Below are 57,671 nucleotides of genomic sequence, written 5' to 3'. Positions count from 1 at the left end.
GAGGTTCAAATGTGGGAGCGGGCTTGCTCGCGAAAGCGGTGTATCAGTCAGGTGATGTATCAACTGAAAGACCGTATTCGCGAGCAAGCCCGCTCCCACACTTGAACCGGTTTCGGCAGGGGAAACGATGCAGCTTTAAGAGGACTGAACCATGCAAACCAAACTGCTGATCAACGGCCATCTGGTCGAAGGCGAAGGCCCGGCGCAGCCGGTGTTCAACCCGGCGTTGGGTCGGGTACTGGTGGAAATCAAGGAAGCCAGCGAAGCCCAGGTCGACGCCGCGGTGCGTGCTGCCGACAGCGCTTTTGAAGGCTGGTCGCAAACGCCACCGAAGGATCGCTCGCTGCTGCTGCTCAAACTCGCCGACGCCATCGAAGCCCACGGCGCAGAGCTGGCAAAGCTTGAGTCGGACAACTGCGGCAAACCCTACAGCGCCGCGCTGAACGACGAGATCCCGGCGGTGGCCGATGTGTTCCGCTTCTTCGCCGGCGCCAGCCGCTGCATGAGCGGTTCGGCCGGCGGCGAGTACCTGCCGGGCCACACCTCGATGATCCGCCGTGACCCGGTGGGCGTAATTGCCTCCATCGCGCCGTGGAACTACCCGCTGATGATGGTCGCCTGGAAAATCGCCCCGGCCCTGGCCGCCGGTAATACCGTGGTGCTCAAGCCTTCGGAACAAACCCCGCTGACCGCGCTGCGCCTGGTGGAACTGGCCGCTGAAATTTTCCCGGCCGGTGTACTCAACCTGGTGTTTGGCCGTGGGCCAACCGTGGGCAGCCCGCTGGTGAATCACCCGAAAGTGCGCATGGTGTCGCTGACGGGTTCGATTGCCACCGGGGCCAATATCATTTCCAGCACTGCCGACAGCGTCAAACGCATGCACATGGAACTGGGCGGCAAGGCGCCGGTGATCATCTTCAACGACGCCGATATCGACGCGGCGGTGGAAGGCATTCGCACCTTCGGCTTCTACAACGCCGGGCAGGATTGCACCGCTGCGTGCCGGATTTATGCACAGGCCGATATCTACGACGCGTTCGTCGAAAAGCTCGGCGCGGCGGTTGCCAGCATCAAATACGGTTTGCAGGATGACCCGGCCACCGAGCTGGGCCCGCTGATCACCGCACAGCACCGTGACCGTGTGGCCGGGTTTGTGGAGCGTGCCGTGGCGCAATCCCATATCCGCCTGATCACGGGTGGCAAGGCGGTGGAAGGCAACGGGTTCTTCTTTGAGCCGACCGTATTGGCCGACGCGCAGCAGGACGATGAAATCGTGCGCCGCGAAGTGTTCGGGCCGGTAGTGTCGGTAACCAAATTCAACGACGAGGCCCAGGTATTGGCCTGGGCCAACGATTCGGACTACGGCCTGGCCTCTTCCGTGTGGACCGCCGATGTCGGCCGCGCCCATCGCCTGGCTGCACGGTTGCAGTACGGCTGCACCTGGGTGAACACCCACTTCATGCTGGTCAGCGAAATGCCCCATGGCGGTCAGAAACTGTCCGGCTACGGCAAGGACATGTCCATGTACGGCCTGGAGGACTACACCACGGTTCGCCATGTGATGTTCAAGCACTGACCCTCCACCCCTGTCGAAACGAGTTCACTGTGGCGAGGGAGCTTGCTCCCGCTGGAGTGCGAAGCGCTCCCAGGATTTTTGGGGCCGCTACGCAGCCCAGCGGGAGCAAGCTCCCTCGCCACAACAGCCGGCTCCTGCAGGGATCTCATAACAATAAATAATTCGCAGGTTCCCATGGACATCACCCGCCGCGACTTCCTCAACGGCGTCGCTATCACGATTGCCGCCGGTATGACCCCGCTGCAAATCCTCCAGGCCGCTCCCGATGGGCGCTACTACCCGCCCGCCCTCACCGGCTTGCGCGGCAGCCATGTCGGCTCATTCGAAGTTGCCCACCAGATGGGCTGGGAAAAGAAGGCCTTCGACACCGATAAACTGCCGATCACCGAAGACTACGACCTGGTGGTGGTCGGCGGTGGCTTGAGCGGTTTGTCGGCGGCGTGGTTCTACCGTGAGAAGCACCCGAAGGCGAAGATCCTGATCCTGGAGAACCACGACGACTTCGGCGGCCATGCCAAGCGCAATGAGTTCCAGGCCGGTGGCCGGCTGATCATCGGCTACGGCGGCAGCGAAGCGTTCCAGTCACCGAATCATCTTTACAGCAAGGAAGTAAACGGGCTGTTGAAAAAACTCGGGGTGAACATCAAGCGCTTCGAGACCGCCTTCGACCGCCAGTTCTACCCGGGCCTGGGTTTGTCCCGCGGGGTGTTCTTCGACAAGGAAAACTTTGGCGAAGACAAACTGGTGACCGGCGACCCGACGCCGATGGTCGCCGACGACATCGCCCCGGACCAGTTGCATGCGCGCTCCATCAGCGACTTCATCAATGATTTCCCGCTGCCGGAAACCGACCGTCAGGCGCTGATTGCCTTGCACGTCGCGCCCAAGGATTACCTGCCGGGCAAGACTGCCGAGGAAAAGGCCGAGTACCTCGCGACCACCAGCTACCGCGATTTCCTGCTCAAGAACGTAGGACTCTCGGAAGGCGCGGTGAAGTACTTCCAAAGCCGCACCAACGACTTCATGGCCTTGAGTATCGACGCGGTGGCGTCGGCTGATGCCTATAGCGTGGGTTTCCCTGGCTTCGGCGGAATGAACCTGGCACCGATCAGCGAAGAAGCCGCCGCAGAAATGGAAGAACCCTACATCTACCACTTCCCCGACGGCAACGCCTCGCTGGCACGCTTGCTGGTGCGCAGCCTGATTCCGGCAGTGGCACCGGGGCACACCATGGATGACATCGTGCTGGCGCCGTTTGACTACGCCAGGCTTGATCAGCCCAGGACACCGGTGCGGGTGCGTTTGAACAGCACTGCGGTCAGTGTGCGTAACGTCGGTGACGGTGTGCACATCGGCTACAGCCGTGGCGGCCAACTCGCACAGGTACGCGGCAAACGCTGCATCCTGGCCTGCTACAACATGATGATCCCGTACCTGCTGCGCGATCTGCCGGCAGAACAAGCCCAGGCCCTGAGCCAGAACGTGAAGTACCCGCTGGTCTACACCAAAGTGGTGGTGCGCAACTGGACGTCGTTCCAGAAGCTGGGGGTGCACGAGATTTATGCAGCGACCCAGCCTTACAGCCGGATCAAGCTGGATTACCCGGTGAGCATGGGCGGCTACGAGCACCCGCGCGACCCGACGCAGCCGATTGGTTTGCACATGGTGTACGTGCCCACCAGCCCCAACAGCGGCATGAACGGCCGCGACCAGGCCCGCGCCGGGCGGGGCAAGTTGTATGGGCAGACATTTGAACAACTGGAAGCGCAACTGCGCGACCAACTGCAGCGCATGCTCGGCCCGGGTGGCTTCAACCACCAGACCGACATTCTGGCGATCACTGTCAACCGTTGGTCACACGGCTATGCGACCTTCTCCAACAGCTTGTTTGACGATGCCGATGAAAGCGAAAAACTGAAGGACCTGGCGCGCCAGCCGGTGGGACATGTGAGCATCGCCAACTCGGATGCCGCGTGGAGCGCGTATGCCCATGCGGCGATTGATGAGGCATATCGAGCGGTAGGCGAAGTGGGCTGATCCCGGCGTTCCTGAAGAGGTTATTGTGGCGAGGGAGCTTGCTCCCGCTGGGCTGCGCAGCAGCCCCAAACCAGGCGATCGAGATATCCCTGAAGGATCTCGATCGTCTGAACTGGGGTCGCTTCGCGACCCAACGGGAGCAAGCTCCCTCACCACACGGTTTCCACAGAAACGTCTTGTTTCATATGCAGCGCCATCAACCCGCCATCAATCATTTTTCCTTGCGCACCGAACCGCTTAAGCTATTTGGTATCTGTTTAATGTCCGTTGCGTTTGGCCGAAGGCATGTCCGAACCGTTTTCCTTGATCCAGCACGTGCCAGGAACGGCGCGGGATTGTTCACGACAGGTTGTATTTATGCACCGCAGGAATTTGCTCAAAGCGTCCATGGCCATCGCGGCTTACACCGGTCTGTCGGCCAGTGGCCTGCTGGCCGCCCAGGCCTGGGCGGGCAACCGCGCCGCTGATGGCGAGGCCCAGGCCTTCGATTTCGAGGCCCTGAAGATCCAGGCCAAGCAGTTGGCAAGCAATCGCTACCAGGACACCAAGCAGGTATTGCCGCCGACCCTGGCGACCATGACCCCGCAGAATTTCAACGCCATCGGCTACGACGGCAAGCATTCGCTGTGGAAAGAATTGAACGGCCAACTGGACGTGCAGTTCTTCCACGTCGGCATGGGCTTCAAGACGCCGGTGCGCATGTACAGCGTCGACCCGAAAACCCGCCAGGCCCGCGAGGTGCACTTCCGCCCTTCGCTGTTCAACTATGAAAAAACCACGGTAGACACCAAGCAGTTGACCGGCGACCTGGGTTTCTCCGGCTTCAAGCTGTTCAAGGCCCCGGAACTGGACCGCCACGACGTGCTGTCCTTCCTCGGCGCCAGCTACTTCCGTGCGGTGGATTCCACCGGCCAGTACGGCCTTTCCGCACGCGGCCTGGCCATCGACACCTACGCGAAAAAGCGCGAGGAATTCCCGGACTTCACCAAGTTCTGGTTCGAAACCCCGAACAAGGACAGCACCCGCTTCGTGGTCTACGCCCTGCTGGATTCGCCGAGCGCCACTGGTGCCTATCGCTTCGATATCGACTGCCAGGCCAACCAGGTGGTAATGGCCATCGACGCCCATATCAATGCGCGTACCGCCATCGAGCAACTGGGCATCGCACCGATGACCAGCATGTTCAGCTGCGGCACCGTTGAGCGGCGGATGTGCGACACCATTCACCCGCAAATCCACGACTCGGATCGCCTGGCCATGTGGCGCGGCAATGGCGAGTGGATCTGCCGCCCGCTGAACAACCCGGCTACCCTGCAATTCAACGCGTTTGCCGACACCGACCCGAAAGGCTTCGGCCTGGTGCAGACCGATCATGAGTTCGCCAGCTATCAGGACACGGTGGACTGGTACAGCAAACGCCCAAGCCTGTGGGTAGAACCTACAACCGCGTGGGGCGAAGGCTCTATCGATCTGCTGGAAATTCCTACAACCGGCGAGACCCTGGACAACATCGTGGCCTTCTGGACCCCGAAGAAGCCCGTCGCTGCCGGCGAATCCCTGAATTACGGCTACAAGCTCTACTGGAGCGCCCTGCCGCCGGTCAGCACGCCACTGGCGCAGGTCAATGCCACCCGTTCGGGCATGGGCGGTTTCACCGAAGGTTGGGCGCCGGGCGAGCACTACCCCGAAGTCTGGGCGCGGCGCTTTGCCGTGGACTTCAACGGCGGCGGGCTGGATCGTTTGCCTGAAGGCACCGGGATCGAGCCGGTGGTGACCTGCTCCCATGGTGAGGTCAAAGACTTCAGCGTGTTGGTACTGGATGCCATCAAGGGCTATCGAATTCTGTTTGACTGGTACCCGACCAGCGACAGCGTCGAGCCGGTTGAACTGCGGCTGTTCATCCGCACCCAGGACCGCACCTTGAGCGAAACCTGGCTGTACCAATACTTCCCACCTGCACCAGACAAGCGCAAGTACACCTGATACCGAACGTTCCCACGCTCGCGTGGGAACGCCCCTTCGGGATCTTCAGAACCGCGAAATACTCTTCATCGCCCCAATCAAGTACCGCATCGCCACCTGATCACTCTCGGTCAGGGCGCGGTACTGTTCCAGCAATTGCTCTTCGTCCGAACTCAGGCGCCGACTGCGCAGCGACATCCTGCGGGCCAGAAAAGACGACAACACCCCCGCTACACCATAAGACTTGGCCATGGACTGTCTCCTCGTATCAATCAACTGCTCCTGGTTGCCCATAACCCCATCCCGCGATGCGACCTGCGAGGATCAACAAGCTGATTTCCTGGGCCAGAAATCATGCTTACCTTAAGCGTAGAAACTATCTTGCAGGGCGTGGGACTTTTTTAGAGTAATCACTTAAAAAAACGCTTGCAGGGCAATGACCTACAGCGTTATCCCACAAGCGGCCGGTACAGGTGGATGTCGTGCGGCTCCTGTTGAAACAGCTCGGGATCCGGCTGCTTGAGCAACCGGCAGCCGAGCCGCAGATAGAACTCCACCGTATTGCGCGATTCCGTGGCCGATACGTACAACGCCTCGGCCCCGGCTGCGCGGGCGTGTTCACAGGCCAAGGCAAACAGCTGGCCACCCAGGCCCAGGCCACGGGCCCCATGGCTCACATGCAGGAATTTGAGCTGGCGCATACGCAGGCCCTGGTTGAGGATAACCCGGTTGTCCACTACCACGGCCGCCAGCAGCTTTGCATCGTCAAACACACCGTGCAGCCACCCGCCGCGCTTCAGGCACGCCTGCAAGGCCACGGCATCCTGCTCGGCTTCGCCTTCGGGCCAGCCGCGCATGTCGTGGTGCTCGGGGTACAGCAGCAACCCCCCGTGCTCCACGCGATAGCACGCCTCGATCCGTTCGGTACGGTCAATCAGCGCCAGCAACGGCAGGTCCTTTTCGGTCAGGTCACGCTTGATCAACATGCTGTGCTTCCAAGGGTTGATGGTGAACAAGGTTGAAGCCTTCCGCAGGTGTCGGTGCTTCGAAATAGCCGGTGATCAAGTCGAACTGGGCGTCACTGGTTTCGAACGCGTGGGTACCCGCCGCGTTGCGCGCACGCAGGCGTGCCTTGCAGACCTCGTCCGATACGTCCAGGTAATGCAATTGGTGGTCAGCGCCTGCGCCTTCGAACAGTGAGCGCATCCAGCGGCGACTGGACAGGGTGTTGGCGGGAAAATCCAGCACCACCGAGACGCCGGCCTTGAGCAACGCGATGATATGCGCCGTCAACGCATCACGCAGGTGGCCGGTGCAGCGCACGTAGTCGCCCAGGGCGTGAATTTGTCCGGGATAGAGGCGTGACAGCCACTCATCCTCACTGATCAGGATCGCCTGGGAGCCCTGCGACAACTGTTGGGTCAGGGTCGATTTACCGGCTGCGATTTTGCCGCAGATCAGGTGCAACATGAGCTTCTCCTTGTGTCGCAGGGCTTGGCCGGTGATCGGCGGGCAATAAAAAACCCGCCGGATCAAGGGCGGGTTTTTCATGCTTTTCCAGCACGCGTCAGCCCACCCTCTCCTGGAGGGTGGGAATAATCGAGGCGTTCAGTAATAGAGTCATAGTTTCGACATTAGCTTCAGGCGTTTTCCTACGCAAGGTTAATCCCGCAAATCCGACTCATGAATCGGCTGGTCGCGATGCGTAGCCCGCTGATACTGGGCCGGCCAAGTGGCTTTGCGCCCACCCAGGTCATCATCGGCATGCAGTGGCCAGTACGGGTCACGCAACAGTTCACGGGCGAGGAAAATGATATCGGCCTGACAGGTACGCAGGATGTGCTCGGCCTGGGCGGGCTCGGTAATCATGCCCACGGTGCCGGTGGCGATTCCCGACTCTTTGCGCACACGCTCGGCAAAGCGGGTCTGGTAGCCGGGCCCGGTAGGAATTTCCGCATTGGCCGCGGTGCCACCCGAGGAGACGTCGATCAGGTCGACGCCCAGGTCTTTCAGGCGGCGCGCCAGTTCGACGGTTTCATCCGGGTTCCAGCCGTCCTCAACCCAATCGGTGGCCGAGACCCGTACAAACAGCGGCAGCTCTTGCGGCCAGGCCTCACGCACCGCCGTGGTCACTTGCAGCACCAGGCGGATGCGGTTTTCGAACGAGCCGCCGTACTGGTCCTGGCGCTGGTTGCTCAGGGGCGAAAGAAATTGATGCAACAGGTAGCCATGGGCGGCATGGATTTCCGCCACTTTGAAACCGGCGGTCAACGCGCGCTTGGCGGCAGCGACGAAGTCAGCGATCACTTGCTGGATCTGCCCTTCATCGAGTTGCTTGGGGGAAGTGTGCTGCGGATCGAAGGCAATCGACGAGGGGCCCACCGGCACCCAGCCGCCATCTTCCGGCTTGACGCTGCCGTGCTTGCCGATCCATGGCCGGTGCGTGCTGGCTTTGCGCCCGGCGTGGGCCAGTTGAATGCCCGCCACCGCGCCCTGGGCATTGATAAAGCGCGTGATGCGTTGCAGCGGTTCGATCTGTTCGTCGTTCCACAGGCCCAGGTCCTGGGCGGTGATGCGGCCATCGGCAGTCACGGCGGTGGCTTCGGTAAAGATCAGCCCGGCGCCACCGACGGCACGGCTGCCGAGGTGCACCAGGTGCCAGTCATTGGCCAGACCATCGACGCTGGAATACTGGCACATCGGCGAAACGGCGATGCGGTTGAGCAGGGTCAGTTGGCGCAGGGTATAGGGTTCAAGCAGCAGACTCATGGGGCACCTCTTTTATGCAGTGGGCAGGCTCCAGGGTTCTGTTTGAAAGGTCGACGAAAAACCCGTCCCCGGCGGGCTGAAATAAGACAAGGTCACAAGACCGATCACACAGTGCTTAGAGACTAGTCGACAACAGAGGATTGCACAGGGTTCAGCGCGGCTCGATATGCGCGATCATCAGTTGCACGGTTTCCTGACCACGGAACTCGTTCACGTCGAGCTTGTAGGCCAGTTCTACCCAGCGAATGGTGGGGTTGGGCCAGATCTCGCGGTCGATGCCGAAAGCAATGCCATCGAGCTTCACCGATCCACACTCGCTCTTGAGCACCACCTTCAGATGGCGCTCGCCGACGACGCGCTGCTCCACCAGTTGGAACACCCCGTGAAACAACGGCTCTGGGAAATGCTGGCCCCACGGCCCGGCGTTGCGCAGGGCGCGGGCCAGTTCCAGGTGAAACTCTTCAACCGCGAGGGTGCCGTCGGACAGCAGCCGGCCCGTCAGGTCTTCTTCGCGCAGTTGCCGACGCACTTCGGCGTCAAAGGCCTCGGCGAACAGTGGGAAGTTGGCCTCGGGCAAGGTAAGACCTGCCGCCATGGCGTGGCCGCCGTACTTGGCGATCAGCGTTGGGTGCTGGCTGGCCACCACGGCCAGAGCGTCACGAATATGAAAACCCGGCACGGAGCGCCCGGAGCCCTTGAGCAGGCCGTCACCGGCGTCGGCAAAGGCGATGGTCGGGCGGAAGTAACGCTCTTTCATGCGCGAGGCAAGGATGCCGATCACGCCCTGGTGCCATTCCGGGTCGAACAGGCACAAGCCATACGGCATCGACTCCACCGGCAAGTCCTTGAGCTGGGCCAGGGCCTCGCGCTGCATGCCTTGTTCGATGGACTTGCGGTCCTGGTTCATGCCGTCCAGTTGCGCGGCCATTTCCCGGGCGGCGGCGAAATCCGAGGTGAGCAGGCACTCGATGCCCAGGCTCATGTCATCCAGGCGACCGGCGGCGTTCAGGCGCGGGCCGAGGATAAAACCAAGGTCGGTGGAGGTGATGCGGGCGTGATCGCGCTTGGCCACTTCGAGGATCGCCTTGATCCCCGGCCGGGCACGACCGGCGCGAATGCGTTCCAGGCCCTGGTAGACCAGGATGCGATTGTTGGCGTCCAGCGGGACCACGTCGGCCACACTGCCCAGGGCCACCAGGTCCAGCAGTTCGCCGATATTCGGCTGCGGCTTGTTCTCGTACCAACCCAAGCTGCGCAAGCGCGCACGCAGGGCCATCAGCACGTAGAAGATCACGCCCACACCCGCCAGGGCCTTGCTGGGGAATTCACAGCCCGGCTGGTTCGGGTTGACGATGGCGTCGGCTGCGGGCAGTTCGTCGCCCGGCAAGTGGTGGTCGGTAACCAGCACCTTGAGCCCCGCCGCTTTTGCGGCCGCCACACCTTCGACGCTGGAGATACCGTTGTCCACGGTGATCAGCAGCTGTGGCTGGCGCTGCAGGGCCACGGCGACGATTTCCGGGGTCAGGCCGTAGCCGTATTCGAAACGGTTGGGCACCAGGTAGTCGACATGGGCGGCGCCCAACAAGCGCAGGCCCAGGGTGCCCACGGTGCTGGCGGTGGCGCCGTCGGCGTCGAAGTCACCCACGATCAGGATCCGCTGGCGCTGCTCCAGGGCCGTCACCAGCAAGTCCACCGCGGCATCGATGCCCTTGAGCTGCTGATACGGGATCAGCCGCGCCAGGCTTTTATCCAGCTCGGCTTCCGATTGCACCCCGCGTGCGGCGTAGAGACGGGTCAACAACGGCGGCAATTCACCGAGGAATGGCAGGACGGCGGGCAACGGGCGAGGATCAATACGCATGGGGTGACGGAAGCTTCTCTTTAATGTTGAAAATTAGCGGTGATCCCTTGTAGGAGCTGTCGAGCCCCAGCGAGGCTGCGATGGGATCACCTCGGTGTACCTGTCAGACCGCAGCGCCTGCATCGCAGCCTCGCTGAAGCTCGACAGCTCCCACACTCGACCAGCGTCCAATCAGTTATCGACGTTTCAGCCGCGCTCGCCAGCCAGCCATTCCAGCTGGACTTCGTGCTGGCCACGGTCGTCAGTCACGAAGATCGTGCCTTCGCTGATCATCACGTCCCACTTGATCACCCGGGGCATGTCCTTGGCCAGCACTTCCAGGATTTCCTGGGGTACGGCGGCGATGCTCACGTTTTTCAGGTTTTTCGCCACTGGCACTACTTTGCCTTCCCAGACGCGCAAGCTGCCATAGGCCAGCAAGGTCGTGCGTTCGGTACGGCGGGAACACCAGGTCAGGCGGTCCGCGTCCGGCTGGCCGACTTCGATCCAGTGCAGAACGCGATCATCCAGGCTTTTTTCCCACAGCGCTGGTTCGTCTACATCTGACAGGCCACGACCGAAAGACAGCTGCTCGTTGTAGAAAAGCGCGTAGGCCAGCAAACGCACGGTCATGCGCTCTTCGGTTTCCGAAGGGTGGCGGGCGATGGTCTGCTTGACGCTCTCGTACACCGAACGGTCAAGGTCGGTGAGGTTGAGTTCAAACTTGTAGGTCGTGGACGGCTGGGCCATGAACGGACTTCTAGAGACAGGGAAAGGCGGCAAGTCTAACCGATGGTGAGCTGATTCAACGAATCCTGCGCTGCATCATCCTTATCACTGCGCCACTCGCCTATGTTAAAAGGCTCACATCCCTGCCCTGCCCGAAAGGTTCCTCATGTCGTTTACCGCCAAACCACTTGCCGGCCTGAAAGTCATCGAACTCGGCACCTTGATCGCCGGCCCGTTTGCATCGCGCATCTGCGCCGAGTTCGGCGCCGAGGTGATCAAGGTCGAATCCCCGGATGGCGGCGACCCGCTGCGCAAGTGGCGCAAGCTGTATGAAGGCACCTCGCTGTGGTGGTTTGTGCAGGCGCGCAACAAGAAATCCCTGACCCTGAACCTGAAACACCCGGACGGCCTGGCGATCCTCAAGCAACTGTTGGTGGATGCCGACATTTTGATTGAGAACTTTCGCCCTGGCGTGCTGGAAAAGCTCGGCCTGAGCTGGGAAACCTTGCACGCCCTGAACCCGAAACTGGTGATGGTGCGCCTCTCGGGCTTTGGCCAGACCGGGCCGATGAAGGACCAGCCTGGGTTTGGCGCGGTGGGCGAATCCATGGGGGGCCTGCGTTACATCACCGGTTTCGAGGACCGCCCGCCGGTGCGCACCGGGATTTCCATCGGGGACTCGATCGCGGCGTTGTGGGCCGTGATCGGGGCGCTGATGGCCCTGCGTCATCGTGAAGTGAATGGCGGGCTCGGCCAGGTGGTGGATGTGGCGCTGTATGAGGCGATCTTCGCGATGATGGAGAGCATGATCCCGGAGTTCGACGTGTTCGGCTTTATCCGCGAGCGCACCGGCAACATCATGCCCGGCATCACGCCCTCCTCGATCCACACCAGCAAAGATGGCAAGCATGTGCAGATCGGCGCCAATGGCGACGCGATCTTCAAGCGCTTCATGTCGGCCATTGGTCGCGACGACCTGGCCAACGACCCGGCACTGGCCAGCAACGATGGCCGCGACAGCCGGCGCGATGAGTTGTACGGGGTGATTGATCGCTGGGTCAACTCGCTGCCGCTTGAGCAAGTGGTGGAACAGCTGAACAAGGCCGAAGTGCCCGCCAGCCGTATCTATAGCGCGGAAGACATGCTGGGAGACCCGCAATTTCTCGCCCGCGAGATGTTCCTCAAGGCGCAGCTCCCGGGCGGCAAGGACTTCAAGATGCCCGGCATCGTGCCCAAACTGTCGGACACACCGGGCAGCTGTGAGTGGGTAGGACCGCAGTTGGGCGAGCACAACAGCGTGGTGCTCGCTGAATTGGGCTACGACGCGGCCGCCGTTGCCCGCCTGCGTGAGAACGGCGCGATCTGATGGGCCGGCGCTTCATCATTCGACTCTGCCTCCTGGGTTCACTGCTCGGGACTTGGCCACTGTCGAGCCAGGCCCAGGAAACCTTGATCTGGCTGTTGCGTGACCTGCCGCCAGTGACAATTTTCGAAGGCCCGCAAAAAGGCCAGGGCGCCCTCGACCAACTGCTGCCGATACTCGCCGAACACATGCCGGAGTATCGACATCAGATCCTCCACGTGAACCGCGCGCGCGGCATGCAGATGCTCCGCGACCCCGGCACGCTTACCTGCGACCCGTCCCTGCTGTGGACGGCGGAGCGCGCTAAAACCATCGTGTTTTCCGCCCAGGCCTTCGCGGCCGTGAGCAACGGGGTGACGATCCGCCAGGGTCAGCGGGCGCTGCTGGCGCCGTTTGTTGTGGATGGCCTGTTTGACCTGGAGGCGTTCCTGAATGCCCGGGATGCGCGCCTTGGCATCATCGCCGAACGCAGCTACGGCCCCATCATTGATGAAGCGCTGAAGCACACCAGTGCTCACAAACTGGCGCCGCATTACGGCAATGACGCCCTCGGCAGCCTGCTGCAGATGCAACGAAAGGGGCGGCTGGAAGCGGTGCTGGGTTACTGGACAGAAGTGCGCTACCAGGCGCTGCAACAAGGCATTGATCCACAGGAGCTGATCTTCTACCCCATCAAAGGCACCCCGCCCTATCAACTGACCCGGATTGCCTGCACGGATAACGCCTCAGGCCGCACGGCTATCGAGCGGATCAATCAGGTGCTGCGCGAGATCCCGCAGGAGCAACTGCGACAGTCCTACGCCTCATGGCTCGACCCGGTCATGCGTGAGCAATACCTGCAAGACCACCCGACGTTTTTCCAGGATGCCCCGAGCCCATGACAAATCGCAGGCAAAAAGAAACCCCGAGCAGTGGGGAGACAACTCGGGGTTAATAAGGGCCTTAAAAGACCAGTAACAACGAGCCACAAGCACCGGAGCACAATGCTTGATCTCGCTGTTACAAAATCTGACTCACCTTGCCGTAGGAAGGTTCCCAACAAAAATAAATCTTCATGCGCAGGCAATCGGCCGAGTCAGGGCCGCATTGCGCAGGGCCGCCATGACCGAGGGTTCCAGGCGTCCTTCGGCAATCATCAAGTCGCGGTGCAAACAGTCCACCACATCCACCAATGCACGCTTGTCGGTCAATTGTGCCTGGTCGACTTCTCGTTCGACCACGATGGCACCGGCCGGATTCTTTACGGTCACCAGGCATTCGCCCTGCACACCCGAGGTGGTCAGCGTGACCTGATAAGGGCTCAGTGCTTCACCGAGCAATAGGCTGATACTTTCCATCTCGATCACCACTCAATAGTTCGGAAACAATCGTGTAAACGGGAGCTGCATCTATCCTAAGTGACTATTTGCGTCGTAGGAAAGTTCGCTTTTTCGTCTTTCAAGGGCTGCCGGGGATGACGTGTCCAGCATGCGCTTGCAACATGACAAGCAAAAAACGGCAGCACATAACTGCTTACTCAATGAGTTGCCGTTTTGGCGCTGATGCCGAGGGTGAATCCTATACTCGGTGAGTGCTGATCATGCTGCCATGCAGACCAAAGCGCATATCAAAAGGCCCCTGATTCGGAGGATAAAGACGATGCTGGAACACAACCAAGAGCAGGCTGCACTGGAAAAGATTCACGCCGATATATCACGCATCTATGCAGAGCAGCGCAAACTCAACGCTGAAGCTCACAAGATAACCCGTGAGAATTTCTGGTACCCCATGGGCATCGTCCTGGGCATGTTTACGGCTATCGGCACCATAATGGCCCTGGCGCACAAATTGCTCGCATAAACGATCGCCCAGACCGGGCCTGCCAGAAACGAAAAACGCCGCTGCCCCACGGACGGGGACGCGGCGTTTTTTACGCCTTTGTAGAACCCACCTTCAGAGCCTCTCCTGCGTTAACAGGCTAGAATCCCCAAATTACCCTGGGAGCCTGTATTGAACGAAACGTCTGACAAGCCATTGCGCATCGTCCTCGCCGACGACCACCCGATTTTCCTCATCGGTCTGCGGGCAGTCCTGGAACGTGACGAGAGGCTAACCATCGTCGGTGAAGCCAACTCACCCCAGGCCCTTGGCGAACTGCTGCAACGTTGTGCCTGCGACATTCTGGTGACCGACTTCATGATGCCCGCCGAGCCCCAGGCCGACGGCTTGCGCCTGATCGAACAACTGCGCCGGCATCACCCGGGCCTGCCCATCGTGGTGGTGACCATGCTGAACAACGCCGGCCTGTTCCACGCCATCCTGGAGTTGGGTGTCATGGGCCTGCTGAGCAAGGCCAGTCTCGCAGACGAATTGCCTGAAGCAATCCGTCAGGTGCGCCAGCAGCGACGTTATGTGGCCCAGACCATCAGTCAGTCACTGAACCTGGCAGGCGTCGAGCGTGTGCACTCCCAGGATCAACTATCACCCCGTGAACTGGAAGTCATCCGCCTGCTGGCCGGCGGCCTGACGGTAGGCGAGATCGCCGCGAATCTTCATCGCAGCAAGCAAACCGTCAGTGCACAAAAGGTCAGCGCCATGCGCAAGCTGGGCCTGAGCAACGACGCCGCGCTGTTTATCTATGTGCAGGAACACGGGCTGGCCTAGCCTGAAACGCGATCCACTGCTTCAGCGCCTCGGCGTCCATGGGGCCGGCGATAAAGCAGCCTTGCAACCACGCAGCCCCCAGTTCACTCACCGCGTGATAGTCGGCGGCGCTTTCAACCCCGGTCACCACCACACCCACACCCAGTCGCCTCGCCATGCTCATGGCGCCGGCAACCACTGCCGCCTTGCGATCGTCCCTGGCCATGCCGCTGGCAAACGCCGGCGGGATCTTCAATTCGCTGAAGGGCAATTCCAGCAAGCGTTGCAGGCTGGTGCCGCCCACGCCGAAATCACCGATGGACAGCTTGCACCCCATCATCCGCAAACGCAGCAAGCCGGTGACGTGGGCGCTGTCGGTGTTCAGGCGCGAGGTTTCCACCAGTTCCAGGGTCAGGCCACGGGCGGGCACGCCGTGAAGTTGCAGCAAGCCTTGCAGCACTTGGGGAAAGTGCGGACGCTCCAGCATCCGCCCCGGGATATTCACCGCCACCGGCAGCACCTGCCCGGTTTCGCGCATGACGTGTGCCGCCTGGCCCAGCGCTTGTTCCAGCACGTGCCAGGTAAACGCCTCTTCCATTCCGGCAAACTCCAGCACCGGCAGAAACGCGTCAGGCAACAGCAACTCGCCGTCAGGAAGCTGCCAGCGGGCCAGCGCTTCGACACCTTGCAACACGCCCGCCTGGCTGACAATGGGCTGATACCAGACCGTGCCGCAGCGGGCGATAGCGACCTGGCTCAGATCCGCCGAAGGCGGCAACTGCTCGGACTCACTCAAGTCCAGCAACTGGCGCACCCGCTCCCAGGACACCACCGGCGGCCCGGGCCGCAAGCGTTCCCGGCACGCCTCGAGGACTTTCCCGATCAGCGTTGCCGACGCCGGTTTGGGCAGGCAGCCGAGCACGTTGAGCCCCAACTGTCGGGCCATGTGCGCCACGCCTTCCAGCACATCCGGCTCGGCGTTGCTCAGCAGGATCAACACCTGAGCCTGGCGGCGCTCGGCCATTTCCCGAATCAGCTCAAGGCCATCACCCTGCTCCAGGTACAGATCGCAAATCGCGATGTCCACCGCGCCCTTGCTCTCCAGTGACTGGCGAGCGGCGTCGACCGTTTCGGCCGTGCGTACATTGAATACGCCGTTGGCGTTGAGCATCTGATGCAGGGCCATCAGTTGGAACGGGTTATCTTCGAGGATCAGGACGTTGAGGGAGCGCATGAAAAACGTTACCGGGGAGAAGCGAGGGTGCACAGACTAATAAAAACCCCGCGCCTTCCCCATAGGACATGTCTTATTCGGACGGGTCCAGATAAGCCTCAAGCTCGACCTGGAATTCGATCAATGCTTCGCGCAGCGCTAACCAATGCATTTCAATCTCAGCGTTGCGCTGCTCCCGAATACACCCTTCCAGCGCCACACAGGCCTTGGCCAGCGGCAACGCATCCACCAGGCAGCATATGCCCTTCAGGCGGTGCAGCGAGGCGGCCAGCCGGACCTGGTCGTGGTCCGCCATGGCGGAGGCCATCAGGTTATGCTCCTGCTCAAGGCTCCTCGCCAACTCCTGCAGCATCCGCTGCAAAACCGGTCCGTCGGCCTGGGTCATGGTGCGCAGGGTCTGGATGCTGAAAGAGCGTGCAGGCACGACGCGGGCGAGCACACGCGTCCAGTGCTCAAGGGTCACGGGCTTGACCAGCAGTTCATCCATTCCCGCCTCCCGGCAGCGCTGCTGTTCATCATCCAGGGCATTCGCCGTGCAACCCACCAGCGCCAGGCGTGGCCGTCGCTCCTGGGCTTCCAGCCGGCGGATGGCCTCACTCAAGGCATAGCCGGACATGCCCGGCATATTGCAATCGGTGACCAGGACGTCAAACACCTCATGATGCCAACGCTGCAAGGCCGCTTCGGCCGAGTCGACGGCCACTACTTGATGACCCAGGAACTGCAACTGCTGAACCAGCACCAGCCGATTGGCCGGCAGGTCATCCACCACCAACACCGACAGGTTGCGGCCGGCCACCAGCAGCGGTACACCCGCAGATGCTGGCACGTCGTCACTGCTGACCCGATCCAGGTACAGGTCGATGCACACCACCGTGCCCTCTCCCACCACGCTGCTCAGGGTGATGCTGCCTCCCATCAATTCCACCAGTTGCTGGCAGATGCTCAAGCCCAGTCCCGTGCCGCCGTGCTCGGCAGCCGTCCGCGCGCTGACCTGGATAAACGGCTTGAACACTCGCGCCTGCTGCTCGACGCCAATGCCCGGCCCGCTGTCCTCCACACACAGCTGCAAATATTCGGCCCCCGCCGGGTCAAGCTTGCGCGCAACACTGACCCGAACCTCGCCGCGCGAGGTGAACTTGAGCGCGTTGCCCAACAGGTTATGGATAACCTGACGCAGGCGCAGCGGGTCGAACCAGTAATACCCTTGCGCGCTCGGGTCGAATGCCAGGGTCAGGTGAAGGCCCTTTTTCTGCGCCATGGGTTCGAACAAGCGCTGTATGCCCTCGAAGAAACCTTTCAAGTCAGTGGCCTGCGGCGCCAGTTGCAGATGACCGGCTTCAATCTTGGCCAGGTCGAGGCTGTCACCCATCAGGGCAATCAACTCACGCGCCGAGCGATGGGCCACTCGCAGGGCTTCAGACACTGTCTTGCCTTCAGCCTGGGCACGCTCCTGCTCCAGCTCGAGCAGACCGATAATGGCGGTCATCGGCGTGCGAATCTCGTGGCTCAGGGTCGAGAGAAACGCGCTTTTTGCGTAGTTCGCTTCGTCAGCGGCCTGCCGCGCATCCATCAGCTGGAGCTCCAGGACCTTGCGCTCGTTGATATCGACCCAGCCACCGAGCAAACCCTGGAGCTGGCCCTTGGCGTCGAAGAACGGCACCGTCCACTGATACACATGAAACGCCCCGCCATTGAACTCCAGCTGCCGGTCGACGAACAGCGACTGCTGGCTCGCCAATTGCTCCATGTGGCCGGCATGCAGGCGCGCGGCCGTAGCGTCAGGCATCAGCCCGCTTTCCATCAGCGTCAGGCCCTGTATCTGCTCGCGCCGGGTGTTCAACTGTTGTTCATAGCTGGTGTTGCAGGTCACCAGGCGTCCTTCCAGATCACGCACAAATACCGGGTTGGGCATGCCGTCCAGCAGCGCGCGCTTGAACGCCAACTGGTCGTTGAGCCGCTGCTCGGCCTGGAGGCGCTGGCGAATCTGGCGCTTGAGCCGGCTGTTCCAGGCCAGGGACACCAGCACAAACAGCAGCGCCATGGCGACCGTCCAGTAGGCCCATGGCGGCACACGCTGCCAGGCCGGCACCGGGACAGGTACGCTCCCCAGCCAACGCAAACGCAGGGCGCTCAATTCCGCGACCGGCAGCGCTTCCAGCGCCTTGTTCAAAATGCTCAGCAGTTCCGGTTGATCCTTGCGCACCGACAGGCTGTTGGCCGACCACTTGCCCTCGACACTGCGGCCGATGCGCAACTCATCGGCCGGGTAACTCTGCACTTCCACTTCACTCTGGATAGTCGCCGCCGCGCGACCCTGCGCTACCAGCTCACGGGCCTGGACGTAGTTATCCACCGATTGCAGCTTGATCCCGGGGTGCTCGCGACGAATATATCCCTCCAGGACATGGCGTGCCGGCAGCGCCAGCACCTTGCCTGAAAGCTCGCTCAAACTGGCCACTGGCGGTGCGTCAGCGCGCTGGATAAACACCCAGCCTGAGCCCCCGAACCCATGGCTGAAATCGAGAAAGGCCTTGCGCTCCTGATTCTCGGCCAGGGTGGTGTTCATGTCCGCCCTGCCCGTTTCCAGCAACCCCAGGGTCTGTGCCGTGGAGGACACTTCCTCCATCACGAACTGCAGGCCGGTCATGCGTGAAATGCGGTTGAGCAAGTCCACATTCAGCCCCACCCACTGGCCGTCCTTGTCCTTGAACACATAGGGAGACAGTTGCTGGGACGCCACCACCACATGCGGATGCTGAAGTACCCAGGCCCGCTCCGGGGCCGACAAGGCGATGCGCTCGGCGGCAATGCCCACCCCCAGTCCGGTGGTCCAGCGCGCAAGGATCTCCCGCCGCACAGACTCATCAATACTCGCCAGCGCCCGTTCCATCAGCGTCCCCAACAGCGGGTCGGCCTCCCGCGTGGCAAAGGCAAAGCCGATGGGCGCCAGCCGGCTTTCCACCTTGATCTGCAAGCCCAGGTAGGGCCGTAGCGATTTATAGGCGCGCACGATCACTTCGTTGCCGATAAACGCATCGGCATCACCTTGCTTCAGCGCTTCGAGGCCACTGTAGAGATTCGGTGCCAGCATGATGTGGCTCCCGGGATACGCCTGATGGACGTTCTTGACGTTGGCGTAACCGTCCAGCAACACCAGCTTCTTGTCCTTGAGGTCCTCGTTCTGGGTGCTGTCATCCCGGCGCACGACCACCACCGAGCGGTCCGGCATGTAGTCTTCGGTAAAGCGCAACCCCGACACATCACGCTCGTAACCGTTGGCACTGGTGAGAATATCGATGGCGCCGCTCCGCAGGGCCTCCACCGCTTGCGCCCGCTCGGCAAAACCCAGGACCTGCATCGGTGCATGCAGACGCGCGCCGATCAGGCTCAGGTAATCGGCGCTGATGCCCTGGTAGCGATTGCGGTCGCGGGTGATATCGATCGGCTGATAGTCATCAATCGAGATGCCCACCCTCAGTGGCCGATGCGCCGCCAGCCATTGCTGCTCGCTGGCCGTCAGGGGCATGGGCTCCAGGGCAATGAACGCCGGCACCAGCTTGAACGGCAGGCTGACAGCCGCGAGGCTTGCCGAACCATGGCCAAGCAGCAGCACACATGCCAGCCACGCGTGTGCTCGGGTCGATAAATACACCGGTTGGGTTTCCTTGATTATTCTTGTTGGTCGCCGCGCAAGTATGGCTCGCCAGAATGAAAAAGCCCGTCACGAAGACGGGCTTGATCCACCACGCAAAGCCGTTGGCTCAGAGTGGCTTGCCGCGATTGCCATGCTGGCTGACAAACGCCTGTACCGCTTTCAGGTCATTGGCCAATACCGTGCAACGCTCTTCACGCTCAAACAGGTCGGTGAGGTGCGGCGGCAATTCCAGCGCCTTGCCAACCCCGGCCTTCTCTACCGCTTCCGGGAATTTGACCGGGTGCGCGGTGCCGAGAATCACCATCGGGATGTCCAGGCTGCGGCGGCATTCGCGCGCGGCCTTGACGCCAATGGCGGTGTGCGGGTCCAGCAGCTCGCCGGTCTGGGCGTAGACTTCGGCGATGGTCTCGCAGGTTTCTGCGTCGTCCACCGCCAGGGAGTCGAACAGCTTGCGGGTTTCGGTCCAGCGCTCCTGCTCGACGCTGAAACCGCCACCTTGCTTGAAGCTGTCCATCAGGCCGGCCAGGGCAGCACCGTTGCGACCGTGCATGTCGAACAGCAGGCGTTCGAAGTTCGACGAGACCATGATGTCCATCGACGGCGACAGTGTGGCGTGCAGGGTTTCCTTGACGTACTGGTTGCCGCTCATGAAGCGGTGCAGGATGTCGTTGCGGTTGGTGGCGACGATCAACTGGTTGATTGGCAGGCCCATGTTGCGTGCCAGGTAACCGGCGAAGATGTCGCCGAAGTTGCCGGTTGGCACCGAGAACGACACCGAACGCGCCGGGCCGCCCAACTGCAGGGACGCATGGAAGTAGTAGACGATCTGGGCCATGATCCGCGCCCAGTTGATCGAGTTCACCGCTACCAGGCGGGTGCCCTTGAGGAAGCTCTGGTCGGCGAAGCTGGCCTTGACCATTTCCTGGCAGTCATCGAAGTTGCCTTCGATGGCGATGTTGTGGATGTTCTCGCCGAAGATCGTGGTCATCTGCCGACGCTGCACTTCCGACACGCGGTTGTGCGGGTGCAGGATGAAGATGTCGACGTTTTCGCAGTGCTTGCAGCCTTCGATCGCCGCCGAGCCGGTATCACCGGAAGTAGCGCCGATGATCACCACGCGCTCACCGCGTTTTTCCAGCACATAGTCCAGCAGGCGACCCAGCAGTTGCAGGGCGAAATCCTTGAACGCCAGGGTCGGGCCGTGGAACAGCTCCAGGACCCATTCGTTACCGTTCAGTTGGCGCAACGGGGCAATGGCGCTGTGGGAAAACACGCCGTAGGTTTCTTCCAGGATTTTCTTGAAATCCGCATCCGGGATGCTGCCGGTGACGAACGGGCGCATGACCCGGAACGCCAGCTCGTGGTACGGCAGGCCGGCCCACGAAGCGATTTCTTCCTGGGTAAAGCGTGGCAGGTTTTCCGGCACGTACAGGCCGCCGTCAGTGGCCAGACCGGCCAGCAGAACGTCTTCGAAATTCAAGGCCGGTGCCTGGCCGCGGGTGCTGATATAACGCATGACTGGCTCCTCTAGAGCATGCTTGAACAAGGGCCGCCGAACGCGTGGGGCCCTTGCCGCAAAACGATTAGTTCAGGTGTTCGACGCGAATCCGCACCACCGGCCCAACCACGCCCTGCAACGCTTCAAGCGCGGCGATGGCGTCGTTGATGTGCTGCTCCAGCACACGGTGGGTCAGCAGGATCATGGGCACCAGGCCGTCCTGTTCTTCGACTTCCTTCTGCATGATCGATTCAATGTTGATGCCGCGCTCCGACAGGATGCTGGCCACCTGGGCGAGCACGCCCGGATGATCCTTGGCCTGGATGCGCAGGTAGTAGGCACTTTCGCAGGCTTCGATCGGCAGGATCGGGTGGGCCGACAGCGAGTCCGGCTGGAAGGCCAGGTGCGGTACGCGGTTTTCCGGGTCGCTGGTCATGGCACGAACCACGTCCACCAGGTCGGCGATCACCGAGGAAGCGGTCGGCTCCATGCCGGCGCCGGCGCCGTAGAACAGGGTGGAACCGGCAGCGTCACCGTTGACCATCACGGCGTTCATCACGCCATTGACGTTGGCGATCAGGCGGTCGGCCGGGATCAGTGTCGGGTGCACACGCAGCTCGATACCGGCCGGGGTGCTGCGCGCCACACCGAGGTGCTTGATGCGGTAGCCCAGGGCTTCGGCGTAGTTCACGTCGGCGGTGGTCAGCTTGGTGATGCCTTCGGTATAGGCCTTGTCGAACTGCAGCGGGATACCAAAGGCGATGGACGCCAGGATGGTCAGCTTGTGGGCAGCGTCGATGCCTTCCACGTCGAAGGTCGGATCGGCTTCGGCGTAACCCAGGGCCTGGGCTTCGGCCAGCACGTCTTCGAAGGTACGGCCCTTCTCGCGCATTTCGGTGAGGATGAAGTTACCGGTGCCGTTGATGATGCCGGCCACCCAGTTGATACGGTTGGCGGACAGGCCTTCACGGATCGCCTTGATCACCGGGATACCACCGGCCACGGCGGCTTCGAACGCCACGATCACGCCCTTCTCGCGGGCCTTGGCGAAGATTTCGTTACCGTGCACGGCAATCAGCGCCTTGTTGGCAGTGACCACGTGCTTGCCGTTTTCGATGGCCTTGAGCACCAGCTCGCGGGCCACGGTGTAGCCGCCTACCAGCTCGATGACGATATCGATTTCAGGGTTGGTGGCGACTTCGAAGACATCGTTGGTAATCGCAATACCGGTCGTTTGGAACTGAGGCTTTGGCGTACGCGTGGCAATTTGTGCCACTTCAATCCCACGCCCTGCACGGCGGGAAATTTCTTCAGCGTTACGCTGAAGTACGTTGAAGGTGCCGCCACCGACGGTCCCTAACCCACAGATGCCTACTTTGACCGGTTTCACTGAAGAACTCCCCATGAAACGGCCGACTCAAGGTCGGCCGTGAAAACAGCCGCACAACTGCGGCTCTCTATTAATGACCCGCCGAACTGTCGGCGGATCATGATCGTCAAGGCTCGACGATAGTGCTTACTTTGCGTTCAGTGCCAGTTTGGCAACTTGCGGCGCAGGCTGGTAGCCTGGAATCACCTGGCCGTCAGCCAAAACGATGGCCGGCGTACCGTTCACACCAATCGACTGGCCGAGGGCGAACTGCTTGGAAACCGGGTTGGCGCACTTGGCGGCCTTGATTTCCTTGCCATCGACCATCTTGTCCATGGCCGCTTTCTTGTCGGCCGAACACCAGACGGCTTGCAACTGCTCGTCACCCGGCGAACCCAGGCCCTGGCGCGGGAAGGCCACGTAGCGCACTTCAACGCCGAGCTTGTTCAGCTCAGGCACTTCGGCATGCAGCTTGTGGCAGTACGGGCAGGTGGTGTCGGTGAACACGGTGATGTGGGTCTTGGTTTCGCCGATGGCCGGGTAAACCACGGTTTCAGCCACAGGAATACCGTTGATCAGCTTCGACACGCCCAGGCGCTCGGCTTTCTCGGTGAGGTTCACGGGCTTGCCGTCTTTGAGCTGGAACAGGTAGCCCTGGACGATGTACTGGCCATCGGCACTGGCGTACAGCACGCGGCTGCCCTTGAGCTTGACTTCGTACAGGCCGGCCATCGGGCTGGCGTTGATGCTTTCAATCGGGGTGTCGAGCTGGAGGGCTTCCAGGCTCTTGCGGATTGTCTTCTCTGCGGCGTCGTCGGCGACGGCAAAGGTTGAGACCAACGCAATGGCTGCGATGGCAAAAATCTGGGTCAAGCGCATGGGAACTCCTGAAGGCAGATGCAGGGACGGGAGCAGGAACACCGATCTTCAAACACGGGTTTGGGCCGTCCGCTTTGCGAACCGGCAAAGCCTACCACAGTTGGGCCGCAGGGCAGCCAGTCGCGGGGAAATTGGGCTTTTTCCGAAGTGTTTTTCATCCACGGGGATGGTGCTTGGCGTGCATCTCCTGCAAACGTGCCCGCGCCACGTGGGTGTAGATCTGGGTGGTGGATAAGTCGCTGTGGCCCAGGAGCATTTGAACCACGCGCAAATCCGCGCCGTGGTTGAGCAAATGCGTGGCGAACGCGTGGCGCAGGGTGTGGGGCGACAGCGATTTGCCGATGCCGGCAACCTTGGCCTGGTGCTTGATGCGATGCCAGAAGGTCTGGCGGGTCATCTGTTCGCCGCGCTGGCTGGGAAACAGCACATCGCTGGGCCGACCGTTGAGCAACTCGGCTCGGGCGTCGCGCATGTAGCGTTCGATCCACACGATCGCCTCTTCACCCATGGGCACCAGGCGCTCCTTGCTGCCCTTGCCCATTACGCGCAATACACCCTGGCGCAGGTTGACCTGTTCCAGGGTCAGGCTGATCAGCTCGGTGACGCGCAGGCCGCAGGCGTACAGCACTTCCAGCATGGCACGGTCGCGCTGGCCGATGGCTTCGCTCAGGTCGGGGGCTGCGAGCAAGGCGTCGACGTCGGCTTCCGACAGGGATTTGGGCAGTGGCCGGCCCAGCTGCGGCATGTCGATTTGCAGGGTTGGGTCGATGGCGATCAGCTTTTCCCGCAGCAGGTAGCGATAGAAGCCACGCACGCCTGAGAGAAAACGCGCAGTAGAGCGAGGCTTGTAGTTTTGCTCCAGGCGCCAGGCCAGGTGGTCGAGAATCAGCTCGCGACCGGCGTCGAGCAGCTCGAGGTTTTTCTCCTGCAGCCAGCCATTGAACAACGCGAGGTCGCTGCGGTAAGCCTGGCGGGTGTTGTCCGACAGGCCTTTTTCCAGCCAGAGGGCGTCAAGGAAGCGATCTATCTGCGGGTGGTCGATGGCGGGCATGAGGGCTCAAGCAGGGAAAATGGCGTATCGGGTAGATCCTATCGCAGCACGGGCCGCTACACATCAATGAAAGCGGGCAAATAATCTGTGGCAAGGGAGCTTGCTCCCGCTGGGGCGCGAAGCGGCCCTGATTGACCATTGAGGTCCAACAGAGAGACTTCTATTGCCGGTTTCAGGGCCGCTGCGCAGCCCAACGGGAGCAAGCTCCCTCGCCACAAAAGCGGAAAACGGCTTTAAGGTCAGTGCGACGCTGAATTTCTTCGAGGCGGGGAGTGATGAATAGATACCGGGGAAATAGACAAATTTCAGGCAACAAAAAAGCAGCCCGTAGGCTGCTTTTTTCTGCATCGGGAAGCTGGACTTAAGCCAGTTTTTCCTTGATGCGAGCTGCTTTACCGGACAGGTCACGCAGGTAGTACAGCTTGGCTTTACGTACGTCACCGCGACGTTTAACGGCCATGCTGTCGATTTGCGGGCTGTAGGTCTGGAAAGTACGCTCTACGCCAACACCGTTGGAGATTTTACGAACAGTGAAAGCACTGTTCACACCACGGTTACGCTTGGCAATTACCACGCCTTCGAACGCTTGCAGACGCGAACGGTCGCCTTCCTTCACTTTCACCTGAACGACAATGGTGTCGCCCGGGGCAAAGGTAGGGATCTCTTTGGTCATCTGCTCTGCTTCGAGTGCAAGGATGATTTTGTTAGTCATGCTGTGCTCCTAAGGTAAGTCGTCGGACCTACCATCGATACGTTGTTAACTATCGTCCCGCCCGAGGATGTATTCCTCGAGCAGCTTCTTCTCTTCTCCAGAAAGCGAGCGGCTTTCCAGAAGATCGGCGCGTCGTTCATAGGTCCGCCCGAGGGACTGCTGTAAACGCCAACGCCGGATGTGTGCGTGATTGCCACTTAGCAATACGTCGGGAACACGCTGATCCGCATACACCTCCGGTCGGGTGTAGTGCGGGCAATCCAGCAAACCATCCGTGAAGGAATCTTCCTCCGCGGAGTCCGCATGCCCTAAAGCTCCAGGCAGCAGTCGTGTAACCGCATCTATCAGGACCATCGCCGGCAGCTCGCCGCCAGACAGGACATAGTCCCCAATCGACCACTCTTCATCGACATGAGCTTCAATAAACCGCTCGTCAATGCCTTCATAGCGACCGGCAATCAGGATTAATGCTTCCAGATTCGCCAACTCGCGTACCGCCGACTGATTCAGCTGACGGCCTTGAGGGGACAGGTAAATTACCTTCGCCTTCTCCCCGGCGGCTGCCTTGGCCTGAACCAACGCATCTTCCAGGGGCTTGATCTTCATCACCATGCCCGGACCACCGCCAAATGGGCGATCGTCCACAGTGTGATGTCGATCCGTCGTGTAGTCTCGCGGGTTCCAACAGGTGAGCTGCAAGAGCCCCTGTTTCACCGCCCGACTGGTGATGCCGTACTCGCTGATGGCGGAAAACATCTCGGGAAACAAACTGATCACTTCAACGCGCAGGTTAGCCACGTTAGAAGTCCGCGTCCCATTCCACCTTCATCTCGCCCGCTGCCAGGTCGACGGCCAACACGCATTGCTCGGTATAGGGCAACAGGCGTTCGCGATCATCCAGGCTGCCAGCGCAAGGCTTGACCACCATTACATCATTGGCGCCGGTTTCCAGAAGATGATCGATTTTCCCGAGCAATTGCCCAAGTTGATCAATAACCTTCAGACCTTCCAGCTGGTACCAGTAGTACTCGCCGTCGGTCAATTCAGGGAACAGGTTGCGCGGCACGCAGATCTCATAACCGGCCAGAAGACGAGCTTCTTCACGATCATCAAGACCCTTGAGCTTTGCGACCAGGAACTTGTCGCTCCCGCGTCCACTGACCAGCTCTACCTGTTTCACACTACCTTCGCGCTTGAGCGTCCAGGTCTTGTACTGCAACAGGTTTTCAGTCGGATCAGTAAAGGAATACACCTTCACTTCGCCGCGAACGCCATGAACAGAATAAATCTTGCCGATAACGATCAAATCATCAGCTACCGCTGGCGTCGCGTTCATATTGCTCAGGCCGCAGCCTTAGATGCATCCTTCAACAACTGAGCAACGCGCTCAGAAGGTTGTGCACCAACGCTCAGCCAGTAGGCTACGCGCTCTTGGTTCACGGACAGACGGACTTCTTGACCACGAGCGATCGGGTTGAAGAAGCCAACTTGTTCCTTGTGAGAGCCGTCACGTGGGTTGCGGCTGTCAGTTACGGTCAAGTGGTAAAACGGGCGCTTTTTGGAGCCGCCAAGGGCAAGACGGATTGTTAGCATGTGAACATCGTTCCTGTAGTCGGTGCTGCAAATCTAAATGCACAGCGGGCATAGGTGCCCGAAAGGCCGCATATTCTAAGGAATATCCGGACTTTTGCAAATGTCTTTTTCTGGCGCCTATCAGCGTGCCATTCAGATCTGCTATAGAGCCGTCGGTTAAAACGGCAAGTCAGCTCCCGCCAATGGCGGGTTTGCTGGAGATCCCGCATCCCTGCGGGTCGGAGCAGAAGCGAACTTCTGCTCGAATTCTTTACATTTTCGGCATGCCGCCGCCGGGCAACATACCGCCCATGCCGCGCATCATCTTGGCCATCCCGCCTTTTGCGGAGAATTTCTTCATCATCTTCTGCATCTGCTTGTGCTGCTTGATCAAGCGACCGATGTCCTGCACCTGGGTGCCGGAACCCATGGCGATCCGACGTTTGCGCGAACCGCTGATCAGCTCAGGGTCGCGGCGCTCGGCCGGGGTCATGGAATTGATGATGGCTTCCATCTGCTTGAATTGCTTCTCTGCCGCGCCCTGGGCATTGCCCATTTGCGCCAGGTTCACGCCGCCGATGTTCGGCAGCTTGTCCATCAGGCCGCCGAGGCCGCCCATGTTCTTCATCTGTTGCAGCTGGTCGCGGAAGTCTTCGAGGTCGAAGCCCTTGCCCTTCTTCAGCTTTTTAGCCAGCTTGTCGGCCTTGTCCTTGTCGAGGGTCGCTTCCGCTTGCTCGATCAGGCTGAGCACGTCGCCCATGCCGAGGATACGCGAGGCGATCCGCTCAGGGTGGAACGGCTCGAGCGCTTCGCTCTTCTCGCCCATACCGATGAACTTGATCGGCTTGCCGGTAATGGCGCGTACCGATAAGGCGGCACCGCCACGGGCATCGCCGTCGACCTTGGTCAGGATCACACCGGTCAGCGGCAGCGCATCACCAAAGGCCTTGGCGGTATTGGCCGCATCCTGGCCGGTCATGGCATCGACCACGAACAGGGTTTCTACCGGGTTGATCGCGGCATGCAGCGCCTTGATCTCGCCCATCATCTCTTCGTCGATGTGCAGGCGACCGGCGGTATCGACGATGACCACGTCGATGAATTTCAGCTTGGCTTCTTTAATAGCCGCCTGGGCAATATCGACCGGCTTCTGGCTCAGGTCGGACGGGAAGAAGGTCACGCCCACTTCGCCCGCAAGCATTTCCAGCTGTTTAATAGCCGCCGGACGGTAAACGTCGGCAGACACCACCATCACCGACTTCTTCTTGCGCTCTTTAAGGAAGCGCGCCAGTTTGCCGGCGGTGGTGGTCTTGCCCGCACCTTGCAGACCGGCCATCAGCACAACGGCTGGCGGCACGGCACTGAGGTTCAAATCTTCGTTGGCCGCGCCCATCAGGCTTTCGAGTTCGGCCTGGACGATCTTCACAAAGGCCTGGCCCGGCGTCAGGCTGCGGGACACTTCGGTGCCGACCGCGCGCTCTTTGACCGAGTTGACGAAGTCCTTCACCACCGGCAAGGCGACGTCGGCTTCCAGCAACGCCATGCGCACTTCACGCAGGGTGTCTTTAATATTGTCCTCGGTCAGCTTGGCCTTGCCGGTGACATGGCGCAGCGTCTGCGAGAGACGGTCAGTCAGATTTTCAAACATGCGCGATCCTTTCAGGCCCTATTCATCGAAATGCATTGTTAGACCGAGGTAATGGCGGCCCAGGCTGTGGTAAATCGCTATTAAAAACAGCGCTCGGCGAGCCTGCGGCGTGGGCAGGTCGCGGATTATAGCGAAGACTGTCGCCATGCACACCCGCTGTCTGGCCTGAGAGTCTTTCGTGTTACGCAGGTGTATGCCAAACTCAGCGCCTTTCGGGCCTGCTTAACAGGATTTATGCTCCCTTTGTCACCCAGTTTGCTACCCAGCCTCGCCGCCGCCATCTTGTATGCCGCTGCGACCCTCTATCAGGGCACTCGTCTGGCCCAAGGCGCCAAGGCCGACAAACGCCTGCTGGCAGGCCTTGGCGTCCTCGCCCTGCTGGCTCACGCCGCCAGCCTGTTCACGCACTTGATGACGCCGGTCGGCCTGGGCCTGGATTTCTTCAGCGCTGCCAGCCTGATTGCCGCCGCGGTGATCGCGCTGACCCTGATGGCCTGCTACCGGATCCCGGTGGAGAACCTGCTGGTGCTGTTGTTCCCGCTCGGGATGCTGACGGTGCTGCTGGCGCAATTCACACCGACCGGCACCGTGCAGGTCATTGATGAAGAGCCGGGCATCCTCGCCCACATCCTGCTGTCGATCCTCGCCTACGGCATGTTCACCATCGCGGTGTTCCAGGCCTTGCTGCTGCTGTTGCAAGACCACCAGCTCAAGCACAAGCACCCGTCGGGGCTGATCAAGAACTTCCCGCCACTGCAAACCATGGAAAGCCTGCTGTTCGGCTTCCTCTGGGCCGGCTGGACGCTGCTGTCGCTGTCGCTGATCTCCGGCTGGCTGTTCGTCGAGAACCTGTTTGCCCAGCACCTTGTGCATAAAACCCTGCTGGCCTGCCTGGCCTGGGTGGTGTTCAGCGTGCTGCTGTGGGGCCGCAACCGTCTCGGCTGGCGCGGGCACAAGGCGATCCGCTGGACCCTGGCCGGTTTCTGCCTGCTGATGCTGGCCTATTTCGGCAGCAAGCTGGTTCGCGAATACATCCTGCATATCTGACGGGCAGCCGACATGGACAACTTGCCCTTGGGGCCGATGCTTGCGGTAGTAGCCTTGCTGGTTTTATGGTCGGCGCTGTTTACCGCCATCGAAGCCGCCCAGCAACATTTGCTGGCCCTGCGCCCCGGCACCCGCCAGGGTGACAAAGCCGCCGCCCGCCTGAACTTCCCGCGCAACAGCCTGATCCTCTGCAACACCCTGTGCCGCGCCGTGGTGGTGATTCTCTGCACCCTGCTGGCGATCTACGCCTGGGCGCAAAACGGCCCGTGGCTCGGCTGGGTGATCTCCAGCGCGGTGCTGCTGGTGCTGGCCGACTATCTGCCGCGCGCCCTGGCCACTCGCCACCCGCAAACCATCCTTGGCTTCGGCAATACCTTGCTGAGCGTGCCGCTGAAAATCCTTTATCCGCTGGCCTGGCTGCTCAACGGTGTCAGCCTGTTGCTGCTGCGCCCGTTCACCCGCAAGCCCGGGCTGGTCAAGAAGAGCGACGAGCCGCAGCCGGACCAGGACGACGAGCCGGAAGCCGAAATCCCCAACACCCGCGCGCCGGGCATGCCGGGCATCCACGCCCTGGACAACATTACCGTCAACGACATCCTTGTGCCCCGCAGCGAAGTGGACGGCATCAACCTGGATGACCCGGTAGAGGAAATCATCGAGCAACTGCGGGTTTCCACCCGAACCCGGCTGCCGGTGTTCCACAGCGATATCAACCAGGTCGAAGCGGTGCTCAACACCCGGCAGATCCGCCACCTGCTGCCGGACGCCAGCCTGACCAAGGAAGCCCTGCTGGCCGCCTGCCACGAGCCCTACTTCGTCCCGGAAAGTACACCGCTGCAACTGCAATTGCTGAACTTCCACAAGCAACAGCGCCGCCTGGGCATGGTGGTGGATGAATACGGCGAAGTGCTGGGCATCGTGACCCTGGAAGATATTCTTGAAGAAATCGTCGGTGAGTTCGAAAGCGAGCACCACCTCGACAACCCGCACATCCAGCCGCAACTGGATGGCCGCTACGTGATCGACGGCGCCGCCTCGATCCGCGACTTGAACAAAACCCTCGGCTGGCACCTGCCCAGCGACGGCCCCAAGACCCTCAACGGCCTGGTGACCGAAGCACTGGAGACCATTCCGGATTGCGCCGTGTGCCTGAAAATCGGCCGCTATCGCCTGGAAATCCTCGAGACCGAGGACAACCGCGTCGCCAAGGTGCTGATCTGGCACACCAGCACGGTACCGGTCGCCGCTTAAGCCCCTTGTTGGATCCGCAAACCCCTTCCTATAATCGGGCGGCTTACCCAAGCCCCGCCCGACCGCGTGCTACCCGCACTGAGCGCGTCCAGGCACCGCTTTACCGTGTCTGACCGGTGTTTGCTCCCATCCCGAGCCGCCCCGCGCACAACCCTGATCCATGGGTGTTCGACCAATAATAATCCGCGTCCAAACGCGCAATGACCGTCAGGGATACCTCAATGAGCACCACCTATAACGAGACGGCGACCGCCGCCCCGACCAACTCGACGGCCCGGGTCGCCACCGCGAGCATCATCGGCACCGCCATCGAGTTCTACGACTTCTATATCTACGCAACTGCCGCCGCGCTGGTGATCGGCCCGGTGTTCTTCCCGCAAACCTCCGGCACGGCGCAGATGCTCGCCTCGTTCCTGACCTTCGGTATCGCGTTTATCGCGCGGCCACTGGGCTCGGCGCTGTTCGGCCACTTTGGTGACCGGATCGGTCGCAAGTCGACACTGGTCGCCTCTTTGCTGCTGATGGGCGTGTGCACCACGCTGATCGGCTTGCTGCCCGGATATGACAGCATCGGGGCCTGGGCACCGATCCTGCTCTGCGTACTGCGCTTCGGCCAGGGCCTCGGGCTTGGCGGCGAATGGGGCGGCGCGGCGTTGCTGGCCACCGAGAACGCCCCGAAGGGCAAACGCGCCTGGTTCGGCATGTTCCCGCAGTTGGGCCCGTCGATTGGCTTTCTGGCGGCCAACGGGCTGTTCCTGATCCTGGCCATGAGCCTGAGCGACGAGCAGTTCCGCAGCTGGGGCTGGCGCATTCCGTTCATTCTCAGCGCGGCGCTGGTGATGGTGGGGCTGTATGCGCGGCTCAAACTGCATGAAACGCCGGTGTTCGCGAACGCCGTGGCCAAGGAAGCGCCGGTGAAGGTGCCGCTGGTGGAACTGTTCAGCCAGCATTGGCTGCCGGTCCTGCTGGGTGCGGCCTCGATGGTGGTGTGTTATGCGCTGTTCTATATCACTACGGCGTTTTCCCTGAGCTACGGCGTGTCTACGCTGGGCTACAGCCGTGAAACCTTCCTCGGGCTGTTGTGCTTCGCGGTGCTGTTCATGGGCGCGGCGACGCCGCTGGCGGCGTGGGCCAGCGACCGTTACGGGCGTAAGCCGGTGCTGATTGTCGGTGCGATCCTGACCATCCTTTCCGGCTTCACCATGGAGCCGTTGCTGACCCACGGTTCAACCTGGGCCGTGGCACTGTTCCTGGCGCTGGAGCTGTTCCTGATGGGCGTGACGTTTGCCCCGATGGGCGCGATGTTGCCGGAACTGTTCCCGACCCGCGTGCGTTATACCGGTGCTTCGGCGGCGTATAACCTGGGTGGGATCGTGGGTGCGTCGGCGGCACCGTTCTTCGCGACCAAGCTGGTGGCGATGGGCGGTTTGAGTTATGTCGGCGGGTATGTGTCGGCGGCAGCGGTGATCAGCTTGATTGCTGTGTTGTGCCTGAAAGAGACGCGCAATAACGATTTGAACAAGGTCGCCTAATGATGATCATTCCCACGCTCTGCGTGGGAATGCATCCGGTGACGCTCTGCGTCACGCCCTTAAGAGCGGACGCGGAGCGTCCAGCGCGGCATTCCCACGCGGAGCGTGGGAACGATCGGCGGGGGGTTACAGCTCGACAACAACCGCTTTCGAAGCACGGGTCGCTTTAGCCCGCGCTGCCTCAATCGACTCATCCCGCGCCAACGCCACGCCCATACGGCGCTGGCCATTCACTTCCGGCTTGCCGAACAGACGCAACGCCGTATCCGGCTCGCTCAAGGCTGCACCCAGGTTGGAAAACGCCGTCTGGGTCGACTTGCCTTCCACCAGGATCACCGCCGAAGCCGAAGGCCCGAACTGACGGATCAACGGGATCGGCAGGCCGAGAATTGCCCGCGCATGCAGGGCGAACTGCGACAAGTCCTGGGAAATCAGGGTCACCAAACCAGTGTCATGGGGGCGCGGCGATACTTCGCTGAACCACACCTGATCGCCCTTGATGAACAGCTCGACACCAAACAGGCCACGACCACCCAGGGCCTCGGTCACTGCCTTGGCAACGCGCTCGGACTCTGCCAGTGCAATCGGGCTCATGGCCTGTGGCTGCCAGGATTCCTGGTAATCGCCCTTCTCCTGACGGTGACCGACAGGCGCGCAGAAGGTAGTGCCGCCAATGTGCCGCACGGTCAGCAGGGTGATTTCGTAGTCGAAGTCGATAAAGCCTTCGATGATCACGCGACCCTTGCCGGCACGCCCGCCTTCCTGGGCGTAGTCCCAGGCTTTCTGCACGTCATCGGCGCTGCGCAGCAAGCTCTGGCCCTTGCCCGACGAACTCATCACCGGCTTGACCACGCACGGGAAGCCCAGGTCGGTGACGGCCTTGCTGTAGTCCTCGAAGGTGTCGGCGAAGTGGTACGGCGAGGTCGGCAGGTCCAGCTCCTCGGCGGCCAGGCGACGGATGCCTTCGCGGTTCATGGTCAGCAACGTCGCGCGGGCGGTCGGGATCACGGTGAAGCCTTCGGCTTCCAGCTCCACGAGGGTGGCGGTGGCGATCGCTTCGATTTCCGGCACGATGAAGTGCGGCTTTTCGGCTTCGATCACGGCACGCAGCGCGGCGCCATCGAGCATGTTGATCACATGACTGCGGTGGGCAACCTGCATGGCCGGCGCGTTGGCGTAGCGATCCACGGCAATCACTTCAACGCCCAGGCGTTGCAGTTCGATTACCACTTCCTTGCCCAGCTCACCGCAGCCACACAGCATTACGCGGGTCGCGGTTGGCGACAATGGAGTTCCGATTCGGGTCATCTCAGGTCCTCAGGGGAGCGGATCGTGGGGAGAAAGGCCGGCATTTTACATGAACTGTAAGGATTGGCTTCAGTTGGCGACGCGCTGCCGGCGCAAACGCCAGGCCATGGCCAGCCACACCACGGTAACGCCGGCGAATTTCGACACCAGGGCAGTGCCGGCGACCGCGGGCGTCAAGGCGCCGATCAGGCCGAAAAAGATGAAGGTATCGAGGGGGATACTCAGCGCCGAACTTATCCACAGGCGGTCGTGGAGTGGGCGCTTGGTGATGCTGAACACCAGCCAGTCAATGCATTCGGACACCGCGAACGCCGTGGCGCTGGCCAGGGCGATGGACGGATCGGAGGTGATATAGGACAGCACCAGCGCCGCCAGCATGGCGATGATCGCGCCATGGCCGAAACGGGTTTGCACCATGTCCCGCAGGACAAATACCAGGCCGCCCCAGGCAGACCAGATGACATCCAGGTGCGGAGCGGTAGAAAAGGCGAAGTTGATCAGCACGACGCTGCTGATGTAGGCAATCAGGAAGAACATGGGGCGAGGGACCTGTGAACAAGGGGCACAGGGTACTTCACATTTGGAAATATGTCGTCTGGGCGGGCCCTTTCGCGAGCAAGCCCGCTCCCACATTTTGAACGCATTCCTCCAAGACAAACGCAATCAAATGTGGGAGCGGGCTTGCTCGCGAAAGCGGTCTATCAGGCGCCGGACTTCCCCGGAATCATCCACACCAGCCCACTCGCCTTCGCCCGCTCATGGCACAACCCCAACACCACCCGGCGCTCGGCGTTGTCCATGCGACTCCAGCGGGTAATCTCTTCCACCGTGCGCTGGCATCCCGTGCAGATATCATCGTGATCCAGCGCGCAAATGCTCACGCAAGGCGACGCTAACGGCCGTTCAGATACGGTCATTCTTCCTGCTCAACCAGATCACGGGCATACCGCTGGGCGTTATGCACATAGTGCGCAGCGCTGGCCTCAAGCATCTTCTTCTGCACGTCGGTCAGCTCCCGCACCACCTTGCCCGGCGAGCCCATCACCAACGAACCATCGGGAATTTCCTTGCCCTCGCCGATCAGCGAATTGGCGCCGATGATGCAGTGCTTGCCGATCTTCGCCCCGTTAAGAATCACCGCATTGATGCCAATCAGGCTGTAATCGTCGACGGTGCAGCCATGCAACATGGCGTTATGGCCGATGGTCACGCCGGTGCCGAGGGTCAGCGGGTAACCCATGTCGGTGTGCATCACGCTGCCGTCCTGCACGTTGCTGTTCTTGCCGATCAGGATCAGCTCGTTGTCGCCGCGCAACACCGCGTTGAACCAGACGTTGGCGCCCTCCTCCAGCTTGACCTTGCCCACCAGCGTGGCATTGGGGGCCACCCAGCTGTTGGGATGGGTTTCGACTCGGGCGTCGCCCAGGCGGTATTTCATAGGTGGATCCTCACGGCAGGAACGATGGCCATCTGGCTCTTAGGTATTGATGAAGCTTTTCGGCGGTCGATGCAGGCTGATGTCGGCATCGTCATAGAGCAAATTGATCAGTTCGACAATCATGATCGCCGTCAGGCCCCAGATCTTGTATTCGCCAAACCGGTAACTGGGCACGTACCAACTGCGGCCCTGGTAATCGATACGGTGGGTATGTTCGCGCGGGTCCTGGCGAAAAAACTCCAGGGGCACGCTGAAAACAGCGGCGATCTCGGCGTCATTGGCCAGGTATTCGACGTAATCGGGGATAACGCCTACATAAGGCGTGACACGGATACCGTGCAGGGAAATCAGCGGGCTCAACGGGCCGATGACTTCCACCAGGCCCGGCGGCAGGCCGATCTCTTCTTCGGCTTCGCGCAGCGCGGTGAAGATCAGGTCCGGGTCTTCCGGGTCGCGGCGCCCGCCAGGGAATGCCACTTCGCCGCCATGGGTGGATAACCCGCTGGCGCGCAAGGTCAGGATCAGCTCGGGTTCGTCACTGCGGGTGATCGGCACCAGTACCGCCGCTTCCGGGAAACGACCGTCGGTCTCCAGCGTGTGGGGCGTATGATTGCTTACCCGGCGAAGTAGCTCGTCCAGCATGAGTCATCTCGGTCTGTTGGCTACCTTGCATCATGCACCAAACCTTGCGCACGCCCAACCCCAAAACCCTGGCCATGTCGCTAAACGACAACTTGCAGCCCATACCCGGTCACGCCAAGATAGGCGCACTCTCCAGGAACCCCAGCATGAACTTCTGCAGCCAGTGCGGTAAACCGGTCACCCAGCGCATTCCCGAAGGCGACGCACGCTTGCGTTATGTCTGCGATCACTGTCAGACCATTCACTACCAGAACCCCAATATCGTCGCGGGCACCGTACCGGTGTGGGGCGACCAGGTGCTGCTGTGCCGGCGCGCCATCGAGCCGCGCCTGGGTTTCTGGACCTTGCCCGCCGGCTTCATGGAGAACGGCGAGACCGTCGAGCAGGCCGCCATGCGCGAAACCCTCGAAGAAGCCTGCGCCCGGGTGCGCAACCTGAGCATCTACACCCTGATCGACGTGCCTCACATCAGCCAGGTGCACATCTTCTACCGGGCCGAACTGATCGACCTGGATTTTGCCGCCGGCCCCGAAAGCCTTGAAGTGCGCTTATTCGATGAAGCCGACATCCCTTGGTCCGAGCTGGCTTTCCGCACGGTCGGGCGTACCTTAGAATGCTTTTTTGCTGACCGTCGGCAACAGTCGTATCCGGTGCGCAGCGAATCGGTGCCGCCGCTGACCCAGTTGGCCAAATAACAATCCAGGCGGCACGTAGTCTTTTCAGGGGATACCGTTTCAATGCGTTGGTTGCTTGCTCTGATCTGCCTGTCGTTTGCCACGCTGTCGCCAGCCTCCACCCAAGTGATCCTGGGGGGCAAACCCGTCGAGAAAATCCTGGTGCTCAAGTCCGCCCATCAGTTGCAACTGATCAATGACGGCAAGCCCCTCAGGACCTACCGCATTTCCCTGGGCAAGAACCCCAAGGGCACCAAGCTGATGGAAGGCGACCGCCGCACCCCGGAAGGTTTCTACTGGATCGACTGGCGCAAGACCAGCGACCGCTTCAACCTGGCCATGCACATCTCCTACCCCAATATCAGCGATTCCGCGCGCGCCCGCCGCGAAGGGGTCAAGCCCGGCAGCATGATCATGATCCACGGCACCCCCGACGCCGAGGACTACCCCGAAGAGCTGTTCCATACCCTGGACTGGACCGACGGCTGCATCGGCATGCGCAATGTCGACATGCGCGAAGTCTGGAACCTGGTGAAAGACGGCACGATGATCGAGATTCGTCCGTAATTTCCTGCCCCTCGTAAAATAATTCAAAAAAAATTCCCGCCCCATGGGTGGCCTGCCGGTGAATACCAGTTCACCTCGGCAAGCTGCGCGCTTCTGCCTGAAATAAAGACCTCTCTAATACCACTTGAATTGGCGCACTATTAAGGCGCCCACAAACGCTCGCCTGCACTGTTTTCGCTGCATTGACATGGTATTTAAGTGGTATTAGCTTGCGATCACTACCGGGCGACAACACTCCAATAACCGCATCGGAAACCGACACGATGAACCCCATCCTGGCCCTGCGCCCCGACGATAAACAATCGACGCCGCTGTACCTGCAACTGGCCCGCAACCTCGAAGCCGCAATTCATGCCGGCCAGTGGAAATCCGAGCAGGCATTGCCGTCAGAACGTGCCCTCAGCGAGCAACTGAGCATTTCCCGGGTGACCGCCCGCAAGGCGCTGGAAGTGCTGTTCGAACAAGGCCTGATCCGTCGCAGCCAAGGCTCCGGAACCTTCATCACGCCACGCCTGGAACAACCGCTGTCGCGCCTGTCGGGCTTCAGCGAAATGCTCCGGCTCAAGGGCTTTGTGCCGACGTCCCAGTGGCTCGAGCGCGACATCACCCCGCCGACCCATGAAGAATTGATTCGCCTGGGCCTGTCACCCAGCGACAAAGTCGCGCGGCTCAAGCGTTTGCGTAAGGCCGACGACACGGTGATGGCGATTGAAATGACCGCCATGCCCGCCTCCGTCCTCCCCCACCCGCAGGCCATCGGCAACTCGCTCTACGAATACCTGGAAAGCATCGGCAAACCCATCGTGCGCGCCCTGCAACACATCCAGGCGATCAACGCCTCGGACGAGTTCGCAGCCCTGGTGGGCATCGCCCCCGGCACCGCCATGCTGCTGATGACCCGGGTGGGCTACACCGCCGACAACACCCCGATTGAAATCACCGACACCTACTGCCGCAACGACTACTACGACTTCGTCGCAGAACTGCGCCGCCACGACTATTCCGCTGAACTGCGAATTTAGAGAACTGCCCATGTCCGAAGACAATATCCTCACGCCACACGGCTGGATTCGCGGCCGCCTGGTGCACCAGCACGGCAAGGTCACTGCCGTAGAAGGCAGCCCGTGCAACCCGGCTGACAACGACCTGCCGTACCTGCTGCCAGGCTTTATCGACCTGCACGTGCACGGCGGTGGCGGCAAAGACATCATGGAAGGCACCGACGCCTTCCACACCATCACCCGCACCCACGTGCGGTTTGGCACCACCTCGCTGCTGGCCACCACCATGACCGCGCCGGTGGATGAGATTTCCCGCGTGCTCGGCGAGATCGGCACCTATTGCGAAAACCGCCCGACCGGCACCGCTCGCGTCCTGGGCGTGCACCTGGAAGGCCCCTACATCAATCCGGGAAAACTCGGCGCACAACCGAACTTCGCCCACACCGCCTTGATGGCCGAAGTCGAAGAATACCTGCGCCTGGCGCCGATCCGGGTGATCACCATTGCTCCGGAAATCGCCGGCCATGACGGCCTGATCCGCGCCCTCAGCGAACGTGGCGTGCGCATGCAGATCGGCCACACCCTGGGCAGCTACGAAGAAGGCGTCGCCGCCCTCGCCGCCGGGGCCACCAGCTTTACCCACTTGTACAACGCCATGAGCCCGCTGCATCACCGCGAGCCCGGCATCGTCGGCGCGGCCCTGGCCCACGCCAAATACGCCGAGTTGATTCCCGACCTGCTGCACGTGCACCCCGGTGCCATGCGCGTGGCGCTGCGCTCGATCCCGTGCCTGTACTGCGTCACCGATTCCACCGCCGCCGCCGGCATGCCCGACGGCGAATACAAGCTGGGCAGCCACACCGTGACCAAGTGCCTGGGCGGCGTCCGCCTGGCCGATGGAACGCTGGCCGGCAGCACCCTGACCATGGACCAGGCGCTGCGCAACCTGGTGAAGATCGGCCTGCCGATCAGCGAAGCCTCACAACGCCTGTCGCAATTTCCTGCGGACTACCTGGGCCTCGAAGAACGCGGTCGCCTGCAACCCAGCAGCTTTGCCGACTGCGTGCGCCTGGACCGCTCCCTGCACCTCACCGACGTAATGGTCGAAGGAGAAACCATTGACTTCAAAAATGCTTGAAGAGGCCCTGGCCTCCTGCGAGGCCGTCGAGGCTCAACTGCAACGCCTGGACCCATTGCTGGAGGAAGTCGCCGGCCGCCTGCGTCGCCAGCCGCCGCAAGTGGCAATGACCATTGCTCGCGGCAGCTCGGACCATGCCGCCAGTTACTTCGCCTACCTGACCATGCAACACCTGGGGATTCCGGTGGCGTCGCTGCCGATGTCGGTGGTGACCATGCTGCAATCGCCGCTCAAGGTCAGCGGGCAAGTGGCGTTCGGTTTCTCCCAGTCGGGACAGAGCCCGGACCTGGTCAACAGCCTGCGCCTGTTGCGCAAGCGCGGCGCCTTGAGCATCTCGATGGTCAACGCCGAAGACTCGCCACTGGAAGCCGCCTGCGAATTCCATGTGCCGCTGTGCGCCGGGCCGGAACGCAGCGTCGCCGCCACCAAAAGCTTTATCGCGACCCTGAGCGCCAGCGCCCAGCTGATCGGCCACTGGAATCAGGAAGACGAGTTGCTGCAAGCCTGTAAGGCACTGCCCGAAGGTTTGCGTGAAGCCGCCAGGCAAGACTGGAGCCTGGCCATCGACGCCCTGCGCGACTGCCAGCAACTGATGGTGATCGGCCGTGGCGCCGGTTTTGCCATTGCCCAGGAAGCCGCGCTCAAGCTCAAGGAAACCTCGGCGATCCAGGCCGAAGCCTTCAGCAGCGCCGAAGTGCGCCATGGCCCGATGGCTCTGATCGATGACAACTACCCGCTGCTGGTCTTCGCCCCACGCGGCGCCGAACAAGCCGGCCTGCTGAGCCTGGCCGCAGATATGCGCCAGCGCGGTGCCCGCGTGCTGCTGGCCGCTCCCGATGACATCGCCGAGCGCGACCTGACTCTGAGCCGCGCCGAACACCCGGCCCTGGACCCGATCCTGGCGATCCAGAGTTTCTACGTGATGGCCGCCGGTTTGGCAGAGGCCCGGGGCATGGACCCGGACCAACCGCGTCACTTGAGCAAAGTGACCCGCACCCACTGAGTTGATTGCAGCGTTTTCCTGATGAGTACCGTGCCCATGTCCCACAATAATAAAGACCTCACCCTCAGCGCTCCCCTCAGTGGGCCGGTGCTGACCCTGGGCGACGTTCCCGACGAAGTGTTCGCCAGTGGCGCCATGGGCGACGGCATTGCCATCGACCCGCTCAACGATTGCCTGCACGCGCCGTGTGATGGCGTGATCATCCACGTCGCCCGCACCGGGCATGCGCTGACCATTCGCGCCGATAACGGCGCTGAATTGCTGATGCACGTGGGCATCGACACGGTGGAATTGAATGGCGAAGGCTTTGCGCTGCTGGTCAAGCAAGGTGCGCGGGTCAGCAAGGGCCAGGCACTGGTCCAGTTTGATCTGGACCTGATTGCGCGGCAGTGCAAAAGCCTGGTCAGCTTGATCATCCTGACCAACAGCGAGCTGTTTGAGCTACGGCCGATCACCTTGAAAACAGTGAAGGTCGGCGAGCCGCTGCTGCATGTGGTTGCACGGTTGGCCGGTGCAGCGAAAGTGATTGATGAGTCGGTCACCGAAGCCAGCGCGACTATTCGCATCACCCATCGTGGCGGCCTGCATGCGCGCCCCGCTGCCTTGATCCGCAAGACTGCACAGGCATTCAGCAGCCAGTCGCAGCTGCATTTCGCTGGCAAGTCGGCTTCGTGCGACAGCCTGATCGGCTTGATGGGCCTGGGGATTGGTGAGCAGGACGAGGTGCAGGTCACCTGTCGTGGCAAGGATTGTGAAGCGGCGCTGCAAGCACTGATCGCTGCGCTGTCGGTGGAAGTTGGCGAAGCGCATCACGCTCCAGTGGCCGTCGCCCCACGCCGCGCGAATACCGAAGCCGGAGTACTGCAAGGCGTGTGTGCCGCGCCGGGGTTGGTCTGCGGCCCGTTGTTCCGCCTGAACGGAATCGAGCTGCCGGTGGACCCGGGCAACAACGCCCCGGATGAACAGCTGCAGCACCTGGACAGTGCCCTGGAACAGGTGCGTAGCGAAATCCGCCACACCCTGGACCAGGCCCGTCAGCGCAAGGATGTGGAGGAAGAAGAGATCTTCGCCGCCCACCTGGCCCTGCTGGAAGACCCTACGTTGCTGGAGGCCGCCACCGCCGCCATCGAACAGGGCAGCGCCGCCACTCACGCCTGGCGCGATGCGATCCAGGCCCAATGCGCGGTGCTGCTGGCACTGGGTAAACCGTTGTTCGCCGAACGCGCCAACGACCTGCGCGACTTGCAGCAACGCGTGCTGCGGGCGTTGCTGGGCGAGGCCTGGAATTTTGATTTGCCGGCCGGCGCTATCGTCTCGGCCCATGAGCTGACCCCATCGGATCTGCTGCAACTGAGCAATCAACACGCCGCCGGTATCTGCATGGCCGAAGGCGGCGCGACGTCTCATGTGGCGATTCTGGCGCGGGGTAAAGGCTTGCCGTGCGTGGTTGCACTGGGCACTGAATTGCTTGATGTGCCCCAAGGCCAGCGCGTGGTGCTGGATGCCGCCAACGGCCGCCTGGAGCTGACGCCGGATGATGCGCGCCACGCCCAGGTTCACCAGTTGCGCGATGCACAGAAACTGCGGCGCCAACAGCAGCACGCGCAGGCTCAAGGCACCGCCAGCACTCAGGATGGCGTGCGTATTGAAGTGGCCGCGAATGTCGCCTCCAGCGTCGAAGCCCTACTGGCCTTCGAGAATGGCGCCGATGGCGTCGGCCTGCTGCGCACAGAATTTCTCTTCGTCGACCGCCGCACTGCGCCCGATGAACAGGAGCAGCGCCAGGCCTACCAAGCCGTGCTGGATGCCATGGGCGACAAATCCGTGATCATCCGCACCATCGACGTCGGCGGCGACAAGCAACTCGACTACCTGCCGCTGCCGTTCGAGACCAACCCGGTGCTGGGCCTGCGGGGCATTCGCATGGCCCAGGTACGCCCGGAACTGCTGGACCAGCAACTGCGTGCCCTTCTCCAGGTCAGCCCGCTGGAACGTTGCCGCATCCTGCTGCCAATGGTCAGCGAAGTCGACGAACTGCTGCACATTCGCCAGCGCCTCGATGAACTGTGCGCCGAACTGGAGCTGACCCAACGCCCGGAACTGGGGGTGATGATCGAAGTGCCCGCGGCGGCGCTGATGGCCGAACAACTGGCCGAGCACGCGGACTTTCTGTCCATCGGCACCAATGACCTATCGCAGTACACCCTCGCCATGGACCGCGACCACGCCGGCCTCGCCGCCCGGGTCGATGCCATGCACCCGGCGCTGCTGCGGCTGATCGCCCAGACGTGCATCGGCGCGGCCAAGCATGGGCGCTGGGTCGGTGTGTGCGGGGCGCTGGCGTCCGACCCGCTGGCCACGCCGGTGCTGATCGGTCTGGGCATCAGCGAGCTGTCCGTCAGCCCGCCGCAGATCGGAGAAATCAAGGACCGTGTCCGTCACCTGGACGCAGCCCAATGCCGGCAACTGAGCCAAAGCCTGCTTAACCTGAGCAGCGCCAAAGCCGTTCGCCAAGCCTGTCAACACCACTGGCCGCTGAGCTGAAAACAACAAGAATAGGGAGACACGCCGTGTACCAATATTTTATCGAAGGGCTGCAACGCCTCGGCCGTGCGCTGATGCTGCCGATCGCGATTCTGCCGATCGCCGGCCTCCTGCTGCGGCTGGGCGACACTGACCTGCTGAACATCGCGGTGATGCACGACGCCGGGCAGGCGATCTTCGCCAACCTGGCGCTGATCTTCGCCATCGGCATTGCCGTGGGTTTTGCCCGCGACAACAACGGCACGGCGGGCCTGGCAGGCGCCATCGGTTACCTGGTGATGGTCTCAACCCTCAAGGTGATGGACGCCAGCATCAACATGGGCATGCTCGCGGGCATCGCCAGCGGCTTGATGGCCGGTGCCCTTTATAACCGCTTCAAGGACATCAAGCTGCCGGAGTACCTCGCATTCTTTGGTGGGCGACGGTTTGTGCCGATTGTCACTGGGTTCTCCGCAGTGGCGCTGGGGGTGATCTTTGGTTTGATCTGGCCACCCGTGCAGCAAGGCATCAACAGCTTCGGCGTGCTGCTGATGGAAAGCGGCAGCTTTGGCGCGTTCGTGTTTGGCGTGTTCAACCGCCTGCTGATCGTCACCGGCTTGCACCATATCCTCAACAACATGGCGTGGTTTGTGTTCGGCACCTTCACCGACCCGACGACCGGCGCGGTAGTGACCGGCGACCTGACTCGCTACTTTGCCGGCGACCCGAAAGGTGGGCAGTTCATGACCGGCATGTTCCCGGTAATGCTGTTCGGCCTGCCGGCGGCGTGCCTGGCGATGTACCGCAATGCACTGCCGGAGCGGCGCAAGATCATGGGCGGGATTTTCCTGTCGATGGCGCTGACCTCGTTCCTGACCGGGGTCACCGAGCCGATCGAATTTGCCTTCATGTTCCTCGCGCCGTTCCTGTACCTGGTGCATGCGCTGCTGACCGGGTTGTCGATGGCGATCACCAACATGCTCAACATTCACCTGGGCTTTACCTTCTCCGGTGGGTTTATCGACATGGTGCTGGGTTGGGGTAAATCCACCAACGGCTGGTTGGTATTCCCGGTTGGGCTGGCGTATGCGGTGATCTACTACAGCGTGTTCAATTACTGCATCCGTCGCTTCAATTTGAAGACGCCGGGGCGCGAGGATATTCAAGTCGCGCAGGCTGAGGCCATGACCGATAACCAGCGGGCCGGCGCTTACATTCGCGCGCTGGGTGGTGCAGAGAATCTGCTGAGTGTGGGTGCTTGCACGACGCGTCTGCGGCTGGACATGGTGGATCGCAACAAGGCGGTGGATGCCGAGCTGAAAGCACTGGGTGCCATGGCGGTGGTTCGGCCGGGCAATGGCGGGAGTTTGCAGGTAGTGGTCGGGCCGATGGCGGACAGCATTGCCGATGAGATTCGGTTGGCGATGCCTTCGTATGTTGCGGCGCCTGCGGTGGTGGTAGCGCCTGTTGAGAAGAGCACACCAGTGAATGTGCATGAGGCCGAGAAATGGCTGAGTGCGCTGGGCGGTCGGGCCAATGTATTGCAACTGGATGCGGTGGCGATGACGCGGCTGCGAGTGGAGCTGGGGGATGGTTCGGTGTTGTCGGAATCCCAACTGACTGCGCTAGGTTGCCAGGGGGTTAGCCAGCTTGAGAGTGGGGTTTGGCACTTGCTGATTGGTGACAAGGCTTCGGGGTTGGGTGAGGCGTTGGAGCGGTTGGTCAGTGGCCGTGAGGTTGGGGTAAAAGCCTGAATCTTTGCTGAGCATCAGGGCCTCTTCGCGAGCAAGCCCGCTCCCACATTTTGATCGGTGCCCGTCATGGCAACGCGGTCAAATGTGGGAGCGGGCTTGCTCGCGAATGGCCGTGACAGGCAACAAAAAACCCGCTGACCAAACTGGCCCAGCGGGTTTCTTGTTTTGCAGCCAGCGAATCAAAAATCCGCCAACTGCCACACCTCATACGCCGGTGTCTCGTACGGATGGCTCAGTTTCAACGCAGCCACCACAGCCACGATCAACTCATCCGCCACCACCAACTCAACCTTCCACTCTTCAACCACTTCAACCTGCCCGACCTGCCCGATAAACGGCTGGCTGCCGTCCATCGCGCGGAATTGGCCCTGGCCCAGTACCTGCCAGGCGCAGCTGTCGTAGTTGCCGATGCGCCCGCCGCCGGCTGCGAAGACGGCGGTTTTCACCGTCTCCACGTGGCTGTCGGGCACAAAGAAGCTGAGCTTGTACACCGCCTTAGTTCACCCAGACGCGAGCGTTACGGAACATGCGCATCCACGCGCCGTCTTCGTTCCACTCTTCCGGGCGCCACGAGTTCTGCACGGCGCGGAACACACGCTCCGGGTGCGGCATCATGATGGTGACGCGACCGTCGCGGCTGGTCAGCCCGGTGATCCCGCGCGGCGAGCCGTTCGGGTTGGCCGGGTAGCCTTCGGTGACCTTGCCGTGGTTGTCGACAAAACGCAGGGCCACAGTACCGGACAGGTCGGCTTCCAGCAGTGCTTCTTCGCTGGCGAATTCCGCATGGCCTTCACCGTGGGCGATGGCGATTGGCATGCGCGAACCGGCCATGCCTTGCAGGAAGATCGAGTTGGATTCCTGTACCTGGACCATCGCAACCCGCGCTTCGAACTGCTCGGAGCGGTTACGCACAAAGTGCGGCCAGAACTCGCTGCCCGGGATCAGTTCGCTGAGGTTGGACATCATCTGGCAACCGTTGCACACACCCAGGGTGAAGCTGTCATTACGCTCGAAGAAGCCCTGGAACGCGTCACGGGCACGGCTGTTGAACAGGGCCGACTTGGCCCAGCCTTCACCGGCACCCAGTACGTCGCCGTAGGAGAAACCACCGCAGGCAACCAGGCCTTTGAACTCATTGAGGTCGACGCGACCGGCGAGGATGTCGCTCATGTGCACGTCGATCGCATTGAAGCCGGCACGGTCGAACGCCGCCGCCATTTCCACCTGGCCGTTGACGCCCTGCTCACGCAGTACGGCCACTTGTGGGCGGATGCCTTTCTTGATGTAAGGCGCGGCGATGTCCTGGTTGACGTCGAAGCTGAGCTTGGTGCTCAGGCCCGGATTGTCTTCTTCCAGGATCACCTCGAATTCCTGCTCGGCGCAGTCGGCGTTGTCGCGCAGGCGCTGGATCTGGTAGCTGGTCTCGGCCCACTGGCGTTGCAGCAGGCGGCGCTGGCCTTCAAACACGGTTTCGCCGTTGAAGACGATGTTGATTTCACCGTTGTTGATCGGCTGGCCAATCACGGCCACGCAGTCGCCCAGGCCAGCGGCGCTGAACTGTGCGAGTACGTCCGGGGTTGCGTCCTGGCGAACCTGGATAACGGCGCCCAGCTCTTCGTTGAACAGGATTGCTGCGATGTCAGCGGAAGTTTCTGCCAGGCCATCGAGGTTCAGGCTCAGGCCGCAGTGACCGGCGAAGGCCATTTCCACGGCGCTGGTCAGCAAACCACCGTCGGAACGGTCGTGGTAAGCCAGCAGGTGGCCGTCGGCGTTCAGGCCCTGGATCACGGCGAAGAAAGCTTTCAGGTCTTCGGCGTCGTCGACGTCCGGGGCCTGCTTGCCGAGCTTGCCGTGCACCTGGGCGAGGATCGAGGCGCCCATGCGGTTCTGACCGCGACCGAGGTCGATCAGGATCAGGTCGGTGGTGCCCTTGTCCATGCGCAATTGCGGGGTCAGGGTCTGGCGAATGTCAGTCACTGGCGCAAAGCCGGTAACGATCAGCGACAGCGGCGAGGTGACGCTCTTGTCCACGCCTTCATCGTTCCAGCGGGTGGCCATGGACATGGAGTCCTTGCCCACCGGAATGGTGATGCCCAGCTCAGGGCACAGCTCCATGCCGACCGCTTTCACGGTGTCGTACAGGCGCGCATCTTCACCCGGGTGACCGGCAGCGGACATCCAGTTGGCCGACAGCTTGATGTCGGAGATCTTGGCGATACGCGAAGCCGCGATGTTGGTCAGGGTTTCGCCGATGGCCATGCGGCCCGACGCCGGGGCGTCCAGCAGCGCCAGCGGAGTCCGCTCGCCCATGGCCATGGCTTCACCGGTGTACACGTCGAAGCTGGTAGCGGTGACGGCAACGTCAGCCACCGGGACCTGCCACGGGCCGACCATTTGATCACGGGCAACCAGACCGGTAATGGTGCGGTCGCCGATGGTGATCAGGAAGCTTTTGCTGGCAACGGCCGGGTGGTGCAGGACGCGCTCCACGCAGTCGGCGATGGCCAGGGTCGACGGATCGAAATCGTCGCCCAGTTCGTTTTCACGCACGGCCGAACGGTGCATGCGCGGGGCTTTGCCCAGCAGCACTTCCAGCGGCATGTCCACCGGGCTGTTGCCGAAGTGGCTGTCGGTGACCGTCAGTTGCGGCTCGGCAGTGGCTTCGCCGACTACCGCAAACGGGCAGCGCTCGCGCTCGCAAATCGCCTGGAAGCGTTCGAAGTCTGCAGGACCTACCGCCAACACGTAGCGTTCCTGGGATTCGTTGCTCCAGATTTCGTGCGGGGCCATGCCCGGCTCGTCGTTTGGAATGTTGCGCAGTTCAAAACGGCCGCCACGGTCGCCATCGTTGACCAGTTCCGGGAAGGCGTTGGACAAGCCACCTGCGCCGACGTCGTGGATGAAGCTGATGGGGTTCTTGTCACCCAGTTGCCAGCAACGGTCGATGACTTCCTGGCAACGGCGTTCCATCTCAGGGTTTTCACGCTGTACGGAAGCGAAGTCCAGGTCGGCCGAGCTGGTGCCGGTGGCCATGGAGGAAGCGGCGCCGCCACCCAGGCCGATCAGCATCGCCGGGCCACCGAGGACGATCAGCTTGGAGCCGACCAGAATCTCGCCTTTCTGTACGTGTTCGGCGCGGATGTTGCCCATGCCGCCGGCCAACATGATTGGCTTGTGGTAACCGCGCACTTCATCGCCACGCGGGGTGGTGATGGATTGCTCGAAAGTACGGAAGTAACCGGTCAGGGCCGGACGCCCGAATTCGTTGTTGAACGCGGCGCCGCCCAGCGGGCCTTCGATCATGATGTCCAGCGCGGTGACGATGCGCTCAGGCTTGCCGTACGGCACTTCCCACGGCTGTTCGAAGCCCGGGATCTGCAGGTTGGACACGGTGAAGCCGGTGAGGCCAGCCTTTGGCTTGGCGCCACGACCGGTTGCACCTTCGTCGCGAATCTCGCCGCCGGAACCGGTGGCTGCGCCCGGGAACGGGGCAATCGCGGTCGGGTGGTTGTGGGTCTCGACTTTCATCAGGATGTGCACCGGCTCCTGCACCGCGCCGTACTGGCGGGTTTCAGGGTCCGGGAAGAAACGGCCGGCGACAGAGCCGACGATGACCGAGGCGTTGTCCTTATAAGCCGACAGAACGCCTTCGCTGTGCATCACGTAGGTGTTCTTGATCATGCCGAACAGGCTTTTTTCCTGGCTCTGGCCGTCGATGTCCCAACTGGCGTTGAAGATCTTGTGGCGGCAGTGCTCGGAGTTCGCCTGGGCGAACATCATCAGTTCGATGTCGTGCGGGTTGCGCTTCAGGCCGATGAAGGCGTTGACCAGGTAGTCAATTTCGTCTTCGGCCAGGGCCAGGCCCAGCTCGGTGTTGGCGGTTTCCAGGGCGGCACGGCCACCACCGAGCACGTCAATCGCGGTCAGCGGCTTGGGTTCGGCGTGGCTGAACAGACCGGCGGCCTGTTCCAGCTGGCTGACGATGATCTGGGTCATGCGGTCGTGCAGGCTGCTGGCGATCAGCTCGGCCTCGGCCTCGCTGAACTGGCCTGCTACATAGAAGGCAATCCCGCGTTCCAGGCGCTGGATTTTGTCCAGGCCGCAGTTGCGGGCGATGTCGCTGGCCTTGCTCGACCAGGGCGAGATGGTGCCGAACCGTGGCAGAACCAGGAACAAGCGGCCCGCAGGCTCTTGAACTGGAACGCTGGGACCGTACTTCAGAAGGCGCGCCAGCACTTGCTGTTCGTCGGCGGTCAAAACGCCGGTAACGTCGGCGAAGTGAGCAAATTCAGCATACAAGCCACTGACAGAAGGTACCTTCTGGCTCAGTTGCTCAAGGAGTTTGCTGTGGCGAAAGGCAGAAAGGGCAGGAGCGCCGCGCAGGATCAACATCTTCGGGACAGCCTCGGGAAGGGGGTGTGCTTTGAGGCCGTGCATTCTAGCGTAAACCGTCGCCAACGGCACCCGAAACGGCACCAGTGGCCGCAGCCGGACGTCAGTTGGCATAAATCGCACGATATCATATGGCCATACAGGCTATTCCGGGCAGTTATTTTAACCGTCACAATCGGCTGCCAAGCCCCGTTTCTGCGGGCTGCAGCCAAGGTTTACGGGCGCTAGCAGACAAGTGCCCCGCTGTCGAGATATGGCGCCGAGGGTCCTTTGCGTATACTGCGCAGATGTTCTCCCCTACTGCTTTACGCCCGCGATGCGCCAAATGGCTCTTCGTTACCGGACTCTTCCTGCTGCTCAGTGCGTGTGTGGATAAACCCAACACGCTCGAGCGAATCAAGGAGGATGGCGTATTGCGGGTGGTCACCCGAAACAGTCCGGCCACTTATTTCCAGGACCGTAACGGCGAAACCGGCTTCGAATACGAACTGGTGAAACGTTTTGCCGACGAGTTGGGGGTAAAGCTCGAGATCGAGGCGGCCGACAACCTGGATGACCTGTTCTCGCAGATCGGCAAACCCAACGGCCCGGTACTGGCCGCCGCCGGCCTGGTCAGCAGTGAGCAGCGTCGCCAGCAAGTGCGTTTCTCCCACCCTTATCTGGAAGTCACCCCGCAGATCATCTACCGCAACGGCCAGTCCCGGCCGACCACCGCGGCAGACCTGGTGGGCAAGAAGATCATGGTGCTCAAGGGCAGCACCCACGCCGAGCAACTGGCGCAGCTGAAAAAACAGTTTCCCGGGATTGAATACGAAGAGTCCGACGCCGTTGAGGTGGTCGACCTGCTGCGCATGGTGGATGAGGGCCAGATCGACCTGACGCTGGTGGACTCCAACGAAGTGGCGATGAACCAGGTGTACTTCCCCAACGTGCGGGTGGCCTTTGACCTCGGTGACGCCAGCCATCAAGCCTGGGCGGTTGCCGCCGGTGAAGACAACAGCCTGCTCAACGAGGTCAACAACTACCTCGACAAGGTGGAAAAGAACGGCACGCTGCAACGCCTGAAAGATCGCTATTACGGGCACGTCGATGTACTCGGCTACATGGGCGCCTACACCTTCGCCCAGCATCTGCAGCAGCGCCTGCCCAAATACGAGAAACACTTCCGGGCCTATGCCAAGGAAGAAAAAGTCGACTGGCGCCTGCTGGCGGCCATCGGCTATCAGGAATCACTCTGGCAGCCGGCGGTGACCTCCAAGACCGGCGTGCGCGGCCTGATGATGCTGACCCAGAACACGGCGCAGGCTATGGGCGTGTCCAACCGCCTGGACGCTAAGCAGAGCATCATGGGCGGCGCCAAGTACCTGGCCAAGATCAAGGATGAGCTGGACGACAAGATTGCCGAGCCGGACCGCACCTGGTTTGCCCTGGCGGCGTACAACGTCGGCACCGGCCATTTGGACGACGCGCGCAAGCTGGCCGAAAAAGAAGGCCTGAACCCGAACAAGTGGCTGGACGTGAAGAAGATGCTGCCGCGCCTGTCGCAGAAGCAGTGGTACAGCAAGACGCGTTATGGCTATGCCCGTGGCGGTGAGCCCGTGCATTTTGTGGCGAACATCCGGCGTTACTACGACATTCTGACGTGGGTGACGCAGCCGCAGCTGGAAGGCAACCAGGTGGTCGAAGGCAACCTGCATGTGCCGGGTGTGGACAAGACCAAGCCGACGGAAGAAACCCCGCCGCTGTAATCCCCCGATTCTCCAAACACCACAAAACCAATGTGGGAGCGGGCTTGCTCGCGAAGGCGGTGGTTCAGCCAGCACATGGATTGACTGACACACCGCCTTCGCGAGCAAGCCCGCTCCCACATTTGATCTTCGTCGTCTTATAGAGCGGTGTTCAGGCCGGTAAGCAGGTGCACCACCCCACCCGCCAACACCATCACGCCCGGCACGCCTGCCGCCTTGAGCGCCTGTGCATCCAACCGCCCCACATCCTGCAACTGCACCCGCACTCGGGTCAGTGCTACCCGCTGCTGCGACTTGAGATTCTCCGCGCCGCCCAGCGCATTCAGCACTGCCGGGGCCAACAGTGTTTCGCTCACTGGAGCTGCCTGCGGCGCTTCATGCACCAGATCCGGCGTCAGGGCCTTCCAGAACGCCCGCTGAAATTTCTCGAACATGTCAGTTCTCCACAACCAATGAGGTTTCAACGGTAGCCGCGTGATACAGGCGTAACGCCTCGCGAACCTGCGACGCTTCTTCCAGGCCCAGCACCTGGCGGGCGATGGATTGGCAGTCCGCCAGGTCCAGCTCGCGCACGGTAGCCTTGATGGTCGGGATCAGCGGCACGCTGACCGACAACTCATCCACCCCCAGCCCGATCAGCACCGGCACCGCCAGCGCTTCAGACGCCAACGCCCCACACACGCCGACCCACTTGCCATGGGCATGGGCCGCCTTGACGGTGGCGGCGATCAGGCGCAGCACCGCCGGGTGAAAGCTGTCGGCCTGGCTGGCGAGGCGCGGGTGATCGCGGTCCATGGCCAGGGTGTATTGGGTCAGGTCGTTGGTGCCGATGGAGAAGAAATCCACCTCCGGCGCAAACAGATCGGCCATCAATGCCGCCGATGGCACTTCGATCATGATTCCCAGCTTCGGCAGTTCCGTCAGCCCCAGGGCCAGCGCCTCCTCTTCAAGAATCTGCCGCGCCAGGCGCAGCTCCGAGAGCAGGCTGACCATCGGCAACATGATGTGCAAACGGGCGAAACCGGCACTGGCGAGAATTGCACGGAATTGTTCACGCAACAGTTCCGGGCGCTCCAGGCACAGGCGAATCCCGCGCAGGCCAAGGAACGGGTTGGTCTCGCTGTCCATCGGCACATAGGCCAACGGCTTGTCGCCACCAACGTCGAGGGTGCGCACCACCAGATTGCGCTGCGGGCCCAATGCACGGGCGATGGCGCTGTAGGTGCCCGCCTGCTCCTCGGGGCTCGGCGCGCGGTTGCGGTCCAGGTAGAGGAACTCGGAACGCAGCAAACCAACGCCTTCGCCCCCCAGGGACAATGCCTGCTCCACCTCCTGCAACGATGCGACGTTGGCCGTCACTTCGACATGATGACCGTCGCGGGTCGTAGCGGGCAACGACGCCTGCTCCACTTCCCGCTGGCGGCGCAGCACTTGTTGTTGGCGGCTGGCTTGCAAGTGTTCGATCTCGGCCAGGTCCGGGTCCAGGTGCAACTCGCCCTTGTCGGCATCCAGCAGCACTTGCTTGCCGTTGGCCAGTTCCAGCACCTGCGCCGGCACCCCGCAGATGGCCGGCAAGCCAAGGGCGCGGGCGAGAATGGCGACGTGGCTGGTAGCGCCGCCGCCCACCGTCACAAAACCCAGCACCTTGCGCGTGTCGAGGCTGGCGGTTTGCGAGGGAGTCAGTTGTTCGGCAATCAGGATTGCCTGCTCCGGCAAATCCCAGGCGCTGTCCTGAACCCCGAGGATCAATTTCAGCACCCGCTGGCCAACGTCTGCCAGGTCGGCAGCGCGCTCGGCAAGCAAGGCGTTGCCCAGGCCCTGGAAGAGCGTGGCGGTGGCCTCGGTGGCGCTGTTCCAGGCGAAGGCCGCGCTCTTGCCCTGGTCCAGCAGGTCGCGGGTTTGTTCCAGCAGGGCCGGATCGTCCAGCAACTCCTGATGGGCGCGGAAGATCTCGGACTGGGCAGTGCCGACGGCCTTTTCCTGCAGGGCTTGCAGCGCCTGATTGGCGTTGTTCAGGGCATGGGTCAGGGCCGCACGTTCCAGCGCTTCACCTTTGCCGGTCTCTACGAACGTCAGTGCCGGCTCCTTTACCTGCACCACTTGGCCAAACGCCGAACCGGGCGAGGCGCACACGCCGCGCAGCAAGGTCGCCGATGAATCAGGCGCCACGGGTGCAGCGTCAGGTTGATGAGCCGCGACGGTTTCGCCGCAGCCTTCGGCCAGCAAGGTCACCAGCGCCTGGATCGCCGCTTCGGCATCCTCGCCGGCCGCGCTGACTTGCAAGGTGTCACCCTGCACCGTTTGCAACGCCATGATCCGTACCAGCGACTTGGCGTTGGCGCTCTCGGTTTGCTTGTGCAGGTAAATACTCGCCTTGAAGCCTTTGGCCGCCTGCGCCAGCACCGCCGCCGGGCGCGCATGCAGGCCGTTGGCGTTGGGCAAGGTCAGTGGCCTGGAGAACAGGGCGTCACCCTCCTCGTCTTTCACCTCGTCGGCAACGGCTTGCGGCGTGACTCGCAGCAGTGGCTGCCCCACGTCCACCAGGCCCTGCTCGGGCGTCAGCAGCTTGAAGGGCTCGCCACTGACCACCAGCATCAGGGTCAGCAAACTACGGGCATTGAGCGCCACGTAGTCGGCATCGAATTCAATCAGCGGTTGCCCGGCTTCCACCCGCTGGCCTTCCTCGACCAATCGGGTGAAACCCTTGCCCGCCAGGTTCACGGTGTCCAGGCCGATGTGCATCAGCACCTGGACGCCGTTGTCATCGGTGATGCTCACCGCATGACCACTGTCCTGGATATTGCTGATCACCCCGGCCAGTGGCGCGCAGAGGGTCTGCGAGGTCGGATCGATGCACAGGCCATCGCCGATCAGGCGACTGGAGAACACCGGATCAGGCACCTGGTCCAGGGCGAGCAGCACCCCGGACAATGGCGCCAGCAATTCCAGGGATTGGGTTGTGGTCATGACTTCACCTGCTGTTTGGTTCTGTAAAAATCATTGGGCATCGACGGCTTATTTCCACCAGTACTCAACCTGCACACCAAAGTTGGAGCCATGCAACGCCGAGCCATAACTGCCGGTGTCGGACAACGCCGAACCTGCCGCCAGTTCATTGGCCGCACGCTTGGCCGCTTCGTTCCAGGTCGCGTAGGTGTAATACAAGCGCACTTCCGGTCGTGCCCAGAAATCCGGGCCTTTGGGCGACCAGGTCGGGGCGAACGTAAATTTGCTCAGCTTGCGCGTGCCACCGGTAGCCTCGACCTGATCATGACCGAGTTCGGTGACCAGCTTGAACTGTTCGGAAATCGCATAGGCCGGGCGCACGCCCAGCGACATCCAGGTCTGATCCTGGCTGCCCGGGCGAATATCCTTCTGGTACACGGCCTCGATCTGCCCGCCAAACCGTGGCGTCACTTGCCAGTCGAAGAACTCCACTGCGCGGTAGCTCTTGCTGCTTTTATCGAGGAAGGTATCGCCGGTATAACCGAGGCCGGTGCCGGGGCCTTCGCCGTACTGCAGGGCAAATTTGTTGCGCCCGCCGAGGAAGGGTTTCTGCACATGCTGGGCGGTAATGGCCCAGCCGCTGTTGGTGTCACGGCCACCAGCTTTTTCGATGTAGCTCAAGCCCAGTTCCAGCTCGCCGCCGGGATTGGTCTTGAAGCCGGCCACGTTGAAGTCGTGACGGGTGGCGTATTCTTTCTGGTACAGGTTGTCCTTGCGGGAAAGCGCGTAGCTGTATTTCAGGTCGCCGATTTTCACGTCCTCGATACCGCCGCCCGTGGCGCTCTGGTTCCAGTAGTAGAAGTCGGAGATATGGATGTCGTTTCGTTTGTAGTAGCGCCGGCCGGCCCACAGCGAACCGCCGTTGAGGCTGGGGATGTTCGACCACTGCGCATACATCTGCGGCATGCGTGCCGAGCCGTTGTCTTCGCCCTGGAACTTCAGCGCCCGGTCGTACTTGTTGTACAGCGAAGCCATGGCGTCGACGCTGAACACCGAGCCGTCGTCGAGGGTCAGCAGGTCCTGGCGCAATTCGAGTTCGGCGTACTGCTCGCACTCGTTGCCCAGGCGGTATTTGGATTGTGCACCCGGCAACTGGAAGCACTGCTGCTTGCCACTGCCGGTTGAAGTCCCCGCACCGCTACGCAAGTAGCCGGCAAATTCCAACGCCTGGGCTGCCATCGGCAAGGTCAGGCAGGATGCAACGAGGCCCAGCTTTATTGTTGTTTTCATGAAGCACTCCGATATTTTTATTATGTTTTTTTAAGCGCCCCGGCTCTCCCGCGCCGGGGGTAAAGCGGGTCTCAGTCCTTGAGATGCAGCACAAACGATTCATACGGGCGCAGCGAGACTTGGCTCGAGCGCTGTGGGCAGTCGTCGTAGTTGCTGATCAGCAGGCGTTGCTCACTCGCCGCCGTCAGCAGGCCATCGGGCAGTTCGATCTGGCAGGGCGTGCCGTAGAAGTTGTTCAGCACCAGCAGGCGTTCGCCGTGGCCTTCGCGCAGGTACGCCCAGACCTGGGTGTGCTGTGGCAGCAGTTGGCGGTAAACGCCTTCCTGAATCAGCGGCTCATGCCGACGCAGCTTGATCAGCGCACGGTAGTGATGCAGTACCGATTGCGGGTCATTCAGCTCGCTTTGCACGTTGATCTGCGCGGCGTTGGCCGGGATGCCGATCCACGGTTCGCCGCGACTGAAGCCAGCGTTTTGCTCGGCATTCCATTGCATCGGTGTGCGGCTGTTATCGCGGGACTTCTGCATGATCGCCGCCATGCTCGATGCCTCGGACTCACCGGCCTCACGCTTGAGCCGATAGATGTTCAGCGTCTCGACATCCCGGTATTGGTCGATGGTGTCGAAGCCCGGATTGGTCATGCCCAACTCTTCGCCCTGGTACACGAAAGGCGTGCCCTGGAGGAAGTGCAGCGCAGTGGCGAGCATCTTCGCCGAGACCACGCGGTGCTCGCCGTCGTCACCAAAACGCGAGACCACCCGCGGCTGGTCGTGGTTACACCAGAACAGCGCATTCCAGCCGCCACCGGCCTGCATGCCGAGTTGCCAGTCGGACAGAATCTGCTTGAGTTGCAGGAAGTCGAAGTCGGCCGCGACCCACTTCTGCAGGTTCGGATAGTCGACTTTCAGGTGGTGAAAGTTGAAGGTCATCGACAGCTCTTTCGACTGTGGATTCGAATAACGAATGCAGTGCTCAAGGCTGGTGGACGACATCTCGCCGACGTTGATCAGGTCATGCCCCTCGAACACTTCGCGGTGCATTTCCTTCAGGTATTCATGCACGTTCGGGCCGTCGGTGTAGAAGCGCCGACCGTCGCTGTTGTCTTCCGGAAAATCCGCCGGCTTGGAGATCAGGTTGATCACGTCCAGGCGGAAACCGCCCACGCCCTTGTCGCGCCAGAAGCGCATCAGCTTGAACACTTCGGCGCGCACCTTGGGGTTGTCCCAGTTCAGGTCGGCCTGGGTGTGGTCGAACAGGTGCAGGAAGTACTGGCCGGTCTGCGCCTCGTATTCCCAGGCCGAGCCGCCGAACTTGGATTCCCAGTTGTTCGGCTGGTCGCGCCAGATGTAGAAGTCGCGGTACGGGTTGTCGAGGCTGCTGCGGGCCTGCTGGAACCACTCGTGTTCGATGGAGGTGTGGTTGACCACGATGTCGAGCATCAGCGTGATGCCGCGCTTGGCGGCTTCGCTGATCAGCAGGTCGCAATCGGCCATGGTCCCGTAGCTCGGGTCGATGGCGTAGTAGTCACTGATGTCGTAGCCGTTGTCGCGCTGGGGCGAACGCAGGAACGGGGTGATCCACAGGCAGTCGACGCCCAGCCACTTCAGGTAATCGAGCTTGTCCACGATGCCCAGCAGGTCACCGGTGGCGTTACCCGCGTGGCTGTGGAAGCTTTTGGGGTAGATCTGGTAGATCACCGAATGTTGCCAGTTTTGCATGACGGGTTCCTTCAATCTGGAAATGCGATCAACTGTGGGAGCTGGCTTGCCTGCGATAGCGGTAGATCAGGCGACCCGGTATCCAGGCCGGACAATTTTCATGCTCAACACACAGGTCAAAACAAACGGCACGACAATCGCGACGACCATGCCGATGACAAAACTTGGGATGTACTGCGGGATGATCGAGATGAACCCGGGCAAGCCACCCACGCCAATCGCCGAGGCCTGCACCTTGTTCAGCGAGAGGAAAATACTGCCCAGCGCCGAGCCGGTCAGCGCCGCGTAGAACGGAAACTTGAAGCGCAGGTTGACCCCGAACATCGCCGGCTCGGTGATGCCGAAGTAGGCGGAAATCGCCGAGGTGGACGCCATGCTCTTGTCCCGCGCATTGCGGCTCATGTAGAACACGCCGAGCGCCGCGCTGCCCTGGGCCAGGTTGGACATGACGATCATCGGCCAGATAAAGGTGCCGCCCTGGGTGGAGATCAGTTGCAGGTCCACGGCGAGGAACATGTGGTGCATGCCGGTGATCACCAGCGGTGCATACAGCAGGCCGAAGATTGCGCCGCCGACCATCGGCGCCAGGTCAAACAGAGTGACCACGCCTTCGGTGATCAGGATGCCGAGGTGGCGGGTCACCGGGCCGATGATCGCCAGCGCCAGTACGCCGGTGACGACGATGGTAGTGATTGGCACCACCAGCAACTGAATGGCATTCGGCACCCGTGCCCGCAGCCATTTCTCAATCACGCTCATCACGTAGGCGGCCAGCAGGATCGGCAGGATCTGGCCCTGGTAGCCGACCTTCTCGATCTTGAACCAGCCGAAAATATCGAAGTACGGCAGGCTCTGGCCGTCGAGGCCGGCGACCGCCTTGCCGTAGTTCCAGGCGTTGAGCAGATCGGGGTGCACCAGCATCAGGCCGAGGACAATGCCGAGGATTTCACTGCCACCAAAGCGCTTGGCGGCCGACCAGCCCACCAGTGCCGGCAGGAACACGAACGAGGTGTTGGCCATCAGGTTGATCAGGCTCCACAGGCCATCCAGGTTCGGATAGGCGTCGAGCAACGTCTTGTCCGCGATGAACATGCCCTTGGCGCCCATCAGGTTGTTCACCCCCATGAGCAAACCGGCAATGATCAGCGCCGGCAAAATCGGCATGAACACATCGGAGAAC

At 61.6% G+C, this 57,671-nt stretch carries 48 protein-coding genes (1 of these 48 cut by a window edge); 18 read left to right on the top strand and 30 right to left on the bottom strand.

Annotated features, from left to right (window positions below):
* Window positions 1–151: 151 nt before the first annotated feature.
* The 3 genes from HX811_RS15610 to HX811_RS15600 all read left to right on the top strand — a co-directional run bounded on the left by HX811_RS15610 (window position 152) and on the right by HX811_RS15600 (window position 5,596).
* Window positions 152–1,576: a gamma-aminobutyraldehyde dehydrogenase gene (locus tag HX811_RS15610; RefSeq protein WP_003209554.1), complete on the top strand. Its 1,425-nt coding sequence runs from the start codon at window positions 152–154 to the stop codon at window positions 1,574–1,576.
* A 174-nt stretch (window positions 1,577–1,750) separates the two neighbouring features.
* Complete coding sequence (locus tag HX811_RS15605; RefSeq protein WP_134325817.1) at window positions 1,751–3,613, top strand: NAD(P)/FAD-dependent oxidoreductase; 1,863 nt, start codon at window positions 1,751–1,753, stop codon at window positions 3,611–3,613.
* Window positions 3,614–3,970: 357 nt separating this feature from the next.
* Window positions 3,971–5,596 (top strand): glucan biosynthesis protein D, encoded by a 1,626-nt coding sequence (locus HX811_RS15600; RefSeq protein WP_023659126.1) that lies wholly within the window; start codon window positions 3,971–3,973, stop codon window positions 5,594–5,596.
* A gap of 45 nt (window positions 5,597–5,641) precedes the next feature.
* On the opposite strand, the gene HX811_RS15595 is transcribed toward HX811_RS15600, so the two are convergent.
* The 6 genes from HX811_RS15595 to HX811_RS15570 form a co-directional block, all read right to left on the bottom strand.
* Window positions 5,642–5,827 (bottom strand): hypothetical protein, encoded by a 186-nt coding sequence (locus HX811_RS15595; protein ID WP_003209560.1) that lies wholly within the window; start codon window positions 5,825–5,827, stop codon window positions 5,642–5,644.
* A gap of 197 nt (window positions 5,828–6,024) precedes the next feature.
* Complete coding sequence (locus HX811_RS15590; protein WP_177046466.1) at window positions 6,025–6,561, bottom strand: GNAT family N-acetyltransferase; 537 nt, start codon at window positions 6,559–6,561, stop codon at window positions 6,025–6,027.
* Window positions 6,545–7,045, bottom strand: coding sequence for an ATP-binding protein (locus tag HX811_RS15585; protein WP_177046465.1), 501 nt, complete (start codon window positions 7,043–7,045; stop codon window positions 6,545–6,547). Before HX811_RS15585 ends, HX811_RS15590 begins: the two co-directional genes overlap by 17 nt.
* Window positions 7,046–7,237: 192 nt before the next feature.
* Window positions 7,238–8,344: an NADH:flavin oxidoreductase/NADH oxidase gene (locus HX811_RS15580; RefSeq protein WP_177046464.1), complete on the bottom strand. Its 1,107-nt coding sequence runs from the start codon at window positions 8,342–8,344 to the stop codon at window positions 7,238–7,240.
* A 151-nt stretch (window positions 8,345–8,495) separates the two neighbouring features.
* The gene (gene recJ / locus HX811_RS15575; protein WP_008438230.1) at window positions 8,496–10,205 is read right to left on the bottom strand and encodes a single-stranded-DNA-specific exonuclease RecJ; all 1,710 of its coding nucleotides are present in this window, start codon (window positions 10,203–10,205) and stop codon (window positions 8,496–8,498) included.
* A gap of 186 nt (window positions 10,206–10,391) precedes the next feature.
* Complete coding sequence (locus HX811_RS15570; protein ID WP_003209567.1) at window positions 10,392–10,934, bottom strand: YaeQ family protein; 543 nt, start codon at window positions 10,932–10,934, stop codon at window positions 10,392–10,394.
* Window positions 10,935–11,079: 145 nt separating this feature from the next.
* Here HX811_RS15570 and HX811_RS15565 point away from each other — a divergent pair, with 145 nt between their 5' ends.
* Window positions 11,080–12,279 (top strand): CaiB/BaiF CoA-transferase family protein, encoded by a 1,200-nt coding sequence (locus tag HX811_RS15565; protein ID WP_177046463.1) that lies wholly within the window; start codon window positions 11,080–11,082, stop codon window positions 12,277–12,279.
* Complete coding sequence (locus tag HX811_RS15560; RefSeq protein WP_102368200.1) at window positions 12,279–13,157, top strand: TIGR02285 family protein; 879 nt, start codon at window positions 12,279–12,281, stop codon at window positions 13,155–13,157. Before HX811_RS15565 ends, HX811_RS15560 begins: the two co-directional genes overlap by 1 nt.
* A 171-nt stretch (window positions 13,158–13,328) precedes the next feature.
* Here HX811_RS15560 and HX811_RS15555 read toward each other — a convergent pair whose 3' ends face one another.
* Window positions 13,329–13,613 carry a DUF3509 domain-containing protein gene (locus HX811_RS15555; protein WP_003209570.1) on the bottom strand — a complete coding sequence of 95 codons (285 nt, stop codon included), beginning with the start codon at window positions 13,611–13,613 and terminating at the stop codon, window positions 13,329–13,331.
* A 301-nt stretch (window positions 13,614–13,914) separates the two neighbouring features.
* On the opposite strand from HX811_RS15555, the gene HX811_RS15550 reads away from it, so the two are divergent.
* Both HX811_RS15550 and HX811_RS15545 read left to right on the top strand, forming a co-directional pair.
* Complete coding sequence (locus HX811_RS15550; RefSeq protein ID WP_177046462.1) at window positions 13,915–14,115, top strand: hypothetical protein; 201 nt, start codon at window positions 13,915–13,917, stop codon at window positions 14,113–14,115.
* Between the two features lie 150 nt (window positions 14,116–14,265).
* The gene (locus HX811_RS15545) at window positions 14,266–14,919 is read left to right on the top strand and encodes a response regulator transcription factor (RefSeq protein ID WP_003209573.1); all 654 of its coding nucleotides are present in this window, start codon (window positions 14,266–14,268) and stop codon (window positions 14,917–14,919) included.
* On the opposite strand, the gene HX811_RS15540 is transcribed toward HX811_RS15545, so the two are convergent.
* The 11 genes from HX811_RS15540 to ffh form a co-directional block, all read right to left on the bottom strand.
* Window positions 14,888–16,132 (bottom strand): EAL domain-containing protein, encoded by a 1,245-nt coding sequence (locus HX811_RS15540; RefSeq protein WP_134325814.1) that lies wholly within the window; start codon window positions 16,130–16,132, stop codon window positions 14,888–14,890. The genes HX811_RS15545 and HX811_RS15540 overlap by 32 nt on opposite strands.
* Before the next feature lie 73 nt (window positions 16,133–16,205).
* On the bottom strand, window positions 16,206–19,787 hold the full coding sequence (locus tag HX811_RS15535) for a transporter substrate-binding domain-containing protein (RefSeq protein ID WP_177046461.1): 3,582 nt from the start codon (window positions 19,785–19,787) through the stop codon (window positions 16,206–16,208).
* A gap of 109 nt (window positions 19,788–19,896) precedes the next feature.
* Window positions 19,897–21,306, bottom strand: coding sequence for a threonine synthase (gene thrC, locus HX811_RS15530; protein ID WP_003209579.1), 1,410 nt, complete (start codon window positions 21,304–21,306; stop codon window positions 19,897–19,899).
* A 67-nt stretch (window positions 21,307–21,373) separates the two neighbouring features.
* A complete protein-coding gene (locus HX811_RS15525; protein ID WP_003209580.1) occupies window positions 21,374–22,678 on the bottom strand; it encodes a homoserine dehydrogenase in 1,305 nt (434 codons plus the stop codon).
* A gap of 126 nt (window positions 22,679–22,804) precedes the next feature.
* Complete coding sequence (gene dsbC, locus HX811_RS15520; protein ID WP_003209582.1) at window positions 22,805–23,536, bottom strand: bifunctional protein-disulfide isomerase/oxidoreductase DsbC; 732 nt, start codon at window positions 23,534–23,536, stop codon at window positions 22,805–22,807.
* A 154-nt stretch (window positions 23,537–23,690) separates the two neighbouring features.
* Entirely contained in the window at window positions 23,691–24,587 is an 897-nt protein-coding gene (xerD, locus tag HX811_RS15515) for a site-specific tyrosine recombinase XerD (RefSeq protein WP_177046460.1), read from the bottom strand.
* A 361-nt stretch (window positions 24,588–24,948) separates the two neighbouring features.
* A complete protein-coding gene (rplS, locus tag HX811_RS15510) occupies window positions 24,949–25,299 on the bottom strand; it encodes a 50S ribosomal protein L19 (RefSeq protein ID WP_003175895.1) in 351 nt (116 codons plus the stop codon).
* A 45-nt stretch (window positions 25,300–25,344) separates the two neighbouring features.
* Complete coding sequence (gene trmD / locus HX811_RS15505; RefSeq protein ID WP_231988895.1) at window positions 25,345–26,055, bottom strand: tRNA (guanosine(37)-N1)-methyltransferase TrmD; 711 nt, start codon at window positions 26,053–26,055, stop codon at window positions 25,345–25,347.
* 43 nt (window positions 26,056–26,098) lie between these two features.
* On the bottom strand, window positions 26,099–26,635 hold the full coding sequence (gene rimM, locus HX811_RS15500) for a ribosome maturation factor RimM (protein WP_003175898.1): 537 nt from the start codon (window positions 26,633–26,635) through the stop codon (window positions 26,099–26,101).
* Between the two features lie 5 nt (window positions 26,636–26,640).
* Window positions 26,641–26,892, bottom strand: a complete 252-nt coding sequence (rpsP, locus tag HX811_RS15495) for a 30S ribosomal protein S16 (RefSeq protein ID WP_003209587.1) — start codon at window positions 26,890–26,892, stop codon at window positions 26,641–26,643.
* Window positions 26,893–27,142: 250 nt separating this feature from the next.
* Window positions 27,143–28,519, bottom strand: a complete 1,377-nt coding sequence (ffh, locus tag HX811_RS15490; protein WP_003209589.1) for a signal recognition particle protein — start codon at window positions 28,517–28,519, stop codon at window positions 27,143–27,145.
* Window positions 28,520–28,753: 234 nt separating this feature from the next.
* On the opposite strand from ffh, the gene HX811_RS15485 reads away from it, so the two are divergent.
* The 3 genes from HX811_RS15485 (at window position 28,754) to HX811_RS15475 (ending at window position 32,349) form a co-directional block, all read left to right on the top strand.
* Window positions 28,754–29,566 carry an inner membrane protein YpjD gene (locus HX811_RS15485; RefSeq protein WP_371132440.1) on the top strand — a complete coding sequence of 271 codons (813 nt, stop codon included), beginning with the start codon at window positions 28,754–28,756 and terminating at the stop codon, window positions 29,564–29,566.
* Between the two features lie 12 nt (window positions 29,567–29,578).
* On the top strand, window positions 29,579–30,817 hold the full coding sequence (locus HX811_RS15480) for a transporter associated domain-containing protein (RefSeq protein WP_102605535.1): 1,239 nt from the start codon (window positions 29,579–29,581) through the stop codon (window positions 30,815–30,817).
* A 221-nt stretch (window positions 30,818–31,038) separates the two neighbouring features.
* Window positions 31,039–32,349, top strand: coding sequence for an MFS transporter (locus HX811_RS15475; protein ID WP_003209595.1), 1,311 nt, complete (start codon window positions 31,039–31,041; stop codon window positions 32,347–32,349).
* Between the two features lie 126 nt (window positions 32,350–32,475).
* Here HX811_RS15475 and purT read toward each other — a convergent pair whose 3' ends face one another.
* From purT to HX811_RS15450, 5 genes are all read right to left on the bottom strand, one after another.
* Complete coding sequence (purT, locus tag HX811_RS15470) at window positions 32,476–33,657, bottom strand: formate-dependent phosphoribosylglycinamide formyltransferase (RefSeq protein WP_023659130.1); 1,182 nt, start codon at window positions 33,655–33,657, stop codon at window positions 32,476–32,478.
* Between the two features lie 69 nt (window positions 33,658–33,726).
* On the bottom strand, window positions 33,727–34,194 hold the full coding sequence (locus tag HX811_RS15465) for a hypothetical protein (protein ID WP_003209599.1): 468 nt from the start codon (window positions 34,192–34,194) through the stop codon (window positions 33,727–33,729).
* Between the two features lie 164 nt (window positions 34,195–34,358).
* On the bottom strand, window positions 34,359–34,574 hold the full coding sequence (locus HX811_RS15460; protein WP_177046457.1) for a DUF1289 domain-containing protein: 216 nt from the start codon (window positions 34,572–34,574) through the stop codon (window positions 34,359–34,361).
* Window positions 34,571–35,095 (bottom strand): gamma carbonic anhydrase family protein, encoded by a 525-nt coding sequence (locus HX811_RS15455; RefSeq protein ID WP_008438249.1) that lies wholly within the window; start codon window positions 35,093–35,095, stop codon window positions 34,571–34,573. Before HX811_RS15455 ends, HX811_RS15460 begins: the two co-directional genes overlap by 4 nt.
* Before the next feature lie 39 nt (window positions 35,096–35,134).
* Window positions 35,135–35,737, bottom strand: a complete 603-nt coding sequence (locus HX811_RS15450; RefSeq protein WP_003209605.1) for a CoA pyrophosphatase — start codon at window positions 35,735–35,737, stop codon at window positions 35,135–35,137.
* A gap of 146 nt (window positions 35,738–35,883) precedes the next feature.
* Here HX811_RS15450 and HX811_RS15445 point away from each other — a divergent pair, with 146 nt between their 5' ends.
* From HX811_RS15445 to nagE, 7 genes are all read left to right on the top strand, one after another.
* Window positions 35,884–36,432, top strand: a complete 549-nt coding sequence (locus HX811_RS15445; protein ID WP_003209606.1) for an NUDIX hydrolase — start codon at window positions 35,884–35,886, stop codon at window positions 36,430–36,432.
* A gap of 42 nt (window positions 36,433–36,474) precedes the next feature.
* Window positions 36,475–36,978 (top strand): murein L,D-transpeptidase family protein, encoded by a 504-nt coding sequence (locus HX811_RS15440; RefSeq protein ID WP_003209608.1) that lies wholly within the window; start codon window positions 36,475–36,477, stop codon window positions 36,976–36,978.
* Window positions 36,979–37,241: 263 nt separating this feature from the next.
* Complete coding sequence (locus HX811_RS15435) at window positions 37,242–38,000, top strand: GntR family transcriptional regulator (RefSeq protein ID WP_003209609.1); 759 nt, start codon at window positions 37,242–37,244, stop codon at window positions 37,998–38,000.
* A 10-nt stretch (window positions 38,001–38,010) separates the two neighbouring features.
* Window positions 38,011–39,117 carry an N-acetylglucosamine-6-phosphate deacetylase gene (nagA, locus tag HX811_RS15430; RefSeq protein WP_177046456.1) on the top strand — a complete coding sequence of 369 codons (1,107 nt, stop codon included), beginning with the start codon at window positions 38,011–38,013 and terminating at the stop codon, window positions 39,115–39,117.
* The gene (locus tag HX811_RS15425) at window positions 39,098–40,120 is read left to right on the top strand and encodes an SIS domain-containing protein (protein WP_177040149.1); all 1,023 of its coding nucleotides are present in this window, start codon (window positions 39,098–39,100) and stop codon (window positions 40,118–40,120) included. The genes nagA and HX811_RS15425 overlap by 20 nt, the downstream gene beginning before the upstream one ends.
* Before the next feature lie 36 nt (window positions 40,121–40,156).
* Window positions 40,157–42,664: a phosphoenolpyruvate--protein phosphotransferase gene (gene ptsP, locus HX811_RS15420; RefSeq protein WP_177046455.1), complete on the top strand. Its 2,508-nt coding sequence runs from the start codon at window positions 40,157–40,159 to the stop codon at window positions 42,662–42,664.
* Window positions 42,665–42,738: 74 nt separating this feature from the next.
* Window positions 42,739–44,397, top strand: coding sequence for an N-acetylglucosamine-specific PTS transporter subunit IIBC (gene nagE, locus HX811_RS15415; protein ID WP_218166742.1), 1,659 nt, complete (start codon window positions 42,739–42,741; stop codon window positions 44,395–44,397).
* Window positions 44,398–44,576: 179 nt separating this feature from the next.
* Here the strand turns inward: nagE and HX811_RS15410 are convergent, their stop codons facing one another.
* Together HX811_RS15410 and purL are read right to left on the bottom strand one after the other, a co-directional pair.
* Window positions 44,577–44,888, bottom strand: a complete 312-nt coding sequence (locus HX811_RS15410) for an NGG1p interacting factor NIF3 (protein ID WP_087695123.1) — start codon at window positions 44,886–44,888, stop codon at window positions 44,577–44,579.
* 4 nt (window positions 44,889–44,892) lie between these two features.
* A complete protein-coding gene (gene purL / locus HX811_RS15405; protein ID WP_177046454.1) occupies window positions 44,893–48,789 on the bottom strand; it encodes a phosphoribosylformylglycinamidine synthase in 3,897 nt (1,298 codons plus the stop codon).
* A 287-nt stretch (window positions 48,790–49,076) separates the two neighbouring features.
* Between purL and mltF the strand changes: the two genes are divergently transcribed.
* On the top strand, window positions 49,077–50,537 hold the full coding sequence (gene mltF, locus HX811_RS15400) for a membrane-bound lytic murein transglycosylase MltF (RefSeq protein ID WP_087695124.1): 1,461 nt from the start codon (window positions 49,077–49,079) through the stop codon (window positions 50,535–50,537).
* A 137-nt stretch (window positions 50,538–50,674) separates the two neighbouring features.
* On the opposite strand, the gene HX811_RS15395 is transcribed toward mltF, so the two are convergent.
* The 5 genes from HX811_RS15395 to treP all read right to left on the bottom strand — a co-directional run.
* Window positions 50,675–50,971, bottom strand: a complete 297-nt coding sequence (locus HX811_RS15395; RefSeq protein WP_177046453.1) for a PTS transporter subunit EIIB — start codon at window positions 50,969–50,971, stop codon at window positions 50,675–50,677.
* 1 nt (window position 50,972) lies between these two features.
* On the bottom strand, window positions 50,973–53,504 hold the full coding sequence (gene ptsP / locus HX811_RS15390; protein ID WP_177046452.1) for a phosphoenolpyruvate--protein phosphotransferase: 2,532 nt from the start codon (window positions 53,502–53,504) through the stop codon (window positions 50,973–50,975).
* Between the two features lie 48 nt (window positions 53,505–53,552).
* Window positions 53,553–54,773, bottom strand: a complete 1,221-nt coding sequence (locus HX811_RS15385) for a carbohydrate porin (RefSeq protein ID WP_087695126.1) — start codon at window positions 54,771–54,773, stop codon at window positions 53,553–53,555.
* Between the two features lie 71 nt (window positions 54,774–54,844).
* Window positions 54,845–56,491: an alpha,alpha-phosphotrehalase gene (gene treC, locus HX811_RS15380; protein ID WP_177046451.1), complete on the bottom strand. Its 1,647-nt coding sequence runs from the start codon at window positions 56,489–56,491 to the stop codon at window positions 54,845–54,847.
* A 66-nt stretch (window positions 56,492–56,557) separates the two neighbouring features.
* A protein-coding gene (gene treP, locus HX811_RS15375; protein WP_008438268.1) for a PTS system trehalose-specific EIIBC component crosses the window boundary here: on the bottom strand, window positions 56,558–57,671 show its 3' portion. The gene runs 329 nt beyond the window's last position; the window shows 1,114 of its 1,443 coding nt (coding positions 330–1,443); its start codon lies beyond the right edge, outside the window; the stop codon is at window positions 56,558–56,560.

Source organism: Pseudomonas sp. F8002 (genome assembly GCF_013385495.1).
Classification (GTDB): Bacteria; Pseudomonadota; Gammaproteobacteria; order Pseudomonadales; family Pseudomonadaceae; genus Aquipseudomonas.
Note: the sequence above shows the minus strand (reverse complement) of the source record. Positions and strands in the feature narration are given on the sequence as shown.

What these genes read in the sequence shown, in the direction of transcription:
- HX811_RS15610 (WP_003209554.1), top strand. Translation starts at nt 152, where the DNA reads ATGCAAACCAAACTGCTGATCAACGGCCATCTGGTCGAAGGCGAAGGC.
- HX811_RS15605 (WP_134325817.1), top strand. Translation starts at nt 1,751, where the DNA reads ATGGACATCACCCGCCGCGACTTCCTCAACGGCGTCGCTATCACGATT.
- HX811_RS15600 (WP_023659126.1), top strand. Translation starts at nt 3,971, where the DNA reads ATGCACCGCAGGAATTTGCTCAAAGCGTCCATGGCCATCGCGGCTTAC.
- HX811_RS15595 (WP_003209560.1), bottom strand. Translation starts at nt 5,827, where the DNA reads ATGGCCAAGTCTTATGGTGTAGCGGGGGTGTTGTCGTCTTTTCTGGCC.
- HX811_RS15590 (WP_177046466.1), bottom strand. Translation starts at nt 6,561, where the DNA reads ATGTTGATCAAGCGTGACCTGACCGAAAAGGACCTGCCGTTGCTGGCG.
- HX811_RS15585 (WP_177046465.1), bottom strand. Translation starts at nt 7,045, where the DNA reads ATGTTGCACCTGATCTGCGGCAAAATCGCAGCCGGTAAATCGACCCTG.
- HX811_RS15580 (WP_177046464.1), bottom strand. Translation starts at nt 8,344, where the DNA reads ATGAGTCTGCTGCTTGAACCCTATACCCTGCGCCAACTGACCCTGCTC.
- recJ (WP_008438230.1), bottom strand. Translation starts at nt 10,205, where the DNA reads ATGCGTATTGATCCTCGCCCGTTGCCCGCCGTCCTGCCATTCCTCGGT.
- HX811_RS15570 (WP_003209567.1), bottom strand. Translation starts at nt 10,934, where the DNA reads ATGGCCCAGCCGTCCACGACCTACAAGTTTGAACTCAACCTCACCGAC.
- HX811_RS15565 (WP_177046463.1), top strand. Translation starts at nt 11,080, where the DNA reads ATGTCGTTTACCGCCAAACCACTTGCCGGCCTGAAAGTCATCGAACTC.
- HX811_RS15560 (WP_102368200.1), top strand. Translation starts at nt 12,279, where the DNA reads ATGGGCCGGCGCTTCATCATTCGACTCTGCCTCCTGGGTTCACTGCTC.
- HX811_RS15555 (WP_003209570.1), bottom strand. Translation starts at nt 13,613, where the DNA reads ATGGAAAGTATCAGCCTATTGCTCGGTGAAGCACTGAGCCCTTATCAG.
- HX811_RS15550 (WP_177046462.1), top strand. Translation starts at nt 13,915, where the DNA reads ATGCTGGAACACAACCAAGAGCAGGCTGCACTGGAAAAGATTCACGCC.
- HX811_RS15540 (WP_134325814.1), bottom strand. Translation starts at nt 16,132, where the DNA reads ATGCGCTCCCTCAACGTCCTGATCCTCGAAGATAACCCGTTCCAACTG.
- thrC (WP_003209579.1), bottom strand. Translation starts at nt 21,306, where the DNA reads ATGCGTTATATCAGCACCCGCGGCCAGGCACCGGCCTTGAATTTCGAA.
- dsbC (WP_003209582.1), bottom strand. Translation starts at nt 23,536, where the DNA reads ATGCGCTTGACCCAGATTTTTGCCATCGCAGCCATTGCGTTGGTCTCA.
- xerD (WP_177046460.1), bottom strand. Translation starts at nt 24,587, where the DNA reads ATGCCCGCCATCGACCACCCGCAGATAGATCGCTTCCTTGACGCCCTC.
- rplS (WP_003175895.1), bottom strand. Translation starts at nt 25,299, where the DNA reads ATGACTAACAAAATCATCCTTGCACTCGAAGCAGAGCAGATGACCAAA.
- trmD (WP_231988895.1), bottom strand. Translation starts at nt 26,055, where the DNA reads ATGTTTTCCGCCATCAGCGAGTACGGCATCACCAGTCGGGCGGTGAAA.
- rimM (WP_003175898.1), bottom strand. Translation starts at nt 26,635, where the DNA reads ATGAACGCGACGCCAGCGGTAGCTGATGATTTGATCGTTATCGGCAAG.
- rpsP (WP_003209587.1), bottom strand. Translation starts at nt 26,892, where the DNA reads ATGCTAACAATCCGTCTTGCCCTTGGCGGCTCCAAAAAGCGCCCGTTT.
- ffh (WP_003209589.1), bottom strand. Translation starts at nt 28,519, where the DNA reads ATGTTTGAAAATCTGACTGACCGTCTCTCGCAGACGCTGCGCCATGTC.
- HX811_RS15485 (WP_371132440.1), top strand. Translation starts at nt 28,754, where the DNA reads ATGCTCCCTTTGTCACCCAGTTTGCTACCCAGCCTCGCCGCCGCCATC.
- HX811_RS15480 (WP_102605535.1), top strand. Translation starts at nt 29,579, where the DNA reads ATGGACAACTTGCCCTTGGGGCCGATGCTTGCGGTAGTAGCCTTGCTG.
- HX811_RS15475 (WP_003209595.1), top strand. Translation starts at nt 31,039, where the DNA reads ATGAGCACCACCTATAACGAGACGGCGACCGCCGCCCCGACCAACTCG.
- purT (WP_023659130.1), bottom strand. Translation starts at nt 33,657, where the DNA reads ATGACCCGAATCGGAACTCCATTGTCGCCAACCGCGACCCGCGTAATG.
- HX811_RS15465 (WP_003209599.1), bottom strand. Translation starts at nt 34,194, where the DNA reads ATGTTCTTCCTGATTGCCTACATCAGCAGCGTCGTGCTGATCAACTTC.
- HX811_RS15460 (WP_177046457.1), bottom strand. Translation starts at nt 34,574, where the DNA reads ATGACCGTATCTGAACGGCCGTTAGCGTCGCCTTGCGTGAGCATTTGC.
- HX811_RS15455 (WP_008438249.1), bottom strand. Translation starts at nt 35,095, where the DNA reads ATGAAATACCGCCTGGGCGACGCCCGAGTCGAAACCCATCCCAACAGC.
- HX811_RS15450 (WP_003209605.1), bottom strand. Translation starts at nt 35,737, where the DNA reads ATGCTGGACGAGCTACTTCGCCGGGTAAGCAATCATACGCCCCACACG.
- HX811_RS15445 (WP_003209606.1), top strand. Translation starts at nt 35,884, where the DNA reads ATGAACTTCTGCAGCCAGTGCGGTAAACCGGTCACCCAGCGCATTCCC.
- HX811_RS15440 (WP_003209608.1), top strand. Translation starts at nt 36,475, where the DNA reads ATGCGTTGGTTGCTTGCTCTGATCTGCCTGTCGTTTGCCACGCTGTCG.
- HX811_RS15435 (WP_003209609.1), top strand. Translation starts at nt 37,242, where the DNA reads ATGAACCCCATCCTGGCCCTGCGCCCCGACGATAAACAATCGACGCCG.
- nagA (WP_177046456.1), top strand. Translation starts at nt 38,011, where the DNA reads ATGTCCGAAGACAATATCCTCACGCCACACGGCTGGATTCGCGGCCGC.
- ptsP (WP_177046455.1), top strand. Translation starts at nt 40,157, where the DNA reads ATGTCCCACAATAATAAAGACCTCACCCTCAGCGCTCCCCTCAGTGGG.
- nagE (WP_218166742.1), top strand. Translation starts at nt 42,739, where the DNA reads ATGCTGCCGATCGCGATTCTGCCGATCGCCGGCCTCCTGCTGCGGCTG.
- purL (WP_177046454.1), bottom strand. Translation starts at nt 48,789, where the DNA reads ATGTTGATCCTGCGCGGCGCTCCTGCCCTTTCTGCCTTTCGCCACAGC.
- mltF (WP_087695124.1), top strand. Translation starts at nt 49,077, where the DNA reads ATGTTCTCCCCTACTGCTTTACGCCCGCGATGCGCCAAATGGCTCTTC.
- HX811_RS15395 (WP_177046453.1), bottom strand. Translation starts at nt 50,971, where the DNA reads ATGTTCGAGAAATTTCAGCGGGCGTTCTGGAAGGCCCTGACGCCGGAT.
- ptsP (WP_177046452.1), bottom strand. Translation starts at nt 53,504, where the DNA reads ATGACCACAACCCAATCCCTGGAATTGCTGGCGCCATTGTCCGGGGTG.
- HX811_RS15385 (WP_087695126.1), bottom strand. Translation starts at nt 54,773, where the DNA reads ATGAAAACAACAATAAAGCTGGGCCTCGTTGCATCCTGCCTGACCTTG.
- treC (WP_177046451.1), bottom strand. Translation starts at nt 56,491, where the DNA reads ATGCAAAACTGGCAACATTCGGTGATCTACCAGATCTACCCCAAAAGC.